The organism is Ruegeria sp. AH3, assembly GCF_056536265.1.
The window spans coordinates 1,969,612-2,024,945 of record NZ_JBQFJL010000001.1 but is presented as its reverse complement, the minus strand read 5'-3'; the positions used below and the strand labels follow the sequence as shown (position 1 = coordinate 2,024,945).

Annotated in this window: 60 protein-coding genes (2 of these 60 only partly in view); 32 read left to right on the top strand and 28 right to left on the bottom strand. The window is 58.1% G+C overall.

Annotated elements, in window-relative coordinates; genetic code table 11:
* Positions 1-429, top strand: partial view of a hypothetical protein gene (locus tag ACR3EM_RS10170; protein WP_480470591.1) — the 3' portion only. The gene continues 66 nt to the left of window position 1, outside the view; 429 of the gene's 495 nt are visible here — the last part of the coding sequence; its start codon lies off the left edge, out of view; the stop codon is at positions 427-429.
* Between the two features lie 203 nt (positions 430-632).
* Entirely contained in the window at positions 633-1,253 is a 621-nt protein-coding gene (gene rpsD, locus ACR3EM_RS10165; protein WP_170325974.1) for a 30S ribosomal protein S4, read from the top strand.
* 148 nt (positions 1,254-1,401) lie between these two features.
* Here the strand turns inward: rpsD and ACR3EM_RS10160 are convergent, their stop codons facing one another.
* Positions 1,402-2,658: a methyltransferase family protein gene (locus ACR3EM_RS10160; protein WP_480470590.1), complete on the bottom strand. Its 1,257-nt coding sequence runs from the start codon at positions 2,656-2,658 to the stop codon at positions 1,402-1,404.
* Positions 2,659-2,859: 201 nt separating this feature from the next.
* Positions 2,860-3,321, bottom strand: a complete 462-nt coding sequence (locus ACR3EM_RS10155; protein ID WP_480470589.1) for an Lrp/AsnC family transcriptional regulator — start codon at positions 3,319-3,321, stop codon at positions 2,860-2,862.
* A gap of 103 nt (positions 3,322-3,424) precedes the next feature.
* On the opposite strand from ACR3EM_RS10155, the gene ACR3EM_RS10150 reads away from it, so the two are divergent.
* From ACR3EM_RS10150 to ACR3EM_RS10135, 4 genes are all read left to right on the top strand, one after another.
* Positions 3,425-4,840, top strand: coding sequence for an aminotransferase class V-fold PLP-dependent enzyme (locus ACR3EM_RS10150; protein ID WP_480470588.1), 1,416 nt, complete (start codon positions 3,425-3,427; stop codon positions 4,838-4,840).
* A gap of 64 nt (positions 4,841-4,904) precedes the next feature.
* Complete coding sequence (gene hisC, locus ACR3EM_RS10145) at positions 4,905-5,990, top strand: histidinol-phosphate transaminase (RefSeq protein WP_480470587.1); 1,086 nt, start codon at positions 4,905-4,907, stop codon at positions 5,988-5,990.
* Positions 5,987-6,907 carry a prephenate/arogenate dehydrogenase family protein gene (locus ACR3EM_RS10140; RefSeq protein WP_480470586.1) on the top strand — a complete coding sequence of 307 codons (921 nt, stop codon included), beginning with the start codon at positions 5,987-5,989 and terminating at the stop codon, positions 6,905-6,907. Before hisC ends, ACR3EM_RS10140 begins: the two co-directional genes overlap by 4 nt.
* A complete protein-coding gene (locus ACR3EM_RS10135) occupies positions 6,904-7,722 on the top strand; it encodes an extensin-like domain-containing protein (protein ID WP_480470585.1) in 819 nt (272 codons plus the stop codon). Before ACR3EM_RS10140 ends, ACR3EM_RS10135 begins: the two co-directional genes overlap by 4 nt.
* Here the strand turns inward: ACR3EM_RS10135 and ACR3EM_RS10130 are convergent.
* Positions 7,719-8,720: a DUF2125 domain-containing protein gene (locus ACR3EM_RS10130; protein WP_480470584.1), complete on the bottom strand. Its 1,002-nt coding sequence runs from the start codon at positions 8,718-8,720 to the stop codon at positions 7,719-7,721. The genes ACR3EM_RS10135 and ACR3EM_RS10130 overlap by 4 nt on opposite strands.
* Before the next feature lie 67 nt (positions 8,721-8,787).
* Here ACR3EM_RS10130 and ACR3EM_RS10125 point away from each other — a divergent pair, with 67 nt between their 5' ends.
* The 3 genes from ACR3EM_RS10125 to ACR3EM_RS10115 all read left to right on the top strand — a co-directional run bounded on the left by ACR3EM_RS10125 (position 8,788) and on the right by ACR3EM_RS10115 (position 12,269).
* Positions 8,788-9,318 carry a gamma-glutamylcyclotransferase gene (locus ACR3EM_RS10125; RefSeq protein ID WP_480470583.1) on the top strand — a complete coding sequence of 177 codons (531 nt, stop codon included), beginning with the start codon at positions 8,788-8,790 and terminating at the stop codon, positions 9,316-9,318.
* 68 nt (positions 9,319-9,386) lie between these two features.
* Positions 9,387-10,565, top strand: a complete 1,179-nt coding sequence (locus ACR3EM_RS10120) for a biopolymer transporter ExbB (protein WP_480470582.1) — start codon at positions 9,387-9,389, stop codon at positions 10,563-10,565.
* 3 nt (positions 10,566-10,568) lie between these two features.
* Positions 10,569-12,269: a peptidoglycan -binding protein gene (locus ACR3EM_RS10115; protein WP_480470581.1), complete on the top strand. Its 1,701-nt coding sequence runs from the start codon at positions 10,569-10,571 to the stop codon at positions 12,267-12,269.
* Positions 12,270-12,322: 53 nt separating this feature from the next.
* Here the strand turns inward: ACR3EM_RS10115 and clpA are convergent, their stop codons facing one another.
* Positions 12,323-14,647, bottom strand: coding sequence for an ATP-dependent Clp protease ATP-binding subunit ClpA (clpA, locus tag ACR3EM_RS10110; protein WP_480470580.1), 2,325 nt, complete (start codon positions 14,645-14,647; stop codon positions 12,323-12,325).
* 174 nt (positions 14,648-14,821) lie between these two features.
* Entirely contained in the window at positions 14,822-15,589 is a 768-nt protein-coding gene (gloB, locus tag ACR3EM_RS10105; protein WP_480470579.1) for a hydroxyacylglutathione hydrolase, read from the bottom strand.
* Positions 15,590-15,650: 61 nt separating this feature from the next.
* On the opposite strand from gloB, the gene ACR3EM_RS10100 reads away from it, so the two are divergent.
* The 7 genes from ACR3EM_RS10100 (at position 15,651) to ACR3EM_RS10070 (ending at position 22,009) form a co-directional block, all read left to right on the top strand.
* Positions 15,651-16,385, top strand: coding sequence for a class I SAM-dependent methyltransferase (locus ACR3EM_RS10100; RefSeq protein WP_480470578.1), 735 nt, complete (start codon positions 15,651-15,653; stop codon positions 16,383-16,385).
* Positions 16,386-16,687: 302 nt separating this feature from the next.
* On the top strand, positions 16,688-17,248 hold the full coding sequence (locus ACR3EM_RS10095; protein ID WP_480470577.1) for a F0F1 ATP synthase subunit delta: 561 nt from the start codon (positions 16,688-16,690) through the stop codon (positions 17,246-17,248).
* Complete coding sequence (atpA, locus tag ACR3EM_RS10090) at positions 17,249-18,787, top strand: F0F1 ATP synthase subunit alpha (protein WP_480470576.1); 1,539 nt, start codon at positions 17,249-17,251, stop codon at positions 18,785-18,787.
* A gap of 12 nt (positions 18,788-18,799) precedes the next feature.
* Positions 18,800-19,678 (top strand): F0F1 ATP synthase subunit gamma, encoded by an 879-nt coding sequence (locus tag ACR3EM_RS10085; RefSeq protein ID WP_480470575.1) that lies wholly within the window; start codon positions 18,800-18,802, stop codon positions 19,676-19,678.
* Between the two features lie 18 nt (positions 19,679-19,696).
* Complete coding sequence (atpD, locus tag ACR3EM_RS10080) at positions 19,697-21,121, top strand: F0F1 ATP synthase subunit beta (protein WP_170588732.1); 1,425 nt, start codon at positions 19,697-19,699, stop codon at positions 21,119-21,121.
* 12 nt (positions 21,122-21,133) lie between these two features.
* Positions 21,134-21,544: a F0F1 ATP synthase subunit epsilon gene (locus ACR3EM_RS10075; protein WP_480470574.1), complete on the top strand. Its 411-nt coding sequence runs from the start codon at positions 21,134-21,136 to the stop codon at positions 21,542-21,544.
* A gap of 114 nt (positions 21,545-21,658) precedes the next feature.
* Positions 21,659-22,009, top strand: coding sequence for an H-type lectin domain-containing protein (locus tag ACR3EM_RS10070; RefSeq protein WP_480470573.1), 351 nt, complete (start codon positions 21,659-21,661; stop codon positions 22,007-22,009).
* An 11-nt stretch (positions 22,010-22,020) separates the two neighbouring features.
* Here ACR3EM_RS10070 and rpiB read toward each other — a convergent pair whose 3' ends face one another.
* Positions 22,021-22,470 (bottom strand): ribose 5-phosphate isomerase B, encoded by a 450-nt coding sequence (gene rpiB, locus ACR3EM_RS10065; RefSeq protein WP_480470572.1) that lies wholly within the window; start codon positions 22,468-22,470, stop codon positions 22,021-22,023.
* 15 nt (positions 22,471-22,485) lie between these two features.
* Positions 22,486-23,505, bottom strand: coding sequence for a ribose-phosphate pyrophosphokinase (locus ACR3EM_RS10060; RefSeq protein ID WP_480470571.1), 1,020 nt, complete (start codon positions 23,503-23,505; stop codon positions 22,486-22,488).
* Positions 23,506-23,613: 108 nt separating this feature from the next.
* On the opposite strand from ACR3EM_RS10060, the gene ACR3EM_RS10055 reads away from it, so the two are divergent.
* Positions 23,614-24,216 (top strand): DsbA family protein, encoded by a 603-nt coding sequence (locus ACR3EM_RS10055; protein ID WP_480470570.1) that lies wholly within the window; start codon positions 23,614-23,616, stop codon positions 24,214-24,216.
* 82 nt (positions 24,217-24,298) lie between these two features.
* Here ACR3EM_RS10055 and ACR3EM_RS10050 read toward each other — a convergent pair whose 3' ends face one another.
* The 7 genes from ACR3EM_RS10050 to ACR3EM_RS10020 all read right to left on the bottom strand — a co-directional run bounded on the left by ACR3EM_RS10050 (position 24,299) and on the right by ACR3EM_RS10020 (position 30,359).
* Complete coding sequence (locus ACR3EM_RS10050) at positions 24,299-25,333, bottom strand: threonine aldolase family protein (RefSeq protein ID WP_480470569.1); 1,035 nt, start codon at positions 25,331-25,333, stop codon at positions 24,299-24,301.
* Positions 25,333-25,806, bottom strand: a complete 474-nt coding sequence (locus tag ACR3EM_RS10045; protein WP_480470568.1) for a YcgN family cysteine cluster protein — start codon at positions 25,804-25,806, stop codon at positions 25,333-25,335. Before ACR3EM_RS10045 ends, ACR3EM_RS10050 begins: the two co-directional genes overlap by 1 nt.
* A complete protein-coding gene (locus ACR3EM_RS10040; RefSeq protein ID WP_480470567.1) occupies positions 25,803-26,735 on the bottom strand; it encodes a bifunctional riboflavin kinase/FAD synthetase in 933 nt (310 codons plus the stop codon). The genes ACR3EM_RS10045 and ACR3EM_RS10040 overlap by 4 nt, the downstream gene beginning before the upstream one ends.
* Positions 26,736-26,795: 60 nt before the next feature.
* The gene (locus ACR3EM_RS10035; RefSeq protein WP_480470566.1) at positions 26,796-27,239 is read right to left on the bottom strand and encodes a MaoC family dehydratase; all 444 of its coding nucleotides are present in this window, start codon (positions 27,237-27,239) and stop codon (positions 26,796-26,798) included.
* A gap of 101 nt (positions 27,240-27,340) precedes the next feature.
* The gene (locus ACR3EM_RS10030; RefSeq protein ID WP_480470565.1) at positions 27,341-28,216 is read right to left on the bottom strand and encodes an HAD family hydrolase; all 876 of its coding nucleotides are present in this window, start codon (positions 28,214-28,216) and stop codon (positions 27,341-27,343) included.
* A gap of 143 nt (positions 28,217-28,359) precedes the next feature.
* Positions 28,360-29,280: a manganese-dependent inorganic pyrophosphatase gene (locus tag ACR3EM_RS10025; RefSeq protein WP_480470564.1), complete on the bottom strand. Its 921-nt coding sequence runs from the start codon at positions 29,278-29,280 to the stop codon at positions 28,360-28,362.
* Positions 29,281-29,378: 98 nt separating this feature from the next.
* Entirely contained in the window at positions 29,379-30,359 is a 981-nt protein-coding gene (locus ACR3EM_RS10020) for a TraB/GumN family protein (RefSeq protein ID WP_480470563.1), read from the bottom strand.
* A gap of 91 nt (positions 30,360-30,450) precedes the next feature.
* Here ACR3EM_RS10020 and ACR3EM_RS10015 point away from each other — a divergent pair, with 91 nt between their 5' ends.
* From ACR3EM_RS10015 to ACR3EM_RS09990, 6 genes are all read left to right on the top strand, one after another.
* Positions 30,451-31,125, top strand: a complete 675-nt coding sequence (locus ACR3EM_RS10015; protein ID WP_480470562.1) for a DUF2161 domain-containing phosphodiesterase — start codon at positions 30,451-30,453, stop codon at positions 31,123-31,125.
* 153 nt (positions 31,126-31,278) lie between these two features.
* Complete coding sequence (gene groES / locus ACR3EM_RS10010; RefSeq protein ID WP_039523824.1) at positions 31,279-31,566, top strand: co-chaperone GroES; 288 nt, start codon at positions 31,279-31,281, stop codon at positions 31,564-31,566.
* 54 nt (positions 31,567-31,620) lie between these two features.
* A complete protein-coding gene (groL, locus tag ACR3EM_RS10005; protein ID WP_480470561.1) occupies positions 31,621-33,261 on the top strand; it encodes a chaperonin GroEL in 1,641 nt (546 codons plus the stop codon).
* A 180-nt stretch (positions 33,262-33,441) separates the two neighbouring features.
* The gene (locus ACR3EM_RS10000) at positions 33,442-34,284 is read left to right on the top strand and encodes a DMT family transporter (RefSeq protein ID WP_480470560.1); all 843 of its coding nucleotides are present in this window, start codon (positions 33,442-33,444) and stop codon (positions 34,282-34,284) included.
* Positions 34,285-34,323: 39 nt separating this feature from the next.
* On the top strand, positions 34,324-35,097 hold the full coding sequence (locus tag ACR3EM_RS09995; RefSeq protein ID WP_480470559.1) for an alpha/beta fold hydrolase: 774 nt from the start codon (positions 34,324-34,326) through the stop codon (positions 35,095-35,097).
* Positions 35,094-36,245: an alpha-D-ribose 1-methylphosphonate 5-triphosphate diphosphatase gene (locus ACR3EM_RS09990; RefSeq protein ID WP_480470558.1), complete on the top strand. Its 1,152-nt coding sequence runs from the start codon at positions 35,094-35,096 to the stop codon at positions 36,243-36,245. The genes ACR3EM_RS09995 and ACR3EM_RS09990 overlap by 4 nt, the downstream gene beginning before the upstream one ends.
* A 26-nt stretch (positions 36,246-36,271) precedes the next feature.
* On the opposite strand, the gene ACR3EM_RS09985 is transcribed toward ACR3EM_RS09990, so the two are convergent.
* The 4 genes from ACR3EM_RS09985 to ACR3EM_RS09970 all read right to left on the bottom strand — a co-directional run bounded on the left by ACR3EM_RS09985 (position 36,272) and on the right by ACR3EM_RS09970 (position 38,880).
* Positions 36,272-37,339: a 5-(carboxyamino)imidazole ribonucleotide synthase gene (locus ACR3EM_RS09985; RefSeq protein WP_480470557.1), complete on the bottom strand. Its 1,068-nt coding sequence runs from the start codon at positions 37,337-37,339 to the stop codon at positions 36,272-36,274.
* Positions 37,340-37,341: 2 nt separating this feature from the next.
* On the bottom strand, positions 37,342-38,097 hold the full coding sequence (locus tag ACR3EM_RS09980) for an NAD(P)-binding domain-containing protein (RefSeq protein WP_480470556.1): 756 nt from the start codon (positions 38,095-38,097) through the stop codon (positions 37,342-37,344).
* Positions 38,094-38,579 carry a 5-(carboxyamino)imidazole ribonucleotide mutase gene (purE, locus tag ACR3EM_RS09975; protein WP_480470555.1) on the bottom strand — a complete coding sequence of 162 codons (486 nt, stop codon included), beginning with the start codon at positions 38,577-38,579 and terminating at the stop codon, positions 38,094-38,096. Before purE ends, ACR3EM_RS09980 begins: the two co-directional genes overlap by 4 nt.
* A 76-nt stretch (positions 38,580-38,655) precedes the next feature.
* Positions 38,656-38,880 (bottom strand): YdcH family protein, encoded by a 225-nt coding sequence (locus tag ACR3EM_RS09970; RefSeq protein ID WP_010441787.1) that lies wholly within the window; start codon positions 38,878-38,880, stop codon positions 38,656-38,658.
* A 164-nt stretch (positions 38,881-39,044) separates the two neighbouring features.
* Here ACR3EM_RS09970 and ACR3EM_RS09965 point away from each other — a divergent pair, with 164 nt between their 5' ends.
* The 3 genes from ACR3EM_RS09965 (at position 39,045) to ACR3EM_RS09955 (ending at position 40,652) form a co-directional block, all read left to right on the top strand.
* The gene (locus ACR3EM_RS09965) at positions 39,045-39,458 is read left to right on the top strand and encodes an Hsp20 family protein (RefSeq protein WP_058275530.1); all 414 of its coding nucleotides are present in this window, start codon (positions 39,045-39,047) and stop codon (positions 39,456-39,458) included.
* Positions 39,459-39,463: 5 nt separating this feature from the next.
* Positions 39,464-39,688 carry a DUF1150 family protein gene (locus ACR3EM_RS09960; RefSeq protein WP_480470554.1) on the top strand — a complete coding sequence of 75 codons (225 nt, stop codon included), beginning with the start codon at positions 39,464-39,466 and terminating at the stop codon, positions 39,686-39,688.
* 85 nt (positions 39,689-39,773) lie between these two features.
* Entirely contained in the window at positions 39,774-40,652 is an 879-nt protein-coding gene (locus ACR3EM_RS09955; protein ID WP_480470553.1) for a PhzF family phenazine biosynthesis protein, read from the top strand.
* Between the two features lie 5 nt (positions 40,653-40,657).
* Here the strand turns inward: ACR3EM_RS09955 and ACR3EM_RS09950 are convergent, their stop codons facing one another.
* The 5 genes from ACR3EM_RS09950 to trxB form a co-directional block, all read right to left on the bottom strand.
* Positions 40,658-41,539, bottom strand: coding sequence for a glycosyltransferase family 32 protein (locus ACR3EM_RS09950; protein WP_480470552.1), 882 nt, complete (start codon positions 41,537-41,539; stop codon positions 40,658-40,660).
* A gap of 92 nt (positions 41,540-41,631) precedes the next feature.
* On the bottom strand, positions 41,632-43,350 hold the full coding sequence (locus tag ACR3EM_RS09945; RefSeq protein ID WP_480470551.1) for a bifunctional sulfate adenylyltransferase/adenylylsulfate kinase: 1,719 nt from the start codon (positions 43,348-43,350) through the stop codon (positions 41,632-41,634).
* A gap of 202 nt (positions 43,351-43,552) precedes the next feature.
* Positions 43,553-45,238 (bottom strand): adenylate/guanylate cyclase domain-containing protein, encoded by a 1,686-nt coding sequence (locus ACR3EM_RS09940; RefSeq protein WP_480470550.1) that lies wholly within the window; start codon positions 45,236-45,238, stop codon positions 43,553-43,555.
* Positions 45,239-45,313: 75 nt separating this feature from the next.
* Complete coding sequence (locus ACR3EM_RS09935) at positions 45,314-45,769, bottom strand: RES family NAD+ phosphorylase (protein WP_480470549.1); 456 nt, start codon at positions 45,767-45,769, stop codon at positions 45,314-45,316.
* Between the two features lies 1 nt (position 45,770).
* Positions 45,771-46,712, bottom strand: coding sequence for a thioredoxin-disulfide reductase (gene trxB / locus ACR3EM_RS09930; protein WP_480470548.1), 942 nt, complete (start codon positions 46,710-46,712; stop codon positions 45,771-45,773).
* Between the two features lie 227 nt (positions 46,713-46,939).
* On the opposite strand from trxB, the gene ACR3EM_RS09925 reads away from it, so the two are divergent.
* Entirely contained in the window at positions 46,940-47,440 is a 501-nt protein-coding gene (locus ACR3EM_RS09925) for an Lrp/AsnC family transcriptional regulator (protein ID WP_480470547.1), read from the top strand.
* Positions 47,441-47,558: 118 nt separating this feature from the next.
* On the opposite strand, the gene ACR3EM_RS09920 is transcribed toward ACR3EM_RS09925, so the two are convergent.
* The 4 genes from ACR3EM_RS09920 to lgt all read right to left on the bottom strand — a co-directional run bounded on the left by ACR3EM_RS09920 (position 47,559) and on the right by lgt (position 51,775).
* Positions 47,559-48,341, bottom strand: coding sequence for a Hint domain-containing protein (locus tag ACR3EM_RS09920; RefSeq protein WP_480470546.1), 783 nt, complete (start codon positions 48,339-48,341; stop codon positions 47,559-47,561).
* Between the two features lie 730 nt (positions 48,342-49,071).
* Entirely contained in the window at positions 49,072-49,830 is a 759-nt protein-coding gene (gene pgeF / locus ACR3EM_RS09915; protein ID WP_480470545.1) for a peptidoglycan editing factor PgeF, read from the bottom strand.
* On the bottom strand, positions 49,827-50,894 hold the full coding sequence (locus ACR3EM_RS09910) for a class I SAM-dependent methyltransferase (RefSeq protein WP_480470544.1): 1,068 nt from the start codon (positions 50,892-50,894) through the stop codon (positions 49,827-49,829). Before ACR3EM_RS09910 ends, pgeF begins: the two co-directional genes overlap by 4 nt.
* On the bottom strand, positions 50,891-51,775 hold the full coding sequence (gene lgt, locus ACR3EM_RS09905; RefSeq protein ID WP_480470543.1) for a prolipoprotein diacylglyceryl transferase: 885 nt from the start codon (positions 51,773-51,775) through the stop codon (positions 50,891-50,893). Before lgt ends, ACR3EM_RS09910 begins: the two co-directional genes overlap by 4 nt.
* A 97-nt stretch (positions 51,776-51,872) precedes the next feature.
* On the opposite strand from lgt, the gene ACR3EM_RS09900 reads away from it, so the two are divergent.
* The 4 genes from ACR3EM_RS09900 to ACR3EM_RS09885 all read left to right on the top strand — a co-directional run bounded on the left by ACR3EM_RS09900 (position 51,873) and on the right by ACR3EM_RS09885 (position 54,119).
* Complete coding sequence (locus ACR3EM_RS09900; RefSeq protein WP_010441801.1) at positions 51,873-52,121, top strand: accessory factor UbiK family protein; 249 nt, start codon at positions 51,873-51,875, stop codon at positions 52,119-52,121.
* A 314-nt stretch (positions 52,122-52,435) separates the two neighbouring features.
* The gene (locus tag ACR3EM_RS09895) at positions 52,436-52,936 is read left to right on the top strand and encodes a type III secretion system chaperone family protein (protein WP_480470542.1); all 501 of its coding nucleotides are present in this window, start codon (positions 52,436-52,438) and stop codon (positions 52,934-52,936) included.
* A gap of 36 nt (positions 52,937-52,972) precedes the next feature.
* Entirely contained in the window at positions 52,973-53,788 is an 816-nt protein-coding gene (gene proC / locus ACR3EM_RS09890) for a pyrroline-5-carboxylate reductase (RefSeq protein WP_480470541.1), read from the top strand.
* On the top strand, positions 53,781-54,119 hold the full coding sequence (locus ACR3EM_RS09885; RefSeq protein WP_480470540.1) for a tRNA-binding protein: 339 nt from the start codon (positions 53,781-53,783) through the stop codon (positions 54,117-54,119). Before proC ends, ACR3EM_RS09885 begins: the two co-directional genes overlap by 8 nt.
* A gap of 36 nt (positions 54,120-54,155) precedes the next feature.
* On the opposite strand, the gene ACR3EM_RS09880 is transcribed toward ACR3EM_RS09885, so the two are convergent.
* A complete protein-coding gene (locus ACR3EM_RS09880; RefSeq protein WP_480470539.1) occupies positions 54,156-54,734 on the bottom strand; it encodes a thymidine kinase in 579 nt (192 codons plus the stop codon).
* A gap of 358 nt (positions 54,735-55,092) precedes the next feature.
* On the opposite strand from ACR3EM_RS09880, the gene ACR3EM_RS09875 reads away from it, so the two are divergent.
* Positions 55,093-55,334, top strand: partial view of a hypothetical protein gene (locus tag ACR3EM_RS09875; protein WP_480470538.1) — the 5' portion only. 220 nt of this gene lie beyond the right edge of the window; only the first 242 of its 462 coding nucleotides appear in the window; the start codon lies at positions 55,093-55,095; its stop codon lies off the right edge, out of view.

Here is a 55,334-nt window from a genome sequence, read left to right as displayed (position 1 = left end):
GATGCTCCTATCGATCAACTAGGTGTTGGATCAACATGGTCTTGGCGTGGCCGGTCGCTTAATCTTTCGACCGAGCTTGTCGAAGTCGTAGATCGATCACTTGCATCTGGGATCGTTTCCGAATTGGCGGACTGGTGTCAGACCACAGTTGATGAGATGCTCCCGGAGCATGCCAGAATTGAACTGTCCAACGGGGCGCAGAAATTTGTCGCCAAATTGGCTATGGTGGTCGGCGATGAGGCCCCGGTTCTGGTGTTTGAAGGCGGTTGCCCGGAACCAGGTCAGGAATTCTGGGTCAGCGCCGCAGCGGAGCAGATTGAGCCTGTATCGATCACCCGAACCGAGGACCGCACGGTTGTCGCTTTTCCCGGGCCAGCGCGGGTCATCCGGGATGAAATTCCTGATGTAGCGGTCTTTGCGGCAGAGTGATCTCTGCTGCTGATACCCTCAGATAAAATTCGTACCTTGCAATGCCGAGACGTGTTGACTCTGGCTAATCGACAGATATAAGCGCGGCTTCATTGGTGTTGGTGGCCCCCGCAAGGGGATGCCTGTCATGGGGGAAACCTCAAGAGGACAACGCCCTTCATAGTGGCCTGCACGGGCCTCGACCTAAACGAAGGAGATCAGCCGTGACCAAACGCACGTCTGCCAAGTACAAAATCGACCGCCGGATGGGCGAAAACATCTGGGGTCGTCCGAAATCCCCGATCAACCGTCGCGAATATGGCCCCGGCCAGCACGGCCAGCGCCGCAAGGGCAAACTGTCGGACTTTGGTCTGCAGCTGCGCGCCAAGCAGAAGCTGAAAGGCTACTATGGCGACCTGACCGAGAAGCAGTTCCGTCGCATCTATGCCGAAGCCGAACGTGTCAAAGGCGACACCGGTGAAAACCTGATCGGTCTGCTGGAGCGCCGTCTGGACGCCGTCGTCTACCGCGCCAAATTCGTGCCGACCGTCTTTGCTGCACGTCAGTTCGTGAACCACGGCCACGTCAAAGTAAACGGCAAGCGGGTCAACATCCCCAGCTACCGTGTCAAAGAAGGCGACGTGATTGAAGTGCGTGACAAGTCCAAGCAACTGGCTGTTGTTCTGGAAGCTGTTGCGCTGGCCGAGCGTGATGTGCCCGACTACATCGATGCCGATCACTCGAAAATGACTGCGACTTTCGTTCGTGCACCGGGCCTGAGCGATGTGCCTTACCCGGTCATGATGGAGCCGAACCTGGTCGTCGAATTCTACGCGAAGAACTAATCTTCGCCGACCTTTTGAGTTTAAAGGCCGCGCTTTCAGCGCGGTCTTTTTTTGTTGTGGAATAGGCTAACCGAAAATCGAGGACTTTTAGGGGAACAGGTCGCTTCTTGTCGACATCACGGCAAGTTCTGAAAGCAGATAGGCCAGTTCAATACTTATATCTTAAGCTGGCGTCAGAGAGTTCCTCCGTTTTGGGCTGAAGTTCTGCACTGTCGGTGGGTGAACGATATGCAAGCCCAGGCAAATACCGAGCGATTGGCGCAAAGATGCTGCGGTGGTTCATTTCTAATGCGTAGGCTACATAGGTTGGATCTTCTGACAGGTGCTTTTCTTCCATACGTGCACGACCAAAGTAGACGGCATTTACCACCAGAAGGGCCAGACTGGCGGTAAACGCCTGCCAATAGGTGAAGGCGGTAAGAAAAGGCGCAGCAGTCAGCCAAAAGAAACACGATTTTGCAACATAGTCAGGGTGTTTTGTATAGCGATACGGTCCATTTGTAATAATGCCGCGATTGGTAAGATTGGACCACCGCAATCCAAATATCGCCGTGCTCCACATCCAGACGAAGTATGACAGAAGGATCATGATGATCCATGGCCAAACCAAAAGCGGATAATTGTCTATCGTATCATTCCAACTCCGCCCAGTGTGGTATTTGTAAATCTGACCCGAGGCCAAGCGATTGAAAGGTTCGTAGCAGATGAGTGTTACGACCCAAGCACCGAGCAGTTTGTTTGGAGATCTGATATGAGAGTCAAAAAGCCGCGCAGTCATCGAATAGCCTACCACGACGATCGTCAACTCCATAGCGATCAAAAGTTTGGCCAAGTAAACCGCTTTCTCCACAGGAGATCCGTAGATCAATGGGATGTCTTGTGAAAGGCTGGACATGTTCAATGCCAGATAGGCAAACATCACAGGTAAAAAGAAGCCTTTTATCGCCCAGCCAAGCGCAAAGTCCTGCAGAAGAGCCCAGTTTGCGTGAGGATTTAGCCTGAGAATTAGTGCTCCAAGCTCGAAATAGCCATCCTTGGGTTGCGCCATGCGCCGGTCGATCTCAAAAAAGTAAACTATGATGACTGGAAATAGAAATGGAGCGAGAAGGACCATTGCGACGACAGGGTACGTGAGCCTTTCGTAGGCATAGAACCGAAAAACGCTATGAACCACCGTGATGGCCGCGAGAATCGCAAACAAGCCGACTAGCTTGACTGCGACGCGGCGTGGGTTCGACGGGCCTGCCTTAGTCCATCTTAGCCCGGTCGATTTCCTCAAGTGTACCTTGTTGAAGCAGATTTCGAATAGCGCTACCGGTACGAGGTAACTGGCGACCAAAAACAGCGCCATCTCGACAGGTGTCTGTTGTGGCCAGACAACTTGATAGATGACACCCAGCGTCAAGAAAGTGACGCCAATAACTGCAGTAGCGTTGCTAACTGCTGAACTCGGAAGACCCACCGCCGCGCCCCTATATCGTCGTGCGAAAGATGCAATTTTGGCGAGTTTAGCCAAAGATTCGGGCGCAAATTTGACTGAAACTGGGTTATTTTTGAATATCCAAAGGTCGAAGTGGCTTGTATTCCGGTCAGATGAAGTTCCGGATCAGATCGGCAATGGCCGACCTTCGGCGATCGCTTCCATTGCAAAATAGGATGTGACGCTGTCCAGCTCGACTTTCTCGATCAGGCGCTGGTAGACCTTGTCATATGAGGCCATGTCCTGTGTGACGACTTTCAGCTGATAGTCGTAGTCGCCACCAATCCGGTGGAAATCCACAACTTCAGGAATGGTCAGTACGTGACGCCTAAAGGCTTGCAGCCACTCGGCCGAGTGATGGCGGGTACGCAACATGACGAAGACTACGAGGTTCAGGCCCAGCTTCTCTCGTGCGATCCGAGCGGAGGAACCCTGTATCACCCCATTGTCGTTCAGCGCCTTCAGGCGTCGCCAGCAGGCGTTCTGAGACAGGCCGACGCGATCTGCCAACTCGCGTTGAGACAGAGTGGCGTCCTTCTGGAGCTCTTTCAGAATGCTGTGGTCAATTTGATCTATTTTGTTACTCATATGAAATCATATGACACAATATTGGGCATTAGAAGGCAAAAAAGGGTGAAGTATTTGGCCTATAGATCAATCACATTGGGTACAGCAATACGGAGCTTATGCAATGACCCTGTCCATTTTTCGCGCGGAGATTCAATCTGCCACTCACGGAAATGCTCTGCGCGACGGGCTGATTGGTGAGGGGGTACTCATCCCGGGTCTGCATCAGGATGTGCCGCTTGTGTATGCGGATTACGTCGCCTCGGGTCGCGCGTTGCGTCAGGTCGAAGACTTTGTGGCTGCGCATGTGTTGCCGTATTATGCCAACAGCCACACCGAAGCCTCCTATTGCGGTTCTTATATGACCCGCCTTCGCCGCGAGGCGCGGGCAGAGATCGCCCGCATCGTTGGTGCCAGGGAAGAGGATGCGGTGATCTTCACCGGGTCCGGCGCCACAGCGGGCCTCAACCGGTTGGTCAGCCTGATGGGAGTGCAAGAGGCTGACCAACCGGTTGTGCTGATCGGTCCATATGAACACCATTCGAACATCCTGCCCTGGCGTGAAAGCAAGGCTGAGGTGGTTGAGATTCCCGAAGCAGCAGAGGGTGGGCCGGATATGCAGGCGCTGGAAGCCGCGTTGCTGGAGCATGCCGACTCGGATCTGCTGATCGGATCATTCTCGGCAGCGTCCAACGTCACGGGTATCATCACCGATCCCGACCCGGTGACCCGGCTGTTGAAGGCGCATGGGGCGCTGGCGGTTTGGGATTATGCGGGTGGTGGCCCGTATCTGCCGATGGATATGGGGCCAGAAGATGCACGCAAGGATGCGATCGTAGTCTCTCCGCACAAGTTTCCCGGTGGGCCCGGAGCTTCCGGCGTGCTGGTCGTCAATCAGAATGCGGTTCAGCGTACGTGCCCAAGCTGGCCGGGTGGGGGAACTGTCAGTTTTGTCTCGCCCTGGCGGCATGATTACAGCGCGGATCTTGCGACGCGGGAAGAGGCGGGTACGCCCAACGTGATCGGTGACATTCGCGCGGCGCTGGCGTTCATGGTCAAGGATGCGGTGGGAACCGATGAGATTGCGCGGCGTGAGGCGCTTTACAACCGGATGGCCATCGAAGGCTGGTCGGAGAATCCGCATCTGACCTTGCTGGGCACGAAGAATGCGCACCGCCTTCCGATCTTCTCGTTCCTTGTTCGGGATCACTCTGGGCAGCCGGTACATCAGCAGCTGTTCACGCGAATGCTCAGCGATATCTATGGGATACAGGCACGTGGCGGCTGTGCTTGCGCAGGGCCATATGCGCACCGTTTGCTGGGGATCGACCGCGATACTTCGGAGCAGTTGCACGCGGCCCTGTCTGCGGGTGAAGAGATGTTGAAGCCCGGTTGGGTGCGCCTGAACTTCTCGTATCTGATGAGCGAAGAGACGGTTCAATTCATCATCGACAGTGTTAATGACCTGTCGCGTCGGACCGAGGAATATACTGCGTTCTACAGTGCCGATCCGGCGACGGCGCGCTTCAAGGCTGCCTGAGGGAATTGCCACTTTTCTCAAGCCGTTGAGACAGGTAAGAGGGGCGCAACCAACGGAGCCCCTCATGACCAAGCCCATACCACAACCCGGCATTATGGACATCGCGCTATATCAGGGTGGTCAGTCCCATGTCGCAGGGGTGGCTGAGGTCATCAAGCTGAGCTCGAACGAGAACCCGTTTGGACCCAGCCCCAAGGCGATAGGGGCTGTACGTGACAGTGCGACGACGCTGCATCGTTATCCCAGTACCGATCATGCCACCCTGCGTGCCGCGATTTCAGACCGACATGGGCTGAACGCGGATCGCATCATCTGCGGTGTTGGTAGCGACGAAGTGCTGCAGTTCGTGGCGCAGGCCTATACCGGGCCGGGGGATGAGGTCATCTATACCGAGCACGGGTTTTCGATGTACCCGATCATCGCGCGGATGGCAGGTGCGACGCCCGTTATGGTGCCGGAGCGCGAGCGGCAGGTGGATGTCGACAATATCCTGGCTGCCGTAACCGGCAAGACACGGATCGTGTTTGTGACCAATCCAGGCAATCCGACCTCGACCATGATCTCTGAGGCCGAGCTGGAGCGTCTGGCGCAGGAACTACCCAGCAACTGTCTGATGGTGCTGGATGGCGCTTATGCCGAATTTGTCGACGGGTTCGACGGTGGGGCCGCTTTGGTGGATCGGTTCGAGAATGTGATCATGACCCGGACGTTCTCCAAGGTCTACGGGCTGGGCGGGATGCGCGTGGGCTGGGGTTATGCCGCGAAAGACATCATTGATGTGCTGAACCGGGTGCGTCAGCCCTTTAACTTGTCACTGACTGCGTTGGCCGCCGCCGAGGCAGCGGTGCAGGATGAGGACTACTTGCGGTTCTACCAGTCCGAGAATGCCCGGCTGCGAGTCTGGCTGTCCGAGGAACTGGCCAAGATTGGCGTACCCTCGGATGCATCTTGCACAAACTTTATCCTCGCGCGTTTCGCAGATCAGGCCGAGGCTGAGGCTTGTGACGAGTTCCTGAAAACTCAGGGTTTGATCGTGCGGCGTGTTGCGGGCTACAACCTGCCAAATGCGCTGCGGATCACCGTGGGCGATGAACAAGCCTGCCACCGTGTGGTTGCAGCCATTACCGCGTTCAAAGGGGGCGCTGCATGAGCCAGATTTACGACCGCGTGGCGCTGATCGGGCTGGGCCTGATCGCCTCCTCCATGTTCTGGGCGATGAAACGCGCGGGGCTGGCAGGAGAGGTGACCGGTTATGCCAGATCTGACGCGACCCGCGAGACGGCTCGGCGGATCGGTCTGTGCGACCGCATCTGTGACTCGGTTGAAGAGGCCGTCGAAGGGGCCGATCTGGTTGTGCTGTGCGTTCCCGTTGGCGCGATGGGTCCCGTGGCTCAGCAGATGGCACCGGTCCTGAAGCCCGGCGCGACAGTCTCGGATGTCGGATCGGTGAAGCGCCACGTGATTGAGGCTGTCTCACCCCATATCCCGGAAGATGTGCATTTCATTCCCGCCCACCCGCTGGCCGGGACGGAGCATTCCGGGCCGGAATCCGGTTTTGCTGAGCTTTTCGACAACCGCTGGTCTCTGCTGGTCCCAGTCGAAGGATCGGACCCTGATGCCATCGCCCGCTTGCGCGCGCTGTGGGAGGGGATGGGATCGAATGTCGACGAAATGGATGCCGATCACCATGATCTGGTGCTGGCTGTGACCTCGCATGCCCCACACCTGATCGCGTACACCATGGTTGGTGTGGCGGATGATTTGCGACGGGTCACAGATACCGAGGTCATCAAATACTCGGCTGCCGGCTTTCGGGATTTCACGCGGATTGCCGCGTCAGACCCGACAATGTGGCGCGACGTATTCCTGACCAACAAAGACGCGACGCTGGAGATTCTTGGGCGCTTCACGGAAGAACTCTTTGCGCTTCAACGGGCTATCCGAACTGGTGACGGAGAGCATTTGTTCGACTATTTTACGCGCACCCGTGCGATCCGGCGCGGAATTATCGATGCCGGGCAGGACACGGACGCGCCAGATTTTGGACGGGGGAAAACATCGACATGAGATGGCTCCGGGGCTGTTTGTGGATAGGTCTTGCCATTCTGGCCACAACTGCACATGCGGCAGCGCCAGAAACCTCTCTTGTGCCACTAAAACGCCCCGCCCTGATCGATGCCAACCCCGCGCTCACCACGTCCAGAATTCGCCCCGTGCTGCGGCCCGCTTCTCCGCAGGTGACTGCGGTTGCTGCCCGGCCAACCGAATTGCCGTTGCTGGGGCCTGATAGCTCGATCCGACCCTACCTACGCCCGAAGGAACTAGAGCAGCAAATCCTGTTCAAAAAACGCAAGCTGCGCAAATCTTCGGTTTGTGGCGATATAGACATCCAGGGCAAGGCGGTGGGCCGTATAAACGGCAAGATCAAGGCCTGCGGGATCAAGGACGCGGTGCAGATTACCTCGGTTTCAGGGGTGAAGCTCAGCCGTCCGGCGACCATGGATTGTGGCACCGCAAAGGCTTTGAATAAATGGGTCGACAAGACGGTGAAGCCCACGTTCAAACGGCGCGGCCCGGTGGTCGAGCTGCGGGTGGCGGCGCATTATGCCTGCCGGACCCGGAACAACCAAAAAGGCGCGCGGATTTCCGAGCACGGCAAGGGTCGCGCGATTGATATTTCCGGGTTCCGGATGGCAGATGGCGAGCTTGTTACCGTGTTGGACGGATGGCGCAAGAACCCCTCTCAGAAGCAATTGATCAAAGTCTGGCGTGGGGCTTGTGGGCCGTTTGGGACGGTGTTGGGGCCGAATTCGGATCGATATCATCGCGACCATTTCCATCTGGACACGGCGCGCTATCGCAGCGGCTCCTACTGTCGTTAACGCAGGATTAGTCGCGGGGCAGGGCCCAATGGGAGCGGCCCCAAGGCGACAAAACCGTCGCGGAAATTCAGCTGCAGATCCAAGGCGTTGGGATTGCCGCCGAGCCCGGCCATGAAGCCCAGGGCCCGCGTCACGGGATCAACCGCCTGATCGGGCAGGGCGCCTGCAGCGTTCGCCATAGCGACCATGTCACGCCAGTTCTCGGCCTTTACCGCGATTTCTCCGGTTGGGATGCCTTGTTGGTCGACATCCAGCTCTCCGGTCGCGAAGAGGCGCAGTTCACCCCATTTGACCTCGGCCAATCGCAGGTCAATCGCAACGGGTTGGGGGCGGCCTTGTTCAAGCGCGCTGCGGTCCCAGGGTTTGTCGAACGTGATGAATGTATCGAGTTCCAGCGTCTCAAACGACTGAGGCAGGGACGATGCAGAGCGCATCAGGCGCCGCAGTTCTTCGCCCGGTGTAAAACCGTCGACCTTGGCCGATATGTTGTAGCTTTCCGGAGCGCCAGATTGCGCCATGATCAGGCTCAGGCTTTGCCCACCGGCCTGGGGGGCCTGCTCATCCGATAGCAGCCAGCGCCCGGAGGTCAGGGCCATCCTTTCCAGCACCAATGCGACACCTGGCTGCAAATGTAGTTCCGCCTGAAGACCTTCGGCCTGAACGGTCGTGGTCTGATCGAAATAGGACAGGCGTTGTGGTGTGCTGGCAAAACGCAGCATTTGTCGACCGGGCCAGATCGCGGGGCTTTCAAATTCGATCCAGTCCGCACTCCAGGCCGTACCGTTCACCGGATCGGCGAGCGCGGGATTGGCCAGCCGAGTGATGTGCTGAAACGGATACCCTGCTGTCGCGACATCCGAATAATCAGCCTGCCAGCCCAGTTCCTGCTGACGATTGAACCAGCCGGTAATGGCGTTTCGCAGCCCGTAACCTGCGACATACCAGTAGGCGCTCCACACAACGGCCACGAATACAAAAACGCGTATCAGACGACGCATGATGAATGGCCCTTTTTCCTGCCTCGGATTTGATGTTTATAGAGCGAAACGGGCAAGGACCAGAGCAATGACGATGTGGGTTTTCGGATATGGATCTCTTCTGTGGAACCCCGGCTTTCCGGTGGCCCGCAGCGAACGCGCCACGCTGCATGGCTATGCCCGATCCTTCTGCATGCGCTCGATCCATCATCGCGGCACTGAGGAAGAGCCTGGTCTGGTGCTTGCGCTTGACGAACAACCGGATGCGCATTGCAAAGGATTGGCGCTTGCCGTTGAGGCAGGACACGAAGAGCGGACGCTGGCGGAATTGCGCGAGCGCGAGCTGATTTCATCCGCCTATCTTGAACGGATGCTGGACGTGCAACTGCATTCAGGTGAGGTCGTCAACGCCGTGACGTATGTCATCGATGCGCATCATGTGCAGTATTGCGGTGGACTGCCGCTGGAGGAGCAAGCCCAGATCATAGCACATGCGGTGGGCGGGCGCGGTCCGAATGACGAATACCTCTACAATACAGCCGCACATCTGACCGAGATCGGTTTGCGTGACCCCGACCTTGAGTGGTTGTCGCAACGCGTGCGTACAATCCGCGCATAAACCCTTGGCGTCGCGCCCTGAACTTCGATAGGTTCAGCCCAGAGCAGACAATACCGGGAGCCACGCGCATGGCGCAGGCACAACAGGGCGTGAGACCACATTTCTCGCAGCCGATCCGCCAAATCCTAATGATGCTGATTGCAATCGGGCTGTCGGGCCTTGGCGTGTTCATGGCGCTGCCCTACGTGTTGCCCGTGATTCAGGCCAATCTGTACCTGAACGGCTTTATCCTTCTGGTCTTTGTCATCGGTGTGGCCGCCTGTTTCCTGCAGGTGACGCAGCTGATCGGTTCGGTGCGATGGATTGAGGCTTTTGCCGGTGGGGTCGAGCGTGATGACGTGCGTCCCCCACAACTGCTGGCGCCACTGGCTTCGCTGCTGCGCGCACGCGGGGCGCGGTCACAGATCAGCTCCAGCTCTACCCGATCGATCCTCGATTCTGTCGCTGAGCGGGTCGAGGAAGAGCGTGAGATTACCCGCTACATAACCAATGTTCTGATCTATCTTGGTCTGCTGGGCACGTTCTTTGGCCTGGCAACCACCGTCCCGGCCATCGTCGACACGATCCGCAGTCTGAACCCACAAGAAGGCGAAGAAGGTTTGGCGGTGTTTAACCGTCTTATGACCGGTTTGGAAGCGCAGCTGCAAGGGATGGGCGTTGCCTTCGGGTCGTCTTTGCTGGGCCTTGCCGGATCATTGATCGTTGGCCTGCTGGAACTGTTCGCGGGTCATGGTCAGAACCGGTTCTATCGCGAATTGGAGGAATGGTTATCCTCGATCACCCGTGTCGGATTTGCTGCGGGCGATGAAGGTGGTGCCGAACTGGCGGTGCTGACACCGGTACTCGACGCCATGTCAGAACAGATGGATGCGCTGCAAGATCTGTTCGCAGCGCAGGAAGAAGACCGGACCCAGGTTTCCACCAAGCTCGGACACTTGGTCGACGCGATCACCGACATGAACCAGCGTCAGGCCCAGACCGAAGGTGTGACCGCTGCGCTGGAACGTGTGGCGCTGGGGCAGGATGCACTGCTGGATCACATGCGTGAACATGGTGCGGGTGAGGGGATCGATGCAGAAAGCCGTATGCGTCTGCGCTCGATGGACGTGCAACTACTGCGGATTCTGGAAGAGATTTCAGCCGGTCGACAGGACAGCATGAATGAACTGCGCAAGGATTTCGAACTGCTTGTCAAAGCTCTGACGCTGCCACGCGGCGCCGTGCGCACGCCCTCGGACGGGGAATAAAGGATGGCCTTGTCGCGCCGCACCGGTCATCGATTCTCGGGCTCTGTCTGGCCCGGCTTCGTCGATGCGATGACGGGGCTTTTGATGGTTCTGACCTTTGTGTTGACCATCTTCATGATCGTTCAGTTTGTGCTGCGCGAAACCATCTCGGGGCAAGAAGACGAACTGACCGCGCTGTCGGATGAGGTCGCGGCGCTGGCCGGTGCGCTGGGATTGGAAGAGCGTGAAAACAGCCGCTTGCAGGCGCGCCTGGGCACATTGAATACCACGCTTGGGCAGGTCGAGGATGAGCTGTCAGAGGCACAATCGCAGATCACAAGCTTCGAAGCTCAGGTCGCGGCTTTGCTGGCGGATCAGGAACGGGCGCGGGGTGATATTGCTGCCTTGGTGGACCAACAGGATGCTTTGCTGCAGGAGCGTGACGAACTGTTGAGCGAGCAGGATTCCCTGAACCTTGCCCTTGCCCAGAGCCGCAGCGAGATTGATGCCCAAACCGAAGCTGCGCGTCTGGCTGCTGCACGCCGCGAGGCGCTTGAGGCGTTGGTGGCCGAGCTGGAGGCCAGCGAAGCGGCGCAGGCAGGCCAGATTGCGGACCTTGCGCAGCAATTGACAGATGAAGAGGCTGCGCGTCTGGCCGAGGCTGCCGCGGCCGAGACCCTGCGCAACGGCCTTCAGGATGCGGATGCCGAGCTGACCGCGATGACGCTGGCGCTTGAGGCGCAGAGGCAGGAAGCCGAAGAAACCTTGACCCTGCTGGCTGCTGCACAGGCGGCACGTGCCCAGCTTGAGCAGCAATTTGGTGAGCTAAACCCGGACGAGCTGAAGGCCCAGTTGCAGGCAGCATTGGACGCGCAAACGCAGGCTCAGGCGCAGGCGGAGGAGCAAAGGTCACTTGCTGAAGAGCGCGCGGCTCTGCTGGCTGTGGCTCAGGGGGCGCTTGCGTCAGAGAAAGAAATCTCGACCGAGGCGCAGCGCCAGACTGCACTATTAAACCAGCAGATGTCGGCTTTGCGCAGCCAGCTGGGCTCGTTGCAGGCGCTGTTGGATGATTACGAAGAGCGTAACGCCGCCGCAGAGATCCAGATCCAGACGCTGGGTCAGGACCTGAACGCAGCCCTCGCCCGCGCTGCCTCGGAGGAGCGTCGTCGCCGGCTGCTGGAGGAGGCAGAGCGCATCAGGCTTGAGGCCGAGGCGGAAAGGCTGGCCGGGCAAAATCAGGAGCTGACTGCGCAGGCAGAAGATCTGCAACGCTATCGGTCCGAGTTCTTCGGACGGTTGCGGGATGTGCTGGGCGATCAAGAAGGCGTGCGCATCGAAGGCGACCGTTTTGTGTTCTCGTCCGAGGTGCTGTTTGATACGGGCTCGGCCGTTTTGTCTGCGGAAGGCCGTCAGGAAGTTGCCAAGGTGGCTGACATTCTTCGGACGGTCGCGGCTGAAATCCCCGAGGGCCTGAACTGGGTCATCCGCGTCGATGGGCACACCGATAACGTGCCGCTGGGGGGTAGCGGTCGGTATCGCGACAACTGGGAGCTCAGCCAGGGCCGCGCATTGTCTGTGGTTCGGTTCATGGTCGAAGCGCTGGGAATTCCACCCAACCGTCTTGCGGCCAACGGGTTTGGAGAGTTCCAACCGGTCAACCCCGTCGACACGCCCGAAGCGCGCGCGCAGAACCGCCGGATCGAGTTGAAACTGACAGAGCGGTAAACAAAAAACGCCCGCCGAAAGGGCGGGCGCTATTTGTTTCTAAGGTCTCTGAATCAGTCCGCGGTCAGCAGCGGCGGCTTATCACCCGGAATGCGTGGCTGGTCGGGGCCGAGTATTTCAAGGTTCAGCTCGCCTTTCTTGACCGAGACTCGGACGACGCCACCTTTGGCCAGTTTGCCGAACAGAAGCTCTTCGGCCAGAGGCTTCTTGATATGCTCTTGGATCACGCGGCCCAGTGGACGCGCGCCCATCTTGTCGTCATAGCCCTTGTCCGCCAGCCATTCGGCGGCTTTCGGCGTCAGATCGATGGTCACATTGCGATCGAGCAATTGTGCCTCAAGCTGCAGGACGAACTTCTCGACCACCTGCAGGATGACCGACTTTGGAAGCGGTGCGAAGGAAATCACCGCGTCCAGACGGTTGCGGAATTCCGGGGTGAACATGCGCTCAATTGCAGCGGTATCCTCACCTTCACGGCGATCACGGGCAAATCCGATAGCTGCCTTCGCTTGCTCCTGAGCACCTGCGTTCGAGGTCATGATCAGAACCACATTGCGGAAATTCACTGTACGGCCATTGTGGTCGGTCAGTTCACCGTGATCCATCACCTGCAGCAGGATGTTGAACACATCCGGATGCGCCTTTTCGATCTCATCCAGCAGCAGCACACAATGCGGGTGCTGGTCGACGCCATCCGTCAGCAGACCGCCCTGATCAAACCCGACATAGCCCGGAGGGGCACCAATCAGGCGGCTGACGGCATGCTTTTCCATGTACTCGGACATATCAAACCGCAGCAGCTCCACACCCAGCGTATCCGCCAGTTGTTTCGCAACCTCGGTCTTACCCACACCGGTTGGGCCAGCGAACAGGTAATTGCCGATGGGCTTCTCGGGTTCGCGCAGACCAGCACGAGCCAGTTTGATCGCACTGGACAGCGCCTCAATGGCTTCATCCTGACCGAACACCACCCGTTTCAGCGAGGTTTCGAGATCTTTCAGAACCTCCGCATCATCCTTGGTGACGTTCTTGGGCGGGATACGAGCGATCTTGGCGACAACGGCCTCGATCTCTTTCACGCCAATGGTCTTGCGACGTTTACTTTCGGCCAGCAGATGCTGTGCCGCCCCGGCTTCATCGATCACGTCGATGGCTTTGTCCGGCAGCTTACGGTCGTTGATGTAACGGGCCGACAATTCCACCGCAGTTTTGATCGCATCTGCGGTGTATTTGATCGCATGATGCTCTTCAAAATACGGCTTCAGGCCGCGCAGGATTTTCACGCTGTCTTCGACCGAGGGTTCATTTACGTCAATCTTCTGGAACCGGCGGCTCAGCGCACGATCCTTTTCGAAGTGTTGACGGAATTCCTTGTAGGTGGTTGAGCCCATGGTGCGCAGTTTTCCACCCTGCAGGGCAGGTTTCAGCAGGTTCGACGCATCCATGGCGCCGCCCGAGGTCGCACCGGCACCGATCACCGTGTGGATTTCGTCGATGAACAGCACTGCATCGGGGTGATCTTCCAACTCGGTCACGACTGCCTTCAGCCGTTCCTCGAAATCGCCGCGATAGCGAGTGCCCGCCAGCAGCGCGCCCATGTCCAGCGAGTAGATTGTGGTTTCGGACAGCACGTCAGGCGCTTCCCCGGCGACGATCTTATGTGCCAGACCTTCTGCGATGGCGGTTTTTCCTACGCCCGGATCACCCACCAGCAGCGGGTTGTTCTTACGACGGCGGCACAGCACCTGAATGCAACGTTCTACTTCGTCCGAGCGACCGATCAGCGGGTCAACATCCCCGGCGCGCGATTTGGCGTTCAGGTCGACGCAGTATTTACCCAGCGCGCTTTCCTTCTGATCCGCCTCACCCGAGGTGGTCTGAGCTTCATCCTCAGCTTCATCCGCGCCGGTCACCGGACGGTTCTCTCCATAGGCGGGATCTTTGGCCACACCGTGGGCGATGAAGTTCACCGCGTCATAGCGGGTCATATCCTGTTCCTGCAGGAAGTATGCTGCATTGCTTTCGCGCTCGGCGAAGATGGCGACCAGTACATTGGCCCCGGTCACCTCGGTACGGCCGGAACTCTGTACATGGATCGCGGCGCGTTGAATAACACGCTGGAAGGCTGCGGTGGGTACCGCTTCGGACCCGTCTATATCGGTCACGAGGTTTGACAGGTCTTCGTCGATGAATTCGACCAGCGTGCTGCGCAACTCATCCAGATCGACGCTGCACGCTTTCATGACGCGCACCGCATCGGGTTCTTCCAGCAACGCCAGCAGCAGGTGCTCCAACGTCGCGAATTCATGTCGCCGTTCATTCGCCGCCGCAAGGGCCGCGTGGATGGCTTGTTCCAATGTGCTCGAGAATGAAGGCACGCGGGTGCTCCTCTATATTGGGCCGGAAGGGGGTCGAGTATCGGCAGGATCCCCATCCCAACCATGTCCTCATACTATTAGAGTTTGGTTGATCGTGGCCCGGCTTCAAGGGTTTTCTTGCACTTGACAGTCACATTTCCTGTGACCGTGGCCGTGAAGAGGGCCCTAAACGGCTCAAAAGCGGTCTTTTCGGGCACGGATCTCAGCAAAAACTGACGCGGGGTCAGCATTTTCCATGCCCAGATGCGCCTGAATCGCCGGATCAGCAGCGCGCAGAAACGGATTTGTGGCCTTTTCCAGCGACAGAAGCGAGGGCACAGTGGGTTCTCCGGCGGCGCGGGCACGGTTGATGTCGGCAACGCGATCCTGCAGGGCGGGATTGTCAGGATCGATTGTCAGGGCGAATTTGGCGTTTGATTGCGTATATTCATGACCCGAACACACGATTGTTTCATCGGGCAATGCGGCCAGCTTGCTGAGAGAGGCCCACATTTGCGCCGGTTCTCCTTCGAACAAGCGCCCGCATCCCAGCGCCATCAGGCTGTCTGCGGTAAATACGGCGTCGCTTTTCGGCATGTAGAATGCGATGTGCCCTAATGTATGGCCCGGGACATCCAGTACTTCGACCGGTTCACCCCCGATATAGAACGTATCCCCCTCAACCACTGCTTGATCAAGTGGCGGCAGCCTGTGTTCGTCGGCTTTGGCACCGATCACCCGCGCGGGCTGTGTCTCGAGTATACCCGTCAGTCCGTCCACGTGATCCCAGTGATGGTGGGTGAGCAACACGTGACTCAGCCGCCAACCACGCGCATTCAGTTCGGCCAGAATTGGAGCAGCCTCTGGCGCATCGATCAGTGCGGTCTCGCCGCTGGCCGGATCATGGGCGAGAAAGGCATAGTTGTCGCTCAGGCAGGGGACGGTAACGATCTCAAGAGGCATGGCCTTTTGCCCTTTCATTGCTAGACTGCGCCCAGCTAAGCCGATTGACCGGGTGTCCGCAATGCATCTTGATGTGCAGGATCTAAGAAACTTTTACTATCGCAGCACCCTGGGCCGCGCGGCGCAGGCGGCGATCCGTGGTCGGCTGGTCGATCTGTGGTCGGAAGCCAAGGGGCAGACCGTGGTTGGCTTTGGCTTTGCCGTCCCCTTGTTGCGCCCGTATCTGGCAGATGCCCGCCGCGTGATCGGTCTGATGCCAGGACCGCAAGGTGTGATGCCTTGGCCCGCGGGAATGCCCAATGTTTCAGTTCTGACGGAGGAGACGAAGTGGCCGATCGAAACCGGGCATGTCGATAAACTGGTCGTCATGCATGGCCTGGAAACGTCGAGTCGCCCGAGTCAGCTACTTGAGGAATGCTGGCGCGTGCTGGGCCCCGGTGGCCGCGCATTGTTTGTGGTGCCGAACCGGGCCGGGCTCTGGTCGCGAACTGACAAGACGCCCTTTGGTTTCGGGCGACCATATTCCGCGACACAGCTTGAGAACCAGTTGCGGGCACATCACTTTGTGCCGGAAAACCATTGCTCGGCACTATATCTGCCGCCTTCCTTCCGTCGGTTCTGGCTCAAGTCCGGCAGCCTGATCGAAAAAACCGGGCAGCGTATTCCAACGGTCATGGCCGGGGGGGTGCTGATGGTCGAGGTCAGCAAACTCATTCGTCCGCCCAGTGGAAGTGTGACCAAGGACACCGCCAAGCGACCGATCAAGGCGCTGGATGGTTTGTTGAAGCCTGCATGACAATCCCATCCGTTCGACAGGGAAAAATTGCGGAAAAAAAGTCACAGGAATCGCAAAAACCTGCATATTCGTAACATTTTTCAACTGCCGTAACCGGTCCAAAGGGTCGCACTTGGTGTAAGTGTTTGAAAGTTAAAGATTTGTGGATAATTCTGTTACCGCTATAGCGTATTGCTTGGTTGGAACACCTCTGCTACATCCCCGGTGATTTTGATCCCCGCCCTTTATGGACGGGGTTTCTTCACGCCCCCGGGGTGGCCGCGCGCGCGGTTTTCGGGGCCTAAAGTATCGGAAGGGTGGACGTGTCCGAACCAGCTTCGATTTCCACAGGCATCGCTGAGCGCTATGCCACTGCGATCTTCGAGATCGCGAAAGAGAATAATGACCTTGCAGGTCTGGAAACCGGCATCAATGATCTGTCAGCAGCTCTGGGCGAAAGCGCCGAATTGCGCGACCTGATCGCCTCGCCTCTGGTTTCCCGCGCCGAACAGGAAGGCGCTATCACAGCAGTAGCCGACAAAATGGGCCTGAACCCGATCCTGCGCAACACGCTGGGTTTGATGGCGCAGAAACGCCGCCTGTTTGTGGTGCCGCAGCTGGTGCAGGTTCTGCGCGACATGCTGGCCGAAGAGCGTGGCGAAGTGACCGCCGATGTCGCCTCGGCCAAGACGCTGACCAAGACACAACTGGATAAACTGTCCAAGACGCTGTCCGAGCGTGTGGGCAAGACCGTGACTATCAATGCGACCGTGGATGAAAGCCTCATCGGCGGTCTTGTCGTTAAAGTGGGCTCGAAAATGATCGATAGCTCGATCCGTTCGAAGCTGAACTCCCTACAGAATGCAATGAAAGAGGTCGGATAAATGGGAATCCAAGCTGCAGAGATTTCTGCAATCCTGAAGGACCAGATCAAGAATTTTGGTCAGGAAGCCGAAGTGGCCGAGATCGGCCGCGTGCTGAGCGTCGGTGACGGGATTGCCCGTGTATACGGCCTGGACAACGTGCAAGCGGGTGAGATGGTCGAATTCCCCGGTGGCATCATGGGCATGGCCCTGAACCTGGAAAGCGACAACGTTGGTGTCGTTATCTTCGGTTCTGACCGTGACATCAAAGAAGGTGACACCGTCAAACGCACGAACTCGATCGTGGACGTTCCGATCGGTGACGAACTGCTGGGCCGTGTTGTTGACGGTCTGGGCAACCCGCTGGACGGCAAGGGCCCGATCAACGCTTCCAAGCGTGGCGTTGCAGACGTCAAAGCCCCGGGCATCATCCCGCGTAAATCGGTGCACGAGCCGATGGCAACCGGCCTGAAATCGGTTGACGCGATGATCCCGATTGGCCGTGGCCAGCGCGAGCTGATCATTGGTGACCGTCAGACCGGTAAAACCGCTGTCGCTTTGGACACCATCCTGAACCAGAAAGTTTACAACGAAGCCGCAGGCGACGACGAGTCGAAGAAACTGTACTGCGTCTACGTTGCGGTTGGTCAGAAGCGTTCGACCGTTGCGCAGCTGGTGAAGAAACTCGAAGAGTCCGGCGCGATTGAATACTCGATCGTTGTGGCCGCGACTGCATCCGACCCGGCCCCGATGCAGTTCCTGGCACCTTACGCCGCGACTGCGATGGCCGAATACTTCCGTGACAACGGCCGCCACGCGCTGATCATCTATGATGACCTGTCGAAACAGGCTGTTTCGTATCGTCAGATGTCGCTGCTGCTGCGCCGTCCGCCCGGACGTGAAGCCTATCCTGGCGACGTTTTCTATCTTCACTCCCGCCTGCTGGAACGTTCGGCGAAGCTGAACGAAGACTTCGGCGCGGGCTCGCTGACCGCTCTGCCGGTTATCGAAACTCAGGGTGGTGACGTTTCGGCGTTTATTCCGACCAACGTGATCTCGATCACCGACGGCCAGATCTTCCTGGAAACCGAACTGTTCTACCAAGGCATCCGTCCTGCTGTGAACACCGGTCTGTCAGTTTCGCGTGTGGGCTCGTCGGCTCAGACCAACGCGATGAAGTCAGTTGCTGGTCCGGTTAAGCTGGAACTGGCTCAGTATCGCGAAATGGCTGCGTTTGCGCAGTTTGGTTCGGACCTCGACGCCGCAACTCAGCAGCTGCTGAACCGTGGTGCGCGTCTGACCGAGCTGATGAAACAGCCGCAGTACTCGCCGCTGACCAACGCTGAAATCGTCTGCGTCATCTTCGCTGGCACCAACGGTTACCTCGACAAGATCGACGTATCGGATGTTGGCCGCTATGAGGCCGGTCTGCTGGCGCACCTGCGCGGCAAGCATGCCGACCTGCTTCAGTGGCTCACTGACGAAGATCCGAAGATCAAAGGTGATGCGTCCGACAAGATCAAGGCAGCGATCGACGAATACGCCGCAACCTTCGCTTGATAGGAGGTTCCGATGCCTAGTCTGAAGGACCTTAAAAACAGGATCGAGTCGGTCAAATCGACCCGCAAGATCACCAAGGCCATGCAGATGGTCGCGGCAGCAAAATTGCGCCGCGCCCAGGAATCTGCCGAAGCCTCGCGCCCCTATGCCGAACGGTTCAATGCCGTGATGGCGGGGCTGGCGGCGTCGGTCGGGGGTAGCGACAGCGCCCCCAAGCTGCTCCGTGGTACGGGCAGTGATGATGTCCATCTGCTGGTTGTGATGACAGCTGAACGCGGCCTGTGTGGCGGCTTCAACGCGAACATCGCCAAGCTTGCCCGCGCCAAAGCGGACGAGCTGCGCGGCAAAGGCAAGACGGTCAAGGTTCTGACCGTCGGCAAGAAAGGCCGCGACGCGCTCAAGCGTGATTTTGGCGATCTATTCGTTGGACATATCGACCTGAGCGAGGTCAAGCGTCTGGGGTATTCCAACGCGCAAGACATCGCCAAGGACGTCCTGTCTCGTTTCGACGGGGGTGAGTTCGACGTTGCCACGATCTTCTACTCGAAGTTCGTCAACGTTGTGACCCAGATCCCGACGGCACAGCAGGTCATCCCCGCCTCGTTCGAAGACGAAGCGACGGGTGACGACAGCGGTGCCGTGTTCGACTACGAGCCCAGCGAAGAGGCCATTCTGGCCGACTTGCTGCCCAAGGGGGTTGCGACCGCAATCTTCTCGGCTCTGCTCGAAAACGGAGCGTCTGAACAGGGTGCACGGATGTCCGCGATGGACAACGCGACACGCAACGCGGGAGAGATGATCGACAAGCTGACGATCCAGTTCAACCGCTCGCGTCAGGCCGTGATCACCAACGAGCTGATTGAAATTATTTCCGGCGCCGAAGCGCTGTAAGAAAACCGGAGACGAAACATGGCGAATGCAAAAGGCAAAGTCACACAGATCATCGGGGCCGTCGTCGACGTGCACTTCGAAGATCAGCTGCCTGAAATTCTGAACGCGCTGGAAACCACCAACAACGGCAAGCGCCTGGTGTTGGAAGTTGCTCAGCACCTGGGTGAAAACACCGTCCGCACCATCGCGATGGACGCGACCGAAGGTCTGGTTCGTGGCGAGGCAGTCACCGACACTGGCGCACCGATCTCGGTTCCGGTTGGTAACGCCACCCTGGGCCGCATCCTGAACGTGGTTGGTGAACCGATCGACGAAAAAGGCCCGGTTGAAGCATCTGAGGCCCGCGCGATCCACCAGCCAGCACCGACCTTCGACGAACAGTCGACCGAGTCGGAAGTTCTGGTAACCGGCATCAAGGTTGTTGACCTGCTGGCCCCCTACGCCAAAGGCGGTAAGATCGGCCTGTTCGGCGGCGCCGGCGTTGGTAAAACCGTTCTGATCATGGAACTGATCAACAACATCGCAAAAGTGCACTCGGGCTTCTCGGTGTTCGCGGGTGTTGGTGAACGGACCCGTGAAGGGAACGACCTGTACCACGAGATGATCGAATCGAACGTTATTAAGCCGGACAACCTGTCGGAATCGCAGGTAGCCCTGGTTTACGGTCAGATGAACGAACCTCCCGGAGCGCGTGCGCGTGTTGCTCTGACCGGTCTGACCTTGGCCGAGCAGTTCCGCGACCAATCCGGTACCGACGTTCTGTTCTTTGTCGACAACATCTTCCGCTTCACGCAGGCGGGCTCCGAGGTTTCGGCTCTGCTGGGTCGTATTCCTTCGGCGGTGGGCTACCAGCCGACGCTGGCCACCGACATGGGCGCCCTGCAGGAACGCATCACCTCGACCAAGTCGGGCTCGATCACGTCCGTGCAGGCGATCTACGTGCCTGCGGATGACTTGACCGACCCTGCGCCGGCAACCTCGTTTGCCCACTTGGACGCGACCACCGTTCTGAACCGTGCGATCTCGGAAAAGGGTATCTACCCGGCGGTTGACCCGCTCGACTCGACCTCGCGTCTGCTCGACCCGGCCATCGTGGGTGAAGAGCACTACAAGGTCGCGACCGACGTTCAGCAGATCCTTCAGCGCTACAAGTCGCTGCAGGACATCATCGCCATCCTCGGCATGGACGAACTGTCGGAAGAGGACAAACTGACCGTGGCCCGTGCCCGTAAGATCGAGCGCTTCCTGTCGCAGCCGTTCGACGTGGCCGAAGTCTTCACCGGCTCGCCGGGCGTTCAGGTTCCTCTGGAAGTCACCATCTCGTCGTTCAAAGCCGTTGTGGCTGGCGAATACGATCACCTGCCCGAAGCGGCCTTCCTGATGGTTGGTGGCATCGAAGAAGTGATCGCCAAAGCCGAGAAGATGGCAGCAGAAGCCGCCTAAGGAGTATCCCTGATGGCAAACACGATGCAATTCGACCTCGTCAGCCCCGAGCGGAGCCTAGCTTCGCTCGCGGTTACCGCGGTCCAGATTCCCGGCGCGGACGGGGACATGACGGCGATGCCCGACCATGCCCCTACCATCACAACGCTGCGCCCCGGTCTGCTGAAGGTTGAGGCACCCGAAGGAGCCAGCGAATACCTGGTCACCGGCGGGTTTGCCCAGATCAACGGCGATGGCCTGTCAGTTCTGGCCGAAAAGGCCATTCCGGTTGCCGAAGTGACCCGGTCGCATCTGGACGACCTGATCGCTGAGGCCCGCGCTTCGCACGAGGCGGCAAAGGAAGGCGATGATCAGACCATCGTCGACGACGCCGCCAAGCTGCTGGCCGACATGGAAGCCCTTGGAACGCATATGAGCCTGTAAAGGTTCATGACAATCTATGCATTGAAACGGCCTCGCGATTGCGGGGCCGTTTTTTGTCGTGCTTTCGTCATAGCCGCAGGTTAAGGTGCGGAAATTGCAAGAAAAGACGACAGAATGAAGAAATTTCTGACACACCCCATCGGCATTGATCAAGGCGAAGAAGTCCTGTTTTCGGACTTCGCCGATGGCGGAAATATGTGGACCGGAGAAGGCGCGCGTGAGCGGTGCGCGGCGATCTGGTTCAGCGAACCTTTCCGCTCGATCCCTATTGTTCAGATCGGTGTGTCGCTGTGGGATGTCGACACGTCCTCGGCGTTGCGGGCGGAAGTTCAGGCCAAGGACGTCACATCCGAAGGGTTCAATGCCGTTTTCCGGACCTGGTCAGACACGCGCATCGCACGTATCCGAGTCACGTGGACTGCAATGGGCGAGGTAAAGCACCCGGACGACTGGGACATTTCCTGAGGGGCAGGGCGTTAATCGCCCCGCGCCTCGATCATGTCCACTCGGGTTGCATGACGACCGCCTTCGAATTCGGCCGACAGAAACGCATCTACGATATCCAGCGCCAGTCCCTCGCCGATGACGCGCGCGCCGATCGACAGCATGTTGGCATTGTTGTGCTGACGGATCATTTGGGCCGAGAACGTGTCTGAACATACGCCACAACGGATGCCCGGCACTTTGTTGGCGGCCATCATGATACCCTGTCCGGTACCACAGAGAATGATGCCCAACTGGCAATCGCCCGAGGCGACCGCCTCGGCCGCGGCTTTGCCGTGCAGGGGGTAATGCGTGCTTTCAGGTGTCGTCGGACCGATATCGACAACCTCCCAGCCTTGCGGCGTCAGATGGTTGGCGATGGCCTGACGCAATTCAATCGCAGCGTGGTCACTGGACAGAACAATTCGGTTTTTCCCGGTCACGTTTTAGCCTCCTGCTCAGTCCATGTGGTAAAGCGACTCGTAGATCGGCGTCAGTGTCTTATCCTCAAACAACGAGGAGACGCTTGTCCCGTTCCAGATATTCAGGATGGCCTGCGTGAAGATCGGAGCCGTGGGTACGATGCGAATGTTGGGGGCATTCGCGACCTCTGGCTTCGGCTGAATCGAGTCTGTCAGAACCAGTGATTTCATCACCGAATTCGTAACGCGTTCAACCGCTGGGCCACTCATGACACCATGGGTGATATACGAGTGCACCTCTTTGGCCCCATTGTCGATCAGCACTTGGGCCGCCTTGCAAAGCGTGCCAGCAGTGTCGCACATATCGTCGACGATCAGACAGATCTTGCCCTTCACGTCGCCAATTACGGTCATTTCGGCGACCTCACCCGCTTTTTCGCGGCGCTTGTCCACAATCGACAGGGGTGCGTTGATGCGCTTGGCCAATTCGCGGGCGCGGGCCACACCGCCGACATCGGGCGACACCACCATCAGGTCATCCATTTGATCCTTGAACTGCTTTTTCACATCCAGCGCAAAGATCGGCGAGGCATAGAGGTTGTCGACCGGCATATCGAAAAAGCCCTGAATCTGCGCGGCGTGCAGATCCATGGTCAGGATACGCTCGATCCCTGCGCCGGTCAGCATATTGGCAACCAGCTTGGCGCTGATCGGCGTACGCGCTTTGGTGCGGCGGTCCTGACGGGCATAGCCGAAATAAGGGATGACAGCAGTAATGCGTGCCGCCGAAGAGCGGCGCAAGGCGTCGGCGATGATCAACAGTTCCATCAGATTGTCATTGGCCGGGTTCGAAGTCGGCTGGATAATGAACATATCCTCGCCGCGCACATTCTCGAACACCTCGACGAAGATCTCGCCGTCATTGAACCGTTCGACGCGCGCCTCGACCAGACCTTGATCGACGCCGCGATGCAGGCTCATGCGGCGGGCAATGGTTTCGGCAAGCGGAAGATTGGCGTTCCCAGCAATGAGCTTGGGTTCGTGCAGTGTCGGCATCGGCTGATTATCCCCGGGCAGCAATGGCAATGTGACAGATTCGTGATGTTGACACCGCTTAGCATGGCCTTACCGTCCCGCAAAGATAACGCAGCGGAGAAAGTACACATGACCCAGATTGACTACTATTTTGCGACAATTTCGCCCTATTCCTATCTGGCAGGTACACGGCTGGAAGAGGTCGCCGCCAAACATGGCGCAACGATCAACTACAAACCACTTGATATCATCGCATTGTTCGGCAGGACCGGTGGCACCCCACCCAAGGACCGTCATATCTCGCGCATCGAATACCGCGCGCAGGAACTGCTGCGCCAGTCAAAGACGCTGGGCATGGATTTCAACCTGCAACCAGCCCATTGGCCGACCAATATGGCGCCGTCCTCGTATGCTGTGATCGCTGCCGTTCAGGATGGTTCGGGCGATGTAGGGCAGCTATGCCACTCTTTCCTGCGTGCCTGCTGGGCCGAGGAAAAAGACATCGCCGAAGACAGCGTTATCCGAGACTGCCTGACACAGGCAGGCTTCGACCCGAAACTGGCCGATACCGGCCTGCTGGCGGGGGCTGAAACCTACGCAGCCAATCTTGAAGAAGCCGTGGACCGCGGTGTATTCGGCGCGCCGTTCTATATTACGCCTGATGATCAAAGGTTCTGGGGTCAGGACCGCCTCGACGACCTCGACCGTCACCTCGCAACGCTGAAGGGCTAGTCCAACCCCGCTTGCTTCATCTGGCTAAAAATACCTCGGGGGAATCGCAACTTGCTGCGATGGGGGCAGGGCCGCCGACCCCCTATAGCAAGGCCAGAAACTGATCGATCTGGTCCGCCGGTGTGGACCAGTCACAAACCAGACGGCAGGCTAACATCTCATCCTCATCTGCGCCCTCCAGTGTATCACCCCAAAAGTGATATACCGCGCCTGCGTCATGCAACTTGCGATGCAGACTGCGTGGGAAACGTGCAAAAATCATGTTGGCCTGAGGCTCATGCAAAAACGCAGCCCCGGCGGCGCGCAGCCCGTCAGCCAAACGTGCGCAATTGGCATTCGCCTGCCGCGCCGAGCGTAGCCACAGATCATCCTGCAGATAGGCCGCCATCTGTGCCGACAGATAGCGGTGCTTGGAAAACAGATGCGCCCCGCGTTTGCGTCGCAGCTCAAATTCCCAGGCTTTGCTTTCGTCGAAAAACACCACTGCTTCGACACCCATCAACCCGTTCTTGGTGCCACCGAAACTGACTGCATCCACACCGGATTTCCATGTCATCTCAGCCGGAGAGCAGTTCAACGCGACCAAAGCGTTGGTGAACCGCGCGCCATCCATATGGACCGGCAGGTTATACTCCTTGGCTACCCCGCAAAGCGCCTGCAGCTCTTCCAGCGAATACACCGATCCACGCTCAGTTACCTGCGTAATCGAAACCGGCCCGCGTTGCGGCCCGTGCACGCCACGGGTTTCTTCGCCTTCGACAGATCGGCGCAAAGCCTCAGGGGCCATCTTGTCCTCACCGGGCACGAGGGTCAGCTTGGCCCCGCTATAGAACTCCGGCGCGTTGCATTCGTCCTCATGGATATGTGCCACTGGCGAGCAAAAGACGGTTTCCCATGGCTGAGACAATGTGGCCAGAGCCAGTGAATTTGCCGCTGTTCCCGTAGCCACCAGATATACCGCCGCGCCGGGGGCTTCAAAGATTCCTCGGATTTGGTCGCGCACTTCGTTCATCAGAACGTCCGCGCCATAAGCCATTTGATAGCCCTGATTGGCTTCCGCCAACGCGGCCAGAACCTCGGGATGAACGGGCCCGGAATTGTCAGAGGCAAAATGCATCAGCTCGGCTCCTCGATGATATAATCTTCCCACTCTTCCAAGGGGGTTTCGAATTCAGACACGGTACGTCCCTGCACGGAAATGCCTGCGGCATGAACGCTGTCCGGCGTACCTGACAGCAACGGGTGCCAATCGTAAAGAGGTTTCCCCTCCCACAACAAACGATAGGCGCAGGTCTGCGGCAGCCAATAGGCATGGCTGTCGATGTTGTCGGGGCGCATCACGATGCATTCGGGCACGAATTGATGCCGGATGTCATATTGCGTGCAGCGGCAGCTTTCATCATCCAGCAGACGGCAGGCGACGCAGGTCAGCGCGACTTCGCCGGTGTCTTCATCTTCCAGCTTGTTGAGGCAACATTTGCCGCAGCCGTCGCACAGTGCTTCCCACTCGCGTGGGTTCATCTTCTGCAGTGGCTTGCGCTCCCAGAAGCGCGGGGCCAGTCCGTCTCGGTCGATGGGGTCCTTGGTCATTGAGCGGCCAGAAGCGCGCGCGCGCGGGCGCAATCGTCATTCATTTGGGCGATCAGCCCATCAAGGCCGTCAAAGGTCATTTCGGGCCGTAGGTAATCGACCAACCCCACCGAAAGGGTCGCGCCATAGAGGTCGCCTGAGAAATCGAACAGGAAGGTTTCGATATTGGGAACTTCCCCATGGAACATGGGGCGTGTCCCAACCGACGCCGCCCCACGATAGCTGCCCTGATGTGGACCATCGAGAACATCTACCAAAACTGCGTAGACCCCGAATTTCGGCGGATGCAGCCCCTCGATTGACATATTTGCGGTCGGGAATCCCAGCTCGCGCCCGCGCTGTTCGCCCCCGACGACTTCGCCTTCGATACGATGCCAATGCCCCAGCATCGCGGCAGCGTCGCGCGGGCGACCTTCGGACAGCGCCGTCCGGATTGCGGTGGACGAGACCACATTCTCCGACCGCTCCATCAACGGAGCGATCGTGACGCCAAAGCCCATCTCATCGCCGAACCGCTGCAGATCTTGCGGTGTGCCGCTCCGCCCTTTGCCAAAGCAGAAATCGGCGCCTACGACCACATGAGCCAGGCCCAGTCCGTCACAAATCACATTTCGCGCAAATTCCTCCGGTGTCAGCCCCGCCAAGGCTGCGTTGAACGGCAACTCATAAAGCTTCTGCACCCCCAGCTTCTGCAGCCGGTGCGCCCGTGCATTTCCCCGCATCAGGCGAAAGGGCGGGGCGTCGGGAGCGAAATATTCGCGTGGATGAGGCTCGAATGTCATCACGCCCAATGGCGCGGTCGGTTCAGCCTCGCGCGCCAGCTGGATGACGGATTGGTGCCCTAGATGGACTCCGTCAAAGTTCCCGATGGCGACACTTGCGCCGCGGTCTTCCGGCTCAACAAATTGAAAGTCACGTATGATCTGCATGAGGATTGCCTAACGAGAGTGTCGGGCAGGTTCAAGTCGCAGATCAGATGGGTTTGATAATCAGTCGAACTTCCGACTTGGGGCCAGCACCATCGCCTCGCCAACTAACACTTTCTTGCCATCAACGGCGCAATGGCAATCCAGCTTCACGCGGCGCTTGGAAAAGTCGATATCGATCACTTTCACTTCGGCATAGACCATGTCGCCAGGGCGGACAGGTGCAAGGAATTTCAGCGACTGTCCCATATAGACGGTGCCATGGCCGGGCAGCTGCTCTCCGATCACGGCCGAGATCAGTCCTGCGGTCAGCATGCCATGCGCGATCCGGCCTTCAAAGATCGTGTCGCGGGCATAGTCATCATCCAGATGCACCGGGTTACGATCCGTCGACACCTGGGCGAACATCTCGATATCTTCGTCCGTCACCACTTTGCGCAGGTGCCGGGTCATGCCCATTTCGATGTCTTCGATACATATCGTTCCGCGCGGAAGATTGTCCAACATGCTACCCTCATTCGAGATCGTGCGGGCAACAAAAGACCATCAGAAGTCGCCCTTCGGCAACTTTATTACTTCGCAACTGCAGAAAATCAAGTCTTTTTTGATCAGCGCAAACGCCCGATTGAGAAAGTCGGATTGATGTTTTCTTTTTCGTTATGGGATCTTAAGGCATCTTCGTCCGGGTGGTGCGACGTTTTGGTCTCTGCTGCCGCCAGCCCGCCAGTGATGAACAGAGTATCGATACCTTCGCCCATCCCGCCAGCGATGTCGGTCTGTGGGCCATCACCAATTGCCAGAATCTCGGAATCGCCAATATCAACGCCAAGTTCCGTAAGCCTGCGCCGTGCGAGATCGTAGATCGGAGGGTGAGGTTTGCCGAAATAAAGGCTCTCACCGCCCATCTCGGTATAAAGCCGCGCCAAGGCGCCTGCGCACCACTCTCGGGTTTCACCGCGATCAACGACAATATCAGGATTAGCGCAGAGCAGTTTCATGCCCTTCTGCTTCGCATATAGAAAGTCAGGCCGGTTTACCGCCGGATCGGCCATAGGATCAAACGGGCCGCAGCATACGATGCCTTCTGCTTCATCCAAGGGGACACGCTCGATATGGATGGGATGGTCCAGAATTTTCAGCGGCTCAAAGAAACCGGCATCCCGTTGCCATTCTCCCATGAAATAGACCTTTTCGCCGACTGCGCCCCGGAACATCGCAGATCGTGCCGAGTCACCACTGGTGGCAATCGTGTCATAGGCGTCAATCGGCACACCGAATTGCGCCAACTGATCGGCCACCCCCGCACGTGGTTTGGGTGAGTTTGTGACCAATACCACAACACCGCCCTTCTGCCGGTAAGCCTGCAAGGCCGCAACTGCCTCGGGGTAGGCGGTGATGCCATTGTGCACGCACCCCCAAAGATCGACAAACAGCGCTTTGTAACGGTCAGAGATTTCGGCAAGGGAAGAGATAATCTGGGTCATTTGCCCCTCATCTGGCAGGGAAGGCGATTTATCTAAGCCTATGGCAGAGCTTGCCATGTTTGGCCAGAGGGGGCTCTGCCCCTGGGCGAGGCAGAGCTTCGCAAAAGAAAAAGGCGCCCGATTGGGCGCCTTTGGGATTGGGCTCAGACCTTGAGGTTCGGGATAATTTGCTTTTTCCGGCTCATGATGCCGGGCAACACGACGGCATCGCCATCGACCGATGCGCCGAAGCTTTTTTCTGCGACGGCTTTAACCAGATCATTGGGAACCAGCAGGGTGGCCTCTTCGTTCAGGATGTCGACAACGAACAGCAAGACCTGATCGACGTTGTCTTCCTTGGCGACGTCGATCATGGACGCCGCAAGGCTGTCTTTGCGGTCCAGAACAACGCCCGGTGCGGTGGTTTCCAGCACCGAGACGCGGAACTTCGTGCCATCGACTTCGTATTCCTTGCTGTCCATACGGATCAGTTCGGCGTCCGAGAACGAGGACACATCCGATTTCGCCGCAAACATATCAGCCGCATAGGCCGATACGTCCAGGCCCAGATCGGCGGCCAGTTTCTCGGCCACGGCGCGGTCATGTGCGGTGGTGGTGGGCGAGCGGAACTCCAGCGTGTCCGACAGGATGCAGGTCAGCGCAGCACCTTTGATGGCGTCAGGCATTTTCGCTGCATCGTCGCCGATCAGGTCGATCATGATGGTCGCGGTGCAAGCCAGCGGGCGCACGGTGATATCGATGGGGCCTTTGGTTTCCAGCCCACCGACCAGTTTGTGGTGATCGATGATGGCGCGGATGTCGGCGCTGTTGATGCTGGCGGGCAGCTCAGCGGGGTTGTTGGTGTCTACGATCACGACCGGGGCATCTTCGGCCACGTCTTCAATGATCTGCGGCTTGGGTAGGTCCCAGCGCTGGAGCATGAAGTTGGCTTCGGTATTGGGCTCACCCAACAAAACCGGAGTGGCCGCTTCGCCTTTGACTTCGCTCAAATACCAGGCCCAGAGGATGGGCGAGCCGGTCGAATCGGTATCGGGGGATTTGTGACCAAGAACTTGGATTGTCATGACAGTGTCCTGAGGAATGTGGAATTGCGCGCCTTATAGGGTGGAGAATTCCACTTGTCACCCGGAACGGGGCTGGCTGCGACCCTTGGTCTGAAATCTCAGAAAGCTGCGCGTTCCAATGTGTAGCCGGCCTCTTGCAGTTGGTTCAGCAAGCCGAACTTGTTGCTCAGGTGCCCAGCTCCGAAGGCGATCACAACGGTCTGATCATTCAGTTTCAGAATCTTCTGCATCCAGTTGGCGTTGCGCTGCACCAGGAGCTGGTCTTCGAAGCTTTCCCACTCGGCATTGAATTCTTCCACTGTCAGCCCCGAGGCTTCGAACCCCTGAAGCTTGGCAAGCTCGATGATTATGGCATGCTGTTCGTCGAAATAAGCGTTGGCCATTGTGATCGTCTGATCATCTTCGGCCTGCAACGCACCGGCGAGTCGGGTCAGCGAGGCCACCTGTTCTTCCAACGGATGGCTGTCGAACATTGCGATCAAATCCTCGATCCGCTCCAGCGAGAATTGCGGGATGCCTTGTGCCTCGGCCAGCTCGGTCAGGCGCGTATCCATGCCACGGCCAAAATCGGGCGTGGACATCAGGCAGGGCGGAACTCCCAACATCATGCTCAGAAACCAAGGGCGCATCTTGGCCGCCATCCAGCTTGGAATGCCGCGTTCCGCCAGGGTGGCTGACAGGGCGGCCCAGTCTTCCGCGGTCATAAGATCGACCAGCGTGGGGCCGGAGATAATCAGCACCGGGCTGAAGTCGTCGGCCAGATCACGTTCGAACGCATCCATTTCTGATTTTGTGACTTCGAAATAGAAGGCATCTGCGGTGCTGAGGGTTGGTGTGAGGCGTTCAACAATTGCCTCCATGCGAGGATCGTTTGTGTGCAAGGTGCCGATCAGATGCAGAACGGTGTCGCCTTTCCGGGCAATCCAATGGTTGCCTTCCGGGAAAGGGATGGCGCTGAGGGTTTGTTCCAGTTTGGCTTCGATTTCGGGCGCAAGGTCGAGCCGCAGATCACGCCCTTCGCAGGCGGCGTGGGCCGTAAGGGGCAACAGAAAACCAAAGCAGAGGCTGAGCAGACGCATTGGGTCTCTTTCCTGGGGCGGGCACTTCGTTCAAGACTTATCTTTGTGTCTGACGGCTGGCAATCCGCGCGAAACCGCATAGCATGGCGGCATGAAGCGCGAGCAGGACCTCTATCCCCCGATCAAAGCATTGCTGGAGCGGCAAGGCTATGCCGTGAAGGGTGAGGTGGGTGCGGCCGATATCGTCGCCATTCGCGAGGGTGAAGAGCCCGTGGTCGTTGAGCTCAAGCTGCGGTTCAGTCTTGCCCTGTTCCATCAGGCGATTGCACGCCTGAAGTTGACGGATCAGGTGTATCTGGGGGTGTGCAAGCCGACCGGACGCAGTGCGCGACGAGCATTGAAAGACAATCTTGCGCTTTGCCGACGCCTTGGGTTGGGGTTGATCACTGTGCGCGCGGATGGCGCGGTTGAAGTCCAGTGTGACCCCGGTCCCTACGCCCCGCGCAAAAACAAGTCCAAGGTTGCGCGCCTGCTGCGTGAGTTCGACCGGTTGGAAGGCGACCCGAATGCGGGCGGGGCAACGCGACACGGGATTGTCACGGCTTACCGTCAGGATGCGCTGAAATGTGCGGCCCATCTGGCAGAATGTGGCGCGACAAAGGGCGCTGAGGTTGCGGTGGCGACCGGAGTGCCCTCGGCCACCCGGTTAATGCGCGAAAACCACTATGGCTGGTTTGATAAGGTCGAGAAGGGCGTCTACTGTCTGTCTGAGGCCGGGCAGGAGGGGCTGAAGCACTGGGCCTATAGCTGGGAACAAACTGATTGAGCCATTAGGTCAGAAAAATCCTTCACAGCTTGTTGACTCACGGATTTGGACCCCCTAGCTATGCGTCGTTATCACTCGCAAGGGTCGAGTGCTAACGCCTCGTCAGTCGGCGAGGGGAGGATAAACAAACTTTGAGCCCAAGGAGCTGCAAAGATGGCATTGAAACCGCTTCATGACCGCGTGCTGGTTCGCCGTACCGAAAGCGAAGAGAAAACCGCAGGCGGCCTGATCATTCCCGACAGCGCAAAAGAAAAGCCCAGCGAAGGCGAAGTCGTTGCAACCGGCGAAGGCGCACGTAAGGACAGCGGCGAACTGATCGCAATGGCTGTTAAAGCTGGTGACAAGATCCTGTTCGGCAAATGGTCGGGCACTGAGGTTCAGGTCAACGGCGAAGAGCTGCTGATGATGAAAGAAAGCGACATCATGGGGATCATCGAGTAAGCCGCGCGCTTTCTCTGATCTTCATTCCAATACATTTTCTCAAGGAGAAACGACATGGCTGCAAAGGACGTCAAGTTCGACACCGATGCCCGTAACCGCATGCTGGCAGGTGTGAACATCCTGGCCGATGCTGTTAAAGTGACCCTGGGCCCCAAAGGCCGCAACGTGGTTCTGGACAAATCCTTCGGCGCACCGCGCATCACCAAAGACGGTGTATCGGTTGCCAAGGAAATCGAACTGGAAGACAAGTTCGAAAACATGGGCGCGCAGATGGTGAAAGAAGTCGCCAGCCGCACCAACGACGAAGCCGGTGACGGCACCACCACTGCAACCGTTCTGGCACAGGCAATCGTTCGCGAAGGTCTGAAGCAGGTTGCAGCGGGTCTGAACCCGATGGACCTGAAGCGCGGCATCGATCTGGCGACTGCCAAAGTTGTTGCAGGCATCAAAGACGCATCGCGCGAAGTCAAAGACTCGGCAGAAGTTGCTCAGGTTGGCACCATCTCGGCCAACGGCGAAGCTGAAATCGGCCAGCAGATCGCAGACGCGATGCAGAAAGTTGGCAACGAAGGCGTTATCACCGTCGAAGAAAACAAAGGTCTGGAAACCGAGACCGATGTTGTCGAAGGTATGCAGTTCGACCGTGGCTACCTGTCGCCTTACTTCGTCACCAACGCAGACAAGATGATCGCAGAACTCGACGACTGCATGATCCTGCTGCACGAAAAGAAACTGTCCTCGCTGCAGCCGATGGTTCCGCTGCTCGAGCAGGTGATCCAGTCGCAGAAGCCGCTGCTGATCATCGCGGAAGATGTTGAAGGCGAAGCGCTGGCAACTCTGGTTGTTAACAAACTGCGCGGCGGCCTGAAAATTGCTGCTGTCAAAGCACCGGGCTTCGGCGATCGCCGCAAGGCCATGCTGCAGGACATCGCGATCCTGACCGGCGGTCAGGTCATCAGCGAAGATCTGGGCATGAAGCTCGAGTCCGTCACCATGGACATGCTGGGCACCGCCAAGAAGATCGAAATCACCAAAGACGAAACCACCATCGTTGACGGTGCAGGCGAGAAAGCCGAGATCGAAGCACGTGTTGCTCAGATCCGTACCCAGATCGAAGAAACCTCGTCGGATTACGACCGTGAGAAGCTGCAAGAGCGCGTTGCCAAACTGGCAGGCGGTGTTGCCGTTATCCGCGTCGGCGGCATGACCGAAGTTGAAGTGAAAGAGCGTAAGGACCGTGTGGACGATGCTCTGAACGCAACACGCGCTGCTGTGCAGGAAGGCGTTGTTGTTGGCGGTGGTGTTGCTCTTGTTCAGGCCGGTAAAGCACTGGAAACTCTGGAAGGTGCAAACGCTGACCAGAACGCCGGTATCAACATCGTTCGCAAGGCAATCGAAGCGCCGCTGCGCCAGATCGCCGAGAACGCGGGTGTTGACGGTGCGGTTGTTGCGGGCAAAGTCCGTGAATCCGGTGATGTATCGTTCGGCTTCAACGCACAGACCGAAGAATATGGCGACATGTTCTCGTTCGGCGTGATTGACCCGGCCAAAGTTGTCCGTACCGCTCTGGAAGATGCGGCATCGGTTGCTGGTCTGCTGGTCACTACCGAAGCAATGGTTGCCGACAAGCCGCAGAAAGACGCACCTGCTGCAGGCGGCATGCCCGACATGGGCGGCATGGGCGGCATGATGTAAGCTGCTTAAGCCTTTGTGCTTATCGACGGGGTCGCCTTCGGGCGGCCCCGTTTCATTTGGAATGCCTTCTGCTCGGGCATGACTCGGGTGGATGCATTTCTGATCAGAAGAACAGCAGGGCTGCTTCTGCCTGCGGGAAAGTGAGTGTGCAAACCACGCTGAAACCGCTATGCGGTCGAGATGCGACTGTTTTTGCTTACTGCTCTGACCATGTGTGCCTTTGCGGCGAATTCGATCCTGAATCGGCTTGCCATTGATATTGGTGCAAGTGATCCGGCGGGATTTGCCATTGTTCGGGTGTTGTCAGGCGCAATTGTGTTGGTGGCGCTGGTGGCTCTGCGGAAGGGGTCGCTTCCCGTTCTAAGTCGTCGACGTTTTACCGGGGCCGGATCGTTGTCGCTCTATATGATCGGTTTTTCGATTGCGTATCTGACGCTTGATGCGGGGCTTGGGGCGCTGATCCTGTTCGGCGTGGTTCAGATCACAATGTTCACGATAGGGGCAGTTTCCGGCGCGGCCCCGACGAAGCGGCAGGTTTTTGGGGCGGTCATAGCGCTGGGCGGGTTGGCATATGTGCTTTGGCCCACTGGCGCGTTGCGCGTCGATCTGTTGGGGGCCAGCCTTATGGTGGCTGCCGGGGTCGGATGGGCGGTGTATTCGATAGTCGGGCGATCCGAACCTGATGCATTATCCGGAACGGCGGCCAATTTCGTCGTGGCGCTTCCGGTCACAGGATTGGCTCTGCTCGCTTTGGGGGACGCATGGCAGATGACCTTGGTGGGATACGGTCTTGCCGCCTTATCCGGCGGAGTCACTTCGGGGATGGGATATGCGCTCTGGTACCGAGTTCTGCCCCAACTGGCCCCTGCTGTGGCCGCGATCGTACAGCTGAGCGTTCCGGTTGTTGCCATCGCGGCCGGTGTGGTGCTGTTGGGCGAAGTGGCAAGCCTGCGCCTGCTGATAGGCGCAGGACTGGTTTTGGGAGGCATCGCGCTGGCAGTGTTGCGCCTGAACCGTGGCTAGGGGTTTTCTCGCCCCCCGATAGGGCTTATCTGGCGGGTCATGAAGCTTCTGATCGCCTTCCTGTGTTGTCTCGTGCCTGCTGTCGCGCAGGCGAAATGCGTTGTGTTGCTGCATGGTTTGGCACGGACCGAAGCATCATTCACGGTGATGGAGCAACTTTTCCGCGCGCATGATTACACGGTTGTTCGCCCCGGATACTCTTCGACAGACCTGCCCATTCCTGAACTTGCTGAACAAACTCTGCCGGATGCCTTTGCCGCCTGTGGCGATGACACAGTAAATGTGGTCGCGCATTCGATGGGTGGGATCCTGCTGCGCTATTGGCTGCAAGATCATACCCTTGATAGCCTTGGGCGGGTCGTCATGCTTGGCCCCCCGAACCAGGGCAGCCAATTGGTGGATGAACTGGGGGCCTGGGAGGTCTTTGGCCTGCTGCATGGTCCCGCGGGACTGGCCCTTGGCACAGGTCCCGAAGGCATTCCGCGCAAGTTGCCCCCGGTTGATTTCGATCTGGGGGTGATCGCCGGAGAAAACTCGCTGAACCCTGTATTCTCGTCCCTGATTGACGGGCCGGATGATGGCAAGGTTTCGGTCGAGACGACAAAGGTCGAGGGCATGGCGGATCACATCGTTTTGCCGGTGACTCACACGTTCATGATGAACAATCCGCAGGTCATGGCACAGACCCTGCATTTCATCGAATTTGGACAGTTCGATCCCGAGATCACGTGGCTCGATGGGGTCGAGGACATCATCGATCAGATTTGCATCGGACAGGATTGCTCGGAGCCTGAATCGGAGCCCTCTCAATGACTAAACTCGATTTCACGTTTACCGGGGCAGAGGTTCTGTTGCCGGGCCAGGGGCTGTGTGCCACGGAATTGTCGATAGCCGACGGTTTGGTGCAAAGTGACAGGGCAGGGCGGCAGATCGACCTTTCAGGATATCTCGTGCTGCCGGGTATCATCGACCTGCATGGGGATGGGTTTGAACGACACATCGCACCGCGGCGGGGGGCGATGAAGCAGATGAATGAAGGCATCCTTGCAGCAGAAGCCGAGCTTGCTGCAAACGGTATTACAACCGCAGTGATGGCGCAGTTCTACAGCTGGGAAGGCGGCGTGCGCGGACCTGAGTTTGCAGCCCAAGTCTTTGCGGCGATCGCGTCGGTGAAAACGGACGCCGTTACCGATCTGATGCCCCAGCTTCGGTTTGAAACCCATATGCTGGATGATTACGGCGATCTGCCCGAACGGATAGCAGAGTGGCAGGTTCCATATGTGGTCTTCAATGATCACCTTCCGCATGAGCGCCTGGCGCAGGGACGAACGCCACCACGCCTGACCGGGCAGGCGTTGAAAGCGGGACGTAACCCGGAAGTTCATCTGGAAATGCTGCAAACGATGCACAAACGGGGATCTGAGGTACCTGAGGCTCTGAACGCTTTGTGTGCCACGTTGGCCAGTCGTGGTGTTCGTATGGGCAGCCATGATGACGCCAGAAGGCAGGATCGGCTTGATTGGCGTACGCGCGGGGTCAGCATAGCTGAATTCCCCGAAACGCTTGAGGCTGCAGAAACTGCCCGCGCGGGCGGGGATCACATTATTCTGGGGTCGCCCAATGTCGTGCGCGGAGGGTCCCACAAAGGCAATGCCAGCGCGCTGGATCTGATTGCCATGGGGCTGTGCGATGCGCTGGCTTCGGACTATCATTATCCAAGCCCTCGTCGCGCCGCGCTGATGCTGGCCAAATCTGGCTTGCTGGACTTCGCAGACGCCTGGGCGCTGGTGTCATCCGGCCCGGCAAAAGTGCTGGGGCTGTTGGATCGAGGTGAGCTGTCGCCGGGAAAACGCGCTGACCTGCTGATCCTTGATGCCCAAACGCAACGTGTCGCTGCTACTCTGGCGGGCGGGCGTGTCAGCTGTATGTCGGGCGACATCGCCACGCGGTTCATCGGCTGAGCGATCCGACGCCTCGCATTAACCTGTCAGCGTACAATCCGGTTAAAATGCGCCATCTTGCGACCGGCTTTCACATCGGACTTGCCGTATAGATGCAGCGCAACGTCCCGTTCGCGGGCCAGTTCCGGCACCCGATCCATGTCATTGCCGATCAGATTCTCCATCACCACGTCGGAATGTCGCTGACCATCGCCCAAAGGCCATCCGGCAACGGCGCGGATGTGCTGCTCGAACTGATCGACAGCGCAACCATTCTGGGTCCAGTGGCCCGAGTTGTGCACGCGTGGCGCGATCTCGTTTACGATCAGACCTTGCGGCGTCACGAACAGTTCAACTCCCATGACACCCACATAATCCAGCGCGTTCAGGATATTGGCCGCCAGCAATACCGCATCGGTCCGCTGGGCCGGAGACAAGCGCGCCGGAACTGTGGTCGTGTGCAGGATGCCATCGCGGTGCACGTTCTCACCCGGATCGAAACAGGCAACCTGACCATCCAGACCTCGCGCTGCGATGACCGAGACTTCATGGCTGAAATCCACAAACCCTTCCAGTATGGACGGCGCTCCAGCCATGTCGGCCAATGCAGCCTCGGCGTCTTCAGGGATGCGCAGTCGCGCCTGCCCCTTGCCATCATAGCCGAAGCGACGCGTTTTCAGGATGGCCGGAGTGCCGATCTCATCAACAGCGTTCTGCAAACTTTCCAGATCGGTGATGTCGGCGAAAGGTGCCGTTTTCAGTCCAAGCCCTTGCAGAAAAACCTTCTCGGTCAATCGGTCCTGACTGACTCGCAGCGCCTCACGGCCCGGACGGATGGGGCGATGTGCTTCCAGCAGATCCAGCGCCTCGGTCGGGATATTTTCGAACTCATAGGTGATGACTTCCACCGAATCCGCGAAGGCTTTCAACGCAACTGCATCGTCATAAGCTGCTGTGGTGACGCGATCTGCCACCTGCCCGGCAGGAGGGTTGGCACCGGGTTGAAAAATGTGGGTCTTGAACCCAAGTCGAGCCGCCGCAACGGAGAGCATACGGCCCAGCTGACCCCCGCCCAAAATCCCGATTGTTGCTCCGGGGGTGAGCATATCTGCCATCGTCACGTCTCCAATCGTTTGCCAATCGCGGTCAGGGCGGCGCGCAACGCGTCATGCGCGCCCTCGGACTGCAAGGTCTCGGTCATCTGAAGGCTCAAGGTGCCTTCGGTCGCAAGTGCGTCACGCTCAATGGCCAATTGACCGGCCTGTCCCTTTTGCATCGTGGCCAGGAAGCCTGACATGAGCTGCGTGGTATAGAACTCCGCCCCGTCCTTGTCGCCGGTCTGATCGGCCAGCCATCCTGCCCCGGTTGCCATCAGGTCCAGAACACCTGGCACCATGGCGCAAATGGCGAAATGCGCGTTCAATGCGGCCTCGTCCGAGACTTTCACCACAGGATTTTCGGGCTCGAACAGGTCTGCAAGCAGTCGGTCGTTGCCGAATGCGGCGAGGGGGCAGCCTCCGGTCTGCAGGAAACCCAGTGGGATGGTCTGCACGAAATCCGACGCTGGCGCGCACAGCTTTGCGAGTTGGTCGACGGGCACGGCTGCCATCACCGAAACGATCTGCTGATCCGCGCGAAAGGTCAGTGGAGCCAGAACGTCTGCTGCAACCTGCGGGCGCAGGCAGAGGAACACGATGTCGGACGCGTCGATCACCTCCTGCGGGGTGCCAACACTGGCCCCAAGCTCGGCCTGAAGGGCCGAGGACACTTGTGCATTGCGCTCGGTAACGTGAAGGTCATGGCCTTTTGAAGCCGCCAGCCGCGCGATCGGGGCTGCGATGTGACCCGTACCAATGATGCCTATGCGGCTCATCCCTGTGGTTCTTCAGGAATTGAGGCGGACAAAGCCTCACGCCAGGCATCCAGTCGTTCAGCCAGCGCCGTATCCTGCAGCGCCAGAATGCCTGCCGCCATCAAGCCCGCATTCGCCCCACCGGCCGAGCCAATCGCCATTGTCGCAACCGGAAATCCTTTGGGCATCTGGACGATGGAATAGAGCGAATCCACACCCGAAAGCGCGCGAGTCTGCACCGGCACACCAATCACCGGAACGCGGGTTTTCGACGCCATCATACCCGGCAAATGCGCTGCACCACCCGCACCAGCGATGATGACCTGCAGGCCGCGCGATACGGCGGTTTTGCCGTAGTCCCATAAACGATCCGGGGTGCGGTGGGCTGAAACAATGCGAGCCTCATAGGCGATGCCCAATTCATCCAGAATATCGGCTGCCTCTTTCATCGTGGGCCAGTCCGATTGGCTGCCCATGATGATCCCTACTTTCACATCGCTCATCCGCTTACGCCCCTGCCTTCTGAAAGAGCGCGCACTATAGCCAAATCCGCTTATGTGGCAATGCGGTACACGCGTTTCAGGCGATGATATCGGGGGTCAAACGGTCTTCGATCAGACGGATAATGTCTTTCAGGCGCAGTTTCTGCTTTTTCAGCCGCTTGATCGTCAACTGATCCGAGGTGCCCTTGGCCTGCAGCGCCTCGATCGCCTCGTCCAGATCGCGGTGCTGGCGTCGAAAGACCTCCAATTCCACCCGCAGGACTTCATCGGTTTTCATCGAAAGATCGGTAGGCGCGTTCATGGACGACTCAGTGTTTCAAGTGGTGCTTTCGACACAAGATAGTGTGTCAGGGTTTATCCGGCCAGACCTTGTGGACATCCCTGTATCTTCCCATATTCTATAGCACGCGGTTGCCAGAACGGGGCCGCAGAATACGTCGCTTTGACAATGAAGGACGAAAATACGTGTCGAAACTTACCTTAGGCTCATACCCGCATCTTTTGGGGTTCGAGCAGTTGGAACGCCTTCTGGAACGGTCTGCAAAGGCCGGCAATGAAGGTTACCCGCCCTATAATATCGAGCAGACCTCGGATTTTTCCTATCGCATCACCCTGGCTGTGGCTGGGTTCGCGGAAGAGGACCTGTCGATTACCATCGAGGATCGCCAGCTGGTGATCCGGGGCCGTCAACGCGACGACAGCGAGGGGCGCATATTCCTGCACCGCGGCATCGCGGCACGCCAGTTCCAGCGCATGTTCGTGCTGGCTGACGGGGTCGAGGTGGGCGAGGCGATCATGGAGAATGGTCTGCTGCATGTGGATCTGACCCGCGCCGTGCCTGAAACCGTGGTTCAGACAATCAACATAAGGAAGGGGTAAGAGCTATGAATACACCGATCGAAATCAACGCCGAAGGCGATCGGATCGTCTATGTAAAAACCGTCGAAGTGGCTGACTTGCCGCGTGATTTGCGCGAACAGGCGGGTGATCTGGATCAGCTATACGCCGTCCACGACTCTGATGGGCAGCAACTGGCGCTGGTCGCAGACCGCAAGCTGGCCTTTGTGCTGGCGCGTGAGCATGACCTGTCACCGGTGGCTGTTCACTAAGCCACCACACACTCTGCTGAAATGACGTGACATTTGCCCGTTCTGCGGTGATCGTGCCGCAGAACGTGAAACAGGAGTGTGCGTCATGGCATGGTATGACTTTGACTGGGTGGATGCCTTCACCGACCGCGCGTTTGGTGGCAATGGTTGTGCGGTCGTACATGGCGGGGCAGGGCTATCGGATGAAACCTGCATGGCCTATGTCCGCGAGACCTCTTTGGTGGAATGTACCTTCACCGGCCCGTCAGATGTGGCCGATATCAGGGTGCGGTATTTTCTGGCCAGCCGTGAAATCCCCTTTGCAGGCCACCCGACTATCGCAACGGTCGCTGCGCTTCGGTCGCGAGGTTTGGTTCAGGGCGAATCTCTGACATTGGAAACCGGAGCGGGCCTTGTCGCCATTCGTCTGAATGGTGATGAGATCGAGATGACCCAGATCGCACCAGAATTTGGGGCCAGTGTTCCGGTCGACCTTGTTGCAAGCGCGATTTCGCTGCCAGAAGAGGCCATTATTTCCCCGCCGCAACTGGTATCAACCGGTTTGCCGTTCTGCATCACGGTGCTGCGGGATCATGATGCCTTGCGCGCCGCGCGGCTGGTCGAAGGGCCTTTACGTAAGGTGGCTGCCGCAGCTGATTACTCGGGTTCAGACATGGCCGAGCCGTTTTTGGTCACCTTGCAAGGGGCGACGGCGCAGGGGGATACGTTCTCGCGTCTGTTGCTGGCACCGCCCAGCCCGCCAGAGGACCCATTCACCGGTTCGGCCACGGGGGCCATGGCGGCCTATCTCTGGAAATACGGTTTGATGAAAAAAGATCAATTCACGGCCGAACAAGGCCACGACATGGGGCGCCCCGGGCAGGCGCGGGTTACACGCGTTGGCCCCCCGGATGCGATGACCGGGATCAGAGTTGCCGGGCGCGGCCATATTCTGATGCGCGGGCAGGTGGATCTGCCGGACTGACCCGCTCAGATCTTTGGCTTCATCCACTCAAGTCGGGCAATGGGATTGTTGGCCGGATCAACCGAGTGCCGCTGGCAGAGCTTCTCCAGATAAGAGCCGGGCAGTGGCAACCCGGACCGCTGTGTGGCCAGCCACTTTTTCTGATGACCGTAGATGTGGACGGAATGGACGCCCTCTCGTTCAATCTCTTCCATGCGGATTCTGGGGTCATGCAGCTTCCACAACTCGTCGACCGCAAGCGGGTACAGCGCCTCGAGCGGCAATGCGTGCTTATCTTCTCCGGTTTCTCTCAGAAAATAGCTCAGTGCCTTGGGGCCTGAACACCCCCAGGAGAGCGCTTCGATCCCCCAGGTTTCACCGTTCTGAATGCGTTCCCGATTAATCCGGTGCAGACGCGATCCGCGCCACGGCTGGGTGGGGTTTTGCGAAGTAGTGAACTCCAGCATCTGCGTCAGCGTTGACGAGTCAGGCGGCAGCTTCAGCACGCCGTTCGGATATGTCCCATCGCCGGTTGGGGCGAACACGTAAGGGCTGTCAAAATCGAATGGTCGAACGCAATAAGCATCCAGATCAACCCAGATGAAATCGGTTTTCTGCAGCATTCGCAGGCGAAATATATCCGAGAAAACAGCGACCCTGAGCCGAAAGTTTTCGCGCAAATCGAAGGGAGGAGGCCACAGGATCTCTGACGCGTGGCGCTGATCGACCCCAAGCGGGACGCCTTCAACTGGATCGGTGGTGTAGAGAACGAACGGGTGCCCATAATCAAGAAATGACTGAATGCAAAGAGCTTCGAGCCAAGACAGATCAGAGCCGTACCAGAAACCGGCAATAGTCGGCAGTTTTCGCCCCATGGATTGATCGCGCCTGAGAATGGTCCTGACCAAGCTATAATCCGTTTCGCATGGCGGCGGCAATGTGCGGCCACCTGAAACGAAAACAGCCCCCGGGAACCGGGGGCTGCTTGCTTTGTCTCAAATCAGTTGGCCGCGATCAGACCCATGCTTTCCAGTTTCAGCAGAACCTGATGGGCGCAGTTGTCGACTTCAACATTCTCGGTCTCGACGCTGAGTTCGGGGTTTTCCGGCACGTCGTAGGGGTCTGAGATGCCAGTGAACTCTTTGATCTTGCCTTCGCGCGCCAGCTTGTACAGCCCCTTGCGGTCGCGGCGTTCGCATTCCTCAATACTGGTGGCCACGTGGACCTCACAGAAGGCACCAAACTGCTCGACCTCTTCTCGCACGGCGCGGCGGGTGGTGCCATAGGGTGCGATTGGAGCACAGATGGCGATGCCGCCATTCTTTGTGATCTCAGACGCCACATAACCGATGCGGCGGATGTTGAGATCGCGGTGCTCTTTCGAGAAGCCAAGCTCTGACGACAGGTTCTTTCGCACGATGTCCCCGTCCAGCAGCGTGACCGGACGACCGCCCATCTCCATCAGTTTGACCATCAGCGCGTTGGCGATGGTGGATTTGCCCGAGCCCGAGAAGCCGGTGAAGAAGACGGTAAAGCCTTGCTGGCTGCGCGGCGGCTTGGTCTTGCGCAGCTCGGCCACAACCTCGGGGAAGCTGAACCATTCCGGGATTTCCAGACCTTCGGACAAGCGGCGACGCAGTTCAGTGCCAGAGATGTTCAGGATCGTGACGTTCTCCTTGTCCAGGATTTCGTCATTCGGTTCATACTGGGCACGTTCCTGCACATAGACCATGTGCTTGAAATCCACCATCTCAACGCCGATTTCGTCCTGATACTTGCGGAACAGATCCTGCGCATCATAAGGGCCGTAGAAATCCTCTCCGGCCGAGTTTTTACCCGGTCCCGCGTGGTCGCGGCCCACGATGAAGTGGGTGCAGCCGTGGTTGGCGCGGATCAGACCATGCCAGACGGCCTCGCGCGGGCCAGCCATGCGCATGGCGAGGTTCAGCAGGCTCATCGAGGTCGTCGAGGCCGGATATTTGTCCAAAACCGCCTCATAACAGCGCACGCGGGTGAAGTGGTCGACGTCGCCCGGTTTGGTCATGCCAACCACCGGGTGGATCAACAGGTTGGCCTGCGCTTCTTTTGCGGCGCGGAAAGTCAGTTCCTGATGCGCGCGGTGCAGCGGGTTGCGGGTCTGGAAGGCCACGATACGACGCCAGCCCAGTTTGCGGAAATAGGCGCGCAGCTCGTTGGGGGTGTCGCGACGTCCGCGGAAGTCATAGTGAACAGGCTGCTGGATACCGGTCACCGGACCGCCCAGATAGACCTTGCCTGCCACATTGTGCAGGTAGTTCACGGCAGGGTGCGTATCGTCATCCGCACCAAAAACCTTCTCGGCTTCGCGCGATTTGTCAGGTGTCCAGCGATCAGTCACCGTCATGGTGCCCAGAATGACGCCTTCCTGATCGCGAAGGGCGATGTCCTGACCCAACTCGATCTTTTCAGCAAAGTCTTCGCTGACATCCAGCGTGATCGGCATCGGCCAGAGCGTGCCATCGGCCAGGCGCATGTTTTCGACGACGTTGTCATAATCGGCCTGAGACAAGAAACCTTTAAGCGGGTTGAAGCCGCCATTCATCAGCAGTTCTAGATCGCAGATCTGGCGTGGGCTCAGATCCCAGCTGGTCAGGTCAGCAGCTTCGACCTTCAGTTTCTGCGCGGACTCGTATGAAACATACAGTTCGGGGATAGGGGCCAAATTGGCTAGCATGGTCATGAGAAAACTCGTGTCAGCGGTTTGTTTTGCATGTTGTTCAGAGGTGTTTGTACGGGCATTTGCCCCGCAGCGAGGGCGAAGTCCAGAGGCGCGCAAAAACAAAGGAAGATATGTGCGGTTTTTTCAGCGAATGGAACCTCGTTCCAGTTTGTAGAGCAAATCGCGGCAGACATCCTGTGTGCTGACGATATAGGCAGCATTTTCAGGAGATCTGTTCTTGTTGTGAAATCTGTCGTTCGAGCGCAGAGGCGTGTTCGATGGGTAAGGCCGTGACCGGTGCGTTGACACCTCGCAACCGGAAGTCGCGAAGATTATGGGGATCGCATTGCAGACCTGCAGCGAGAAGCACGTCGTGTGAGACCAGAAGTTCGACACCCAAGGCTTTGGTTTCGCTTTCCAAACGGCTGGCAACGTTGACAGCATCGCCAATGATGGTGCGTGGCGCATCCTTGGCGGCTCCGATTTCTCCCAACACAAGGTCGCCCAGATGCAGGCCCATGCCGATGCGAACAGGTTGGCTGCCTTCTGCCTCAAGTTGCTGGTTGAATCGTTCCAGCGCGCGTCCGATATCAGCGGCCGCTTCCAGCCCTGCACGGGCTGAGCTTTTGGCGTCCGTTGTTTCGAATAAGGCCAGCAATCCATCGCCCATGTATTTATCGACTACGCCGCCCTGAGCCGTGATCGACGGAACGATAGCATCAAAAAAACGGTTCAGCAGGAAAACGATGTCATAGGGGAGTTGCCCGGTGGTGCGCGCCGTGAACCCGCGCATGTCCAGAAAAAGCACAGCCAGTTGCCTTTCCTGTCCTTGACTTGCGTGCCCCCGGTGACGCGCGCCATCTGGCCGGAAAACGCGGAACACGGTCATCGGATCGGTCGGGCGCATTTGGCAGGCAAGCCTGGTTCCTTCGGGCGCGCCAACGGCTTTCAAACTGCGCGCCTCGATGTCTTTGGGCGGGGGCAAACTGTCGCCTCCCTGCTCCACGATCACGCGGCAAGTGGTGCAACGACCTTTGCCGCCGCAAAGCGCGGTATGCGGGATACCGTTAGCGTGGGACATCTCAAGCAGAGTCATGCCTTTTTCAGAGACCACTTCGGGGCCGTTCACATACCGGATGCGAACCGAATGCCGCCGCCGCCAAAGCTTACGCCCCAGATAGATTAAGCCTGTCAGGGCGAGCGCCGTCCAGAATGCGGTCAGGGTGTTGTTCTTGACGATGAACATATCCTGAAACGCCTCGGGCGAGGGCCAGTTATAGTGCTCGATATACTGCTCGCGCAGGTCCGGATCAGCGAAATCGGCCCAGATGCGACGGCCCTCGGTAAGCACGCCAGCCAGGGCAAAGCCCGGGACGAACACAGCGACACCGATTAGATAGGGCACCAGCTTGCGCCACCAAGCTGTCATGCGCAGCCACATATGCAAGCCGATACAGCCATGCACCCAGACCAGCAGCAGCAGCAGGCTTTGCATCCAGATTGCGCTGCTGGGCCACATCAGGGCGATGATATAGCCCATTTCATCATTCACCCCATAAATCTCGTGGGCGTAGCGCGTATGCACCAGATGGGCGATCAGCTGTAGCGGGATCAGTAGACCCAGAACCACCTGAAGTGCGACGCTGAATGGCATCCGTAACGTGCGACGCTGTGCGATCGAGATCAGTGCCAGACCTGCGTGAACTAACAGTGATACGTATAGAAGCAGGCTGACAAAATCATGCCGGGATACGGCCTTTCGACCATCCTGCATCCCGTGCAGCAGGTCGGTGTCGAACAGACCAAGGCCGATATTGAGGAAGTGGAAAAACGCAAAGACAAATAGCACCAGACCGCTTGCGATCCTGAGCCGGCTTATCCACCCGCCGCGCCAAAGAGCATTCTCCAAAAGCTCACCTGTCTTTCGCTTTGCCTCGGGTGATCCTGATACGCCGTTGCGCAGCGGTCAAGACAAGGCCGCTCATCACTGCGGGCACCAGGTTTGGGGGGCGCCGCACGCAGTGATCAGATCGGGGCGTGCGTCGAACAGCACCAGATGACTGAGATCCGGGCGCGAGCGTGAGCTGTAAAACAGCCCATCGGCCCCTTGGGTCCGCGCCAGATCGGAGTATTGCCATGTTGGAGAACGCTGACCAAGATCCCTTATATCTTGCCAAACCACCGAGACCTCGGGGCGCCCGCGGAAATCCATCAATCGCGCGCCCGAAACTTCAAGTCGTTGAATAACACGCGGAGGCTCGTCCGAAGACACATAGCGCCGAATCGCGATACCCGCCCCCGCAGCGCTGAGTGAGGCGTAGAGTGCGAACTGGCCGGAATGATGGAACCGGCCTTCCGGCGCGCGGGCAGGGGCAAGTGAAGCGCCGGATTGAGAACGGAACAGAATTCTCCAGACCGGACCAGAGAATTCTGCGATCATATCAGTCGTTCTCTGCCAGAAACCGCTCGGCATCCAGCGCGGCCATGCAACCCATGCCGGCGCTGGTAACGGCCTGACGGTATACGTGGTCGGTCAGGTCCCCGGCGGCGAAGACACCCGGAACAGAGGTTTGCGTCGTTCCCGGTTTGGTAACCACATAGCCGCCCATGTGGGTCTCCAGCGTGTCCTTGACTAGCTCATTGGCTGGCGCGTGACCGATGGCGACGAAGACGCCTTTACACGGGATCTCAGTGATCTCGCCGGTTTTGACGTTCTTGACCCGCACACCTTCCACGCCCAGTGGCGCATCGGTGCCGATAACTTCGTCAAGTTCATGGAACCAGAGCGGCTCGATCTTCTCGTTCTTGAACAGCCGGTCCTGCAGAATTTTCTCGGCCCGAAGCTCATCGCGACGGTGGATCAGCGTGACCTTGCTTGCGAAGTTGGTCAGGAACAGGGCTTCTTCGACTGCCGTGTTGCCGCCGCCGATCACGACGATTTCCTGCCCGCGGTAGAAGAATCCGTCACAGGTGGCGCAGGCCGAGACACCAAAGCCCTTGAACTTCTCTTCCGACGGCAGGCCCAGCCATTTTGCACGCGCACCGGTGGCCAGAATCACCGCATCGGCCGTGTAGATCGTGCCGCTGTCACCTTTGGCGGTGAAGGGGCGCTTGCTGAGGTCCAGATCATTGATGATGTCGCCGATAACCTCACACCCCATTGCCTTGGCGTGGTCCTGCATTCGAACCATCAGATCGGGGCCCTGAACCTCGGTGTCGCCGGGCCAGTTTTCGACCTCGGTCGTGGTGGTCAGCTGTCCGCCCGGCTCAATCCCTTGCACCAGAATCGGTTCCAGCATGGCGCGGCTGGCGTAAACGCCCGCAGTGTATCCGGCCGGTCCCGATCCGATGATCAGAACCCTGGTGTGTCGTGTTTCGGCCATGGTATCCCCACTCAATTTGCCTCGACGGACATTTTGTCCGGTGCGGATCGATATAGCGACCGTGAGGCCGCGCTTAAAGCCCCTTCCTGCTGCATATCGGAATTGCGTTTCACTAGTCTGGTCGCGGTTAAACCTACATGTGAAATAAAGAAAATTGCGCGGCTGTGAAATATAATTGCGCCTGCCACGCCTGCTGCTATAACAACTGAAAACTTCAGGAGTATTCGATGGTCACGACTCGGCTGGATGAAATCGATCGCAAGATTCTGGCAGAACTGCAGGCCGACGGCCGAATGACCAATGTCGAGCTTGCAAAACGGGTCGGCATTTCGGCTCCACCCTGTTTGCGCCGCGTGCGGACGCTGGAGGATTCCGGTTTTATTCGTGGTTACCACGCCGAGGTCAACGCCCGCGAGCTGGGGTTTGAGGTACAGGTTTTCGCCATGGTGGGGCTGGAAAGCCAAGCCGAATCCGAACTCAGCGCCTTCGAGAACAGATGCCGGGATTGGCCACTGGTCCGCGAATGCCACATGTTGAATGGCGAGGTGGATTTCATCCTGAAATGCGTCTCACCCGATCTCAGCAGTTTTCAGCAGTTCCTGACGGGCGAGCTGCTGACCACGCCGAACGTGGCCAGCGTTAAAACCTCGCTTGTTATCCGAGGCGCAAAAGACGAGCCAGGCGTACCATTTGACGTGCTGGAAGACCGGATGAACCGGACGGCCTGATTCTGACTGTGTTTTGATCCGCAGTGCAGGGCGGCAAAAGCGCCGCCACAGTCATGTAAAATACCCAACTTAGTAATAGCTGCATGATGCCCCCACATTTGCAGTAATCGTTAACATTTTAAGCAGTGAGAGCGTCAATCTCACCATCTCCGGCACGTGGCAACAGCAACGGGCCGAAATCACTCAGCGATTCGATATGAGAGAATAGATTCAGATAGATCGAACGCAAAGAGTGACTGATCATTCGCACGGCATTTACGCCCGGATGATAGGTCTCGAATTGCAAACCGTCCACGCGAATAACTGAATGGCGCGCCACACAAATGTGAAACAGTTCCACTGGAGTGGGCGGTAATGTTTCGATGACACCCATTCCGTCCTGAAACTCGTGCACCGGTGTCAGCATCTGCTGACCGCCGTTCAGATGACGCAGATGTGCGGGTGTTCCAAGTAGCCGAGCCGCCGGTCCGGCGATGACACCCGACATTGGTTTCTGCATACCGAAAGTGTCAGCCATGATACGGGTCAACGGGCGCGTCCGACCTCGTGAGTCCTCACGCCCAGGGATCAGCGTAACCGATCCTTTCCAAAGAACGGTCTCGGGTGCTCCATCCTGATTCAACACTTCGTCGCCGGGCAGCAGATCTTCGATTGCCATGGGCCCTTGCGATGTCTCCACCAGCGAACCGCGGGTGAAGGCGCAGAATGCGTCTTCGAACATCGGCAGGGCCGGCGCAATGTGGCGCGTCTGCGAAATATCCCCATTTTTCAGCAGAGTGCTTACTTCATAGCGCCGCAGCTGCGCCTTTGGTGTTGTTGTCGTGCGCGGCGTATCGCGCAGCAGCGCAGATGTATCGACCGCGTTTCTGGCCGCACGGGCCAGTGAATTTGGAATACTCATGTATATTCCGTCCCCTCTAAAATTCGCCCTGGCGGGATGAACCCCCGTGCAGTCCCGCAAGGCGACCTTGTTCTTTGTCTTTTTTGAAATGGGCAAACGCAGGTTGGACGCCGCAAAGGCACCGCGCCGCGAGAGAAAATAGCAGTATTTTGGCCAAGTTCATGACCCCCCAGACAAACTCGTTAACCGCAGGCGACAATTGCCTGCTGCAGACACACTCCGAAACATGGCCGCAAACCCATCTGCGACCGCGCACACCGGACCGGAGCTACATCCGATACGCGCTTTGCCCTATGAGGCCGGCAGCTGGCCTCGTGGGGTGCTCTCGTGTCAGCGACGTGCGGCCAGACGGCGCGCGACTCTGACAGAGTGACTTGAAACCCGCTTCCAGGGCATTTCCGGTTCCTGGTCTCTGACCGCCGCGAAGACGGCATTGAGAAAGCGTGATTTCGTTTTCATATCTTTGTCCTGCTTCGATGGAGCAAACCGCCCCTGTTTCCGTTTGTGAACCTAATGTGACGCTGATTTGCGGCACCCATAAGGCTGTACCGGGATGAATTGAGGACAAAATGAAGGTTCCAATTACCTCTTTTATTGTGTTGCCAGCCGTTGGTTGCCCTAAAATTAGGTAACCGTCTGAGCATTGGCGAAAATTTGAGACGATTCTGACTTAGATAAACACAACAAATGTGGCGAAATCTGGGCAGCTCTGCCTTATTTGGGTGCGGAACTACAATCTGATCGCAGAAATCAGGCGGCCGTAGTCGGCCTCATTGGCATGGGTCGACCTGCGATAGGAATAAAACCGGTCAGGGTCGGAATATGTGCAATGACGGGTCCATTCTGCCTGTCCGATTCCTGCCTGACGCAGCCGGTGCAGCCCGAATGCGGGAAGGTCGAAATGCATCCGGTCGCCCTTGCCATTTGCAAAGAAACGCGTGTTGTCGGGCGAGTCGCTCATGAAATCGTCGAGGAACTCTGGTCCCACTTCATAGGCGCGCTGCGAGATGGTCGGGCCGATCACCGCGGTAATGTTTTTTCGTTGCGCCCCCAATGCTTCCATCGCATCCAGTGTCGCCTCGAGCACGCCGTCCAATGCGCCGCGCCATCCGGCATGCGCTGCGCCAATTACATGCGCGTCGGGATCAGCAAACAGAACCGGTTGGCAATCGGCCGTCAGGATTGTCAGGGCAAGACCTGGCGTTGCGGTAACGACGGCATCCGCTTTGGGTCTGTTGCCCTCAAACGGTTCGTCGACAGTCACTACGGTGGGAGAGTGAACTTGATGCACGCCGATCATTGCCTCGGGTGCCACCTCCATTGCATCGGCGACGCGTTTGCGATTCAGGGCGACCACCTCAGCCAGATCTGACGACCCGGTGCCACAATTCAGACCTGAAAATACACCTGAAGACGCGCCGCCACGGCGGCTGAAGAACCCGTGCCGAATAGGGGACAGAATGTCCGAAGTCAGTATTTCCAGCGTCATTTTTCCAGTCCCGGTGGCGGCGCAGCGTTTGGCGGGTAGAGGCCCAGCACCTTGAACAGGTTTCCCATTTCATCGGGATGCGTCAACCGTCGATGTGCAGCAATCAACGCCTCAAGCTGAGGCCCGCCGAGTGGTGCGGCAAGGGCTTGCGCCCGCGCGGTGATCCCGAGCCGTTCGAGAAACACACCTTGGGGTGTCAGCCTCGTATGCGCACATCCGGCAGCGCGGGCTGTTTGGGCAAGCGGTTCGAAATCCACATGCGTTGTCAGATCAGCCTGGCCCGGGGCCTCTAGGGCGTCAGTGGCCTTATGGTTTTGCACAGCCTGCAAAGTATCGCCCAGCGAGTGCCAATCGCCATAATCAATGATCAAAGCAGCTCCCCCATTGCGGGCGATCTGCTCGGCAATGACGCTGAGGATCGGGGCGGAGGCGCTGCAGAGTTCGACCAGATCCCCATCCTGTGTGTCGATCAGCCGGTCGTTCAGCGCTGATTGAGACGATTGAGGTCCGAGGCCGAAGGTCAGCGCGCCATTTGCATTGCCGATCAACCGCTCGCGCCAGCCATCGCCATCGCGCAGGAACTGGCGGATCGGCAGAGCGTCAAAGAACTCATTGGCGGCCAGAAATATCGGCAGATCCGGAAGGTCGTTGATAGTGTCGACCCATTTGGGCGCAAAAGCGTCAAGGGTTGTGGACTGAATCTTACGCAGGGTGGGCGAGGCCTCAAGTAATGTGATCTGCGCGGCATCGTGAAAGCCAGAGATCTGACTCGTTGCACGCAGAATATCTGCCATCAGCGTGCCGCGCCCCGGGCCGAGTTCGGTCAAGGCGAAGCGATCAGGGCGACCCTGATCCAACCAGCATTGTGCCAGCGAGAGGCCGATCATCTCTCCAAACATCTGGCTGATTTCCGGTGCGGTGATGAAATCGCCGCGTGCACCAAACGGGTCTTTGGTACTGTAGTAGCCGTGAAGCGGGTGCAGCAGGCATTCAGTCATGTAATCAGCGATGGTCATTGGGCCATCGTTTTCGATGCGTGCCAATAAATGATCTTTCAGGCTCATGACACGCGCCGTGCGCGAAGTGCGAACCACAGACCGAGCGCGATCATCGGCACACACAGAAGCTGACCCATGGTTAGGCCGTAACCTCCCACATGCCATGCCAGCCCCAACGGATTCCCGGGCGAGACGAACTGGGCATCGGGCTGGCGAAAGAACTCGACTAAGAATCGCGATGCGCCGTAGCCGGTGAGGAAGATCCCCATAATAAAGCCGGGTCTCTGAAACGTCCCACGCCGATAGGCCAGCCAGATCAGAACGACACCTAGCAGCACCCCCTCAAGCGCTGCTTCGTAAAGTTGCGATGGGTGACGGGCGCAGAGCCCGACCACGTCGGGGCAGTTCTGCGCTGCGGGTCCAGGGAAGATCACGGCCCAAGGGACGTCGCTTGGGCGACCCCAAAGCTCAGCGTTGGTAAAGTTGGCCAATCGTCCAAGCAAAAGGCCGGGGGGAACTGTGTAGGCCACCAGATCTGCGAGCGACAGGAGAGGCAGCTGGTGTCGTTTGCCATAGAGGTATGTGGCGATGATCACACCTAACAGCCCGCCGTGAAAGGCCATACCGCCTTGCCAGACCATCAGAATCTCAAGCGGATGCGACAGGTAGTAAGCGGGTTGATAAAACAGCACGAACCCGAGGCGCCCGCCTAAAATCACGCCGACGATGATCCAGGTGACCAGATCCTCAAGTTGTTCGGGTTTCATCGGAGGGGTCTGGCCGGGCCAAAGATCTGGTCTGCGCAATGCCATCAAAGCCATACGCCAGGCGATCAGGATGCCGACGATATAGGCCAACGCATACCAGCGCAGCGCGAACTCCATTCCGAACAGCGAGATCGAGAACAGCTCGGAGGAGAGATCGGGGAAATTCAGAACAGCCTGCATGTGCGTCTCATTGCCCGGGGTTTACGGGGCAAGTCAACCTTGAGCCCGGGCCATTCTTTACCCATATAGAGAGCAATCGTGAAATCGGAGAAAGCCCATGCAAACCCGCAACAAGATTCTGGACGATATGTCTCAACTGATGACCAACGCCATGGGCGTGGCGCAAGGGGCGCGGGAAGAGGCGGAAAATGCGATGAAGTCGATGATGGATCGGTGGCTGGCCGACCGCGACTTTGTTACCCGCGAAGAATTCGATGCCGTGCGTGCCATGGCACAGAAAGCACGCGAGGAAAACGCCGCGCTGGAACAGCGTATCGCCGCGCTTGAGGCGAAGCTGGACAAGTAACGTCCTAAAAAAATTAGAATTTTGGGCAAAGACATCCGCCGCGCAATCCTGATTTGGATTGTGCGGTGTTGTGTATTTTGCCGCTTTGTGGGGCTTAATCAAGATAAAGCTGCATCAAACGCCAATATTTTGATCGGCGTTGCAGGCTGTCCACAACTTATTGCTGTTATCCCCAATAAATAGGGTTGCCAGAACTTCGCTCGCGTCGCACCATATTTAGTACAGACAGACTGGGGAAGCCCGGCTTGTAGAGCAGGCAACTAGCGCTGGGGCGCTGCCAGCCCCAAAATGCTAGAGATTAGTGAGGTGGCATTATGGCCCTTTCCGAGCAGTATCTCGAAGAAGACCTTCATCCGATCGACATTGTTGAACATCTTGCAGAACATCACGACTGGGATTTTGACCGGATCGGGGATGATCAGATTGCAATGGCTGTCGAAGGACAGTGGCGCACATATTCAATCACATTGGCCTGGTCGAATTACGACGAAACACTGCGCATGGTGTGCTCATTCGAAATGGACCCGCCGTCCGAGCGGGAATCTCAGCTTTATGAGCTGTTGAACAAGATGAATGATCAATGCTGGGCCGGGGCGTTTACCTATTGGGCCAATCAGAAGCTGATGGTTTATCGCTATGGTCTGGTGCTGGCCGGGGGGCAGATGGCCAGCCCCGAGCAGATTGATACCATGATCAACGCAGCCGTGCTGAGCGCCGAGCGCTATTATCCTGCGATCCAACTGGTGACATGGGGTAATCGCGATCCCGAAGAGGCGATGCAAGTCGCCATTGCAGAGGCCTACGGCCGCGCGTAAAGCTTTGCCCCGAGACGAATAAGGAGAGGGGCAATCATGGACATGTCACGCGTCGCCGAGCAGGGGCTGGTGCTTCTGGGATGCGGCAAGATGGGATCGGCCATGCTCGCCGGATGGTTGGAGCATGGCCTTCCTGCATCTTCAGTCTGGGTCATCGATCCCTATCCTTCGGATTGGTTGAAGGCGCAGGGCGTCAATATCAACACACCTTTGCCCGAAGCGCCTGCCGTCGTTCTTGTGGCGGTAAAGCCGCAGATGATGGGGGAGGCTCTGCCTGCGATCAAAGCGCTTGGCGGAGGTGGCAGCCTGTTCGTTTCGGTCGCTGCGGGCACGTCGATTGCCACATTTGAATCAGTTTTGGGCGCAGGTACCCCAATCGTGCGCGCCATGCCGAACACACCGGCGGCGATCCGGCAGGGGATTACTGCGCTGATCGGCAATTCTGACGCATCGGACAAAGATGTGACGCTCGCCGAAAATCTGTTATCCGCCATAGGAGAAACCGTTCGCCTGGAGACCGAGGCACAGATGGATGCGGTCACCGGCCTCAGCGGATCGGGTCCGGCTTATGTTTTTCACCTGATTGAAACACTTGCCGCAGCTGGTCAGGCACAGGGTTTGCCGCACGACCTGGCCATGAAGTTGGCCAAATCGACGGTTGCCGGGGCAGGAGCGCTGGCGATGACGGCTGAGGAAGACCCCTCGCAACTGCGGGTCAATGTCACCTCGCCAAATGGTACCACTCAGGCCGCGCTTGAGGTGCTGATGCATGAAAAGCAAGGCTTCCCCGACCTGCTGCATCGCGCGGTCAAGGCCGCAACTGACCGATCCAAGGAGCTATCTCGTGAGTGAGATTACATTTGACGATTTTCTAAAGGTCGATATCCGCGTCGGAAAGGTGATCCGCGCCGAGCCTTACCCCGAGGCCCGCAAACCCGCGATCAAGATGTGGATCGACTTTGGCGATGAGATTGGTGAGCGGAAAACCTCGGCCCAGATCACCGCGCATTACGACCCGGCGACGTTGGTGGGCAAACAGGTGATGGCGGTGGTCAATTTCCCTCCACGCCAGATCGGCAAGTTCATGTCCGAGGTGCTGGTTCTGGGTCTGCCGGACGAAACGGGTGAGATTGTCCTGATCGGCCCGGATGGCGAGGTTCCGATTGGCGGGCGAATGCACTGACGAAGAGGTCGAACGCCGTCTTTCGCCCGGCGCTCTTCAGGTGCCCACCGCCTCGCGCCAGTGTTTACGGCAGAGCGAGACATAGGTCTCATTCCCTCCGATGTGAACCTGTGCGCCTTCGGTGATGGTGTTGCCGTTTTCGTCCTGACGAATCACCATGGTTGCTTTGCGTCCGCATTCGCAGATGGTGCGGACCTCACGCATCTCATCAGCCAGCGCCAGCAGGGCTGCCGAACCGGGAAACAGCTTGCCCTGAAAGTCTACCCGCAGCCCGTAGGCCAGAACCGGAACCTTTAAATCGTCGACCACTCGGGCCAGTTGCCAGACCTGTTCTTCGGACAGGAACTGCGCCTCATCCACGAAGACACAGGCAACAGCTCCCTCGCTTAGGCGATTTTCGATCATCGCAAAGACGTCATCCTGGGGCTGAAACGTATCAGCCCGTTCCGAAATACCGATCCGTGAGGCAATCCGCCCCTCACCGGCGCGCCCGTCGATGGCTGCGGTCATCAGATAAGTGTTCATGCCGCGCTCGCGATAGTTGTGCGAAGCCTGCAGCAGCACGGTCGATTTACCAGCGTTCATGGTGGAATAGTTGAAGTAGAGCTTTGCCATGGCGCTTGGTCTAGTTCCCGCGATCCGCAGGGGCAAGCCTATCGATGAGCAATTCAAAGCGACGCCGCCGTTGCGGCTGCCGGGGCCGAGCAGATGCTCTTGGGGATGGAGAACCCCGCGCCCTCAACAGCGGCGTCGTCGGCCTACATGCGGCCTTAACGAGCAAGGCTAAAAATGTTGCCTTACATTCACTCTTTACCGGCACGAACGGCCGCCACTCACTCACAAAACCCCTGCATATCTGAGGGATAGTTAATTTATGGCATTTCAATTATGACTCGAATATGGGAAATTTCCCTACCCTTTCCCCGGTTTGGACAGGCGGGGGAAAGTGAGCGCAGGTAACAAGGGTAGCAAAATGGCAGATATCGGGGCCTATCTGAAGAAGCATACCGAGGCATTGGTAAAGGATGTCGGGATCGAAGCGGCGTGCGAGATCACCGGAAAGTCCAAAGCGACATTGGGAAGATACTATTCCGACAACCCTGAACATGCAGACCGCTTCATGCCGGTCGACGCGGTTGCACGCCTAGAGAATGCAGCGGCCTATCCGCATGTCACGGCTGCTCTTGCTGAGCTCAAAAATATCACGCTGTCTTA

Excerpts from the sequence above, each read along its gene's own strand:
- ACR3EM_RS10155 (WP_480470589.1), bottom strand. The coding sequence starts at position 3,321 with ATGAGTAACAAAATAGATCAAATTGACCACAGCATTCTGAAAGAGCTC.
- ACR3EM_RS10150 (WP_480470588.1), top strand. The coding sequence starts at position 3,425 with ATGACCCTGTCCATTTTTCGCGCGGAGATTCAATCTGCCACTCACGGA.
- hisC (WP_480470587.1), top strand. The coding sequence starts at position 4,905 with ATGACCAAGCCCATACCACAACCCGGCATTATGGACATCGCGCTATAT.
- ACR3EM_RS10140 (WP_480470586.1), top strand. The coding sequence starts at position 5,987 with ATGAGCCAGATTTACGACCGCGTGGCGCTGATCGGGCTGGGCCTGATC.
- ACR3EM_RS10135 (WP_480470585.1), top strand. The coding sequence starts at position 6,904 with ATGAGATGGCTCCGGGGCTGTTTGTGGATAGGTCTTGCCATTCTGGCC.
- ACR3EM_RS10130 (WP_480470584.1), bottom strand. The coding sequence starts at position 8,720 with ATGCGTCGTCTGATACGCGTTTTTGTATTCGTGGCCGTTGTGTGGAGC.
- ACR3EM_RS10125 (WP_480470583.1), top strand. The coding sequence starts at position 8,788 with ATGACGATGTGGGTTTTCGGATATGGATCTCTTCTGTGGAACCCCGGC.
- ACR3EM_RS10120 (WP_480470582.1), top strand. The coding sequence starts at position 9,387 with ATGGCGCAGGCACAACAGGGCGTGAGACCACATTTCTCGCAGCCGATC.
- ACR3EM_RS10115 (WP_480470581.1), top strand. The coding sequence starts at position 10,569 with ATGGCCTTGTCGCGCCGCACCGGTCATCGATTCTCGGGCTCTGTCTGG.
- gloB (WP_480470579.1), bottom strand. The coding sequence starts at position 15,589 with ATGCCTCTTGAGATCGTTACCGTCCCCTGCCTGAGCGACAACTATGCC.
- ACR3EM_RS10100 (WP_480470578.1), top strand. The coding sequence starts at position 15,651 with ATGCATCTTGATGTGCAGGATCTAAGAAACTTTTACTATCGCAGCACC.
- atpA (WP_480470576.1), top strand. The coding sequence starts at position 17,249 with ATGGGAATCCAAGCTGCAGAGATTTCTGCAATCCTGAAGGACCAGATC.
- ACR3EM_RS10085 (WP_480470575.1), top strand. The coding sequence starts at position 18,800 with ATGCCTAGTCTGAAGGACCTTAAAAACAGGATCGAGTCGGTCAAATCG.
- atpD (WP_170588732.1), top strand. The coding sequence starts at position 19,697 with ATGGCGAATGCAAAAGGCAAAGTCACACAGATCATCGGGGCCGTCGTC.
- ACR3EM_RS10075 (WP_480470574.1), top strand. The coding sequence starts at position 21,134 with ATGGCAAACACGATGCAATTCGACCTCGTCAGCCCCGAGCGGAGCCTA.
- ACR3EM_RS10070 (WP_480470573.1), top strand. The coding sequence starts at position 21,659 with ATGAAGAAATTTCTGACACACCCCATCGGCATTGATCAAGGCGAAGAA.
- ACR3EM_RS10060 (WP_480470571.1), bottom strand. The coding sequence starts at position 23,505 with ATGCCGACACTGCACGAACCCAAGCTCATTGCTGGGAACGCCAATCTT.
- ACR3EM_RS10055 (WP_480470570.1), top strand. The coding sequence starts at position 23,614 with ATGACCCAGATTGACTACTATTTTGCGACAATTTCGCCCTATTCCTAT.
- ACR3EM_RS10050 (WP_480470569.1), bottom strand. The coding sequence starts at position 25,333 with ATGCATTTTGCCTCTGACAATTCCGGGCCCGTTCATCCCGAGGTTCTG.
- ACR3EM_RS10045 (WP_480470568.1), bottom strand. The coding sequence starts at position 25,806 with ATGACCAAGGACCCCATCGACCGAGACGGACTGGCCCCGCGCTTCTGG.
- ACR3EM_RS10040 (WP_480470567.1), bottom strand. The coding sequence starts at position 26,735 with ATGCAGATCATACGTGACTTTCAATTTGTTGAGCCGGAAGACCGCGGC.
- ACR3EM_RS10035 (WP_480470566.1), bottom strand. The coding sequence starts at position 27,239 with ATGTTGGACAATCTTCCGCGCGGAACGATATGTATCGAAGACATCGAA.
- ACR3EM_RS10030 (WP_480470565.1), bottom strand. The coding sequence starts at position 28,216 with ATGACCCAGATTATCTCTTCCCTTGCCGAAATCTCTGACCGTTACAAA.
- ACR3EM_RS10025 (WP_480470564.1), bottom strand. The coding sequence starts at position 29,280 with ATGACAATCCAAGTTCTTGGTCACAAATCCCCCGATACCGATTCGACC.
- ACR3EM_RS10020 (WP_480470563.1), bottom strand. The coding sequence starts at position 30,359 with ATGCGTCTGCTCAGCCTCTGCTTTGGTTTTCTGTTGCCCCTTACGGCC.
- ACR3EM_RS10015 (WP_480470562.1), top strand. The coding sequence starts at position 30,451 with ATGAAGCGCGAGCAGGACCTCTATCCCCCGATCAAAGCATTGCTGGAG.
- groES (WP_039523824.1), top strand. The coding sequence starts at position 31,279 with ATGGCATTGAAACCGCTTCATGACCGCGTGCTGGTTCGCCGTACCGAA.
- groL (WP_480470561.1), top strand. The coding sequence starts at position 31,621 with ATGGCTGCAAAGGACGTCAAGTTCGACACCGATGCCCGTAACCGCATG.
- ACR3EM_RS10000 (WP_480470560.1), top strand. The coding sequence starts at position 33,442 with ATGCGACTGTTTTTGCTTACTGCTCTGACCATGTGTGCCTTTGCGGCG.
- ACR3EM_RS09995 (WP_480470559.1), top strand. The coding sequence starts at position 34,324 with ATGAAGCTTCTGATCGCCTTCCTGTGTTGTCTCGTGCCTGCTGTCGCG.
- ACR3EM_RS09990 (WP_480470558.1), top strand. The coding sequence starts at position 35,094 with ATGACTAAACTCGATTTCACGTTTACCGGGGCAGAGGTTCTGTTGCCG.
- ACR3EM_RS09985 (WP_480470557.1), bottom strand. The coding sequence starts at position 37,339 with ATGGCAGATATGCTCACCCCCGGAGCAACAATCGGGATTTTGGGCGGG.
- ACR3EM_RS09980 (WP_480470556.1), bottom strand. The coding sequence starts at position 38,097 with ATGAGCCGCATAGGCATCATTGGTACGGGTCACATCGCAGCCCCGATC.
- purE (WP_480470555.1), bottom strand. The coding sequence starts at position 38,579 with ATGAGCGATGTGAAAGTAGGGATCATCATGGGCAGCCAATCGGACTGG.
- ACR3EM_RS09970 (WP_010441787.1), bottom strand. The coding sequence starts at position 38,880 with ATGAACGCGCCTACCGATCTTTCGATGAAAACCGATGAAGTCCTGCGG.
- ACR3EM_RS09960 (WP_480470554.1), top strand. The coding sequence starts at position 39,464 with ATGAATACACCGATCGAAATCAACGCCGAAGGCGATCGGATCGTCTAT.
- ACR3EM_RS09955 (WP_480470553.1), top strand. The coding sequence starts at position 39,774 with ATGGCATGGTATGACTTTGACTGGGTGGATGCCTTCACCGACCGCGCG.
- ACR3EM_RS09945 (WP_480470551.1), bottom strand. The coding sequence starts at position 43,350 with ATGACCATGCTAGCCAATTTGGCCCCTATCCCCGAACTGTATGTTTCA.
- ACR3EM_RS09935 (WP_480470549.1), bottom strand. The coding sequence starts at position 45,769 with ATGATCGCAGAATTCTCTGGTCCGGTCTGGAGAATTCTGTTCCGTTCT.
- trxB (WP_480470548.1), bottom strand. The coding sequence starts at position 46,712 with ATGGCCGAAACACGACACACCAGGGTTCTGATCATCGGATCGGGACCG.
- ACR3EM_RS09925 (WP_480470547.1), top strand. The coding sequence starts at position 46,940 with ATGGTCACGACTCGGCTGGATGAAATCGATCGCAAGATTCTGGCAGAA.
- ACR3EM_RS09920 (WP_480470546.1), bottom strand. The coding sequence starts at position 48,341 with ATGAGTATTCCAAATTCACTGGCCCGTGCGGCCAGAAACGCGGTCGAT.
- pgeF (WP_480470545.1), bottom strand. The coding sequence starts at position 49,830 with ATGACGCTGGAAATACTGACTTCGGACATTCTGTCCCCTATTCGGCAC.
- ACR3EM_RS09910 (WP_480470544.1), bottom strand. The coding sequence starts at position 50,894 with ATGAGCCTGAAAGATCATTTATTGGCACGCATCGAAAACGATGGCCCA.
- lgt (WP_480470543.1), bottom strand. The coding sequence starts at position 51,775 with ATGCAGGCTGTTCTGAATTTCCCCGATCTCTCCTCCGAGCTGTTCTCG.
- ACR3EM_RS09900 (WP_010441801.1), top strand. The coding sequence starts at position 51,873 with ATGCAAACCCGCAACAAGATTCTGGACGATATGTCTCAACTGATGACC.
- ACR3EM_RS09895 (WP_480470542.1), top strand. The coding sequence starts at position 52,436 with ATGGCCCTTTCCGAGCAGTATCTCGAAGAAGACCTTCATCCGATCGAC.
- proC (WP_480470541.1), top strand. The coding sequence starts at position 52,973 with ATGGACATGTCACGCGTCGCCGAGCAGGGGCTGGTGCTTCTGGGATGC.
- ACR3EM_RS09880 (WP_480470539.1), bottom strand. The coding sequence starts at position 54,734 with ATGGCAAAGCTCTACTTCAACTATTCCACCATGAACGCTGGTAAATCG.